Origin of the sequence: Ruegeria sp. HKCCE4148 (genome assembly GCF_017872495.1) — a bacterium.
GTDB lineage: Bacteria > Pseudomonadota > Alphaproteobacteria > Rhodobacterales > Rhodobacteraceae > Ruegeria.
The window spans coordinates 57,672-110,480 of the sequence record NZ_JAEDOS010000010.1 but is presented as its reverse complement, the minus strand read 5'-3'; the positions used below and the strand labels follow the sequence as shown (position 1 = coordinate 110,480).

Annotated in this window: 58 protein-coding genes (1 of these 58 cut by a window edge); 23 read left to right on the top strand and 35 right to left on the bottom strand. The window is 57.5% G+C overall.

Going from position 1 to position 52,809, the window contains the following annotated elements:
• Positions 1-214 precede the first annotated feature (214 nt).
• The gene (locus tag I9187_RS19330) at positions 215-1,051 is read left to right on the top strand and encodes a hypothetical protein (protein WP_171619826.1); all 837 of its coding nucleotides are present in this window, start codon (positions 215-217) and stop codon (positions 1,049-1,051) included.
• A 54-nt stretch (positions 1,052-1,105) separates the two neighbouring features.
• On the opposite strand, the gene I9187_RS19325 is transcribed toward I9187_RS19330, so the two are convergent.
• The 3 genes from I9187_RS19325 to I9187_RS19315 all read right to left on the bottom strand — a co-directional run bounded on the left by I9187_RS19325 (position 1,106) and on the right by I9187_RS19315 (position 2,737).
• Entirely contained in the window at positions 1,106-1,993 is an 888-nt protein-coding gene (locus tag I9187_RS19325) for a PhzF family phenazine biosynthesis protein (protein ID WP_171181407.1), read from the bottom strand.
• Positions 1,994-2,093: 100 nt separating this feature from the next.
• Entirely contained in the window at positions 2,094-2,318 is a 225-nt protein-coding gene (locus I9187_RS19320; RefSeq protein WP_050604806.1) for a DUF1150 family protein, read from the bottom strand.
• A 5-nt stretch (positions 2,319-2,323) separates the two neighbouring features.
• Positions 2,324-2,737 (bottom strand): Hsp20 family protein, encoded by a 414-nt coding sequence (locus I9187_RS19315; protein ID WP_058275530.1) that lies wholly within the window; start codon positions 2,735-2,737, stop codon positions 2,324-2,326.
• A 163-nt stretch (positions 2,738-2,900) separates the two neighbouring features.
• On the opposite strand from I9187_RS19315, the gene I9187_RS19310 reads away from it, so the two are divergent.
• The 4 genes from I9187_RS19310 (at position 2,901) to I9187_RS19295 (ending at position 5,508) form a co-directional block, all read left to right on the top strand.
• A complete protein-coding gene (locus tag I9187_RS19310) occupies positions 2,901-3,125 on the top strand; it encodes a DUF465 domain-containing protein (RefSeq protein ID WP_050604880.1) in 225 nt (74 codons plus the stop codon).
• Between the two features lie 75 nt (positions 3,126-3,200).
• A complete protein-coding gene (gene purE / locus I9187_RS19305) occupies positions 3,201-3,686 on the top strand; it encodes a 5-(carboxyamino)imidazole ribonucleotide mutase (protein ID WP_171181405.1) in 486 nt (161 codons plus the stop codon).
• Entirely contained in the window at positions 3,683-4,438 is a 756-nt protein-coding gene (locus I9187_RS19300; protein ID WP_171181403.1) for an NAD(P)-binding domain-containing protein, read from the top strand. The genes purE and I9187_RS19300 overlap by 4 nt, the downstream gene beginning before the upstream one ends.
• Positions 4,439-4,440: 2 nt before the next feature.
• Positions 4,441-5,508 (top strand): 5-(carboxyamino)imidazole ribonucleotide synthase, encoded by a 1,068-nt coding sequence (locus I9187_RS19295; protein ID WP_171728080.1) that lies wholly within the window; start codon positions 4,441-4,443, stop codon positions 5,506-5,508.
• A gap of 13 nt (positions 5,509-5,521) precedes the next feature.
• On the opposite strand, the gene I9187_RS19290 is transcribed toward I9187_RS19295, so the two are convergent.
• The 6 genes from I9187_RS19290 to I9187_RS19265 all read right to left on the bottom strand — a co-directional run bounded on the left by I9187_RS19290 (position 5,522) and on the right by I9187_RS19265 (position 11,322).
• Positions 5,522-6,685: an alpha-D-ribose 1-methylphosphonate 5-triphosphate diphosphatase gene (locus I9187_RS19290; protein ID WP_171181398.1), complete on the bottom strand. Its 1,164-nt coding sequence runs from the start codon at positions 6,683-6,685 to the stop codon at positions 5,522-5,524.
• Positions 6,682-7,455 (bottom strand): alpha/beta fold hydrolase, encoded by a 774-nt coding sequence (locus tag I9187_RS19285; protein ID WP_171238345.1) that lies wholly within the window; start codon positions 7,453-7,455, stop codon positions 6,682-6,684. The genes I9187_RS19290 and I9187_RS19285 overlap by 4 nt, the downstream gene beginning before the upstream one ends.
• A gap of 38 nt (positions 7,456-7,493) precedes the next feature.
• Positions 7,494-8,336 (bottom strand): DMT family transporter, encoded by an 843-nt coding sequence (locus tag I9187_RS19280; protein ID WP_171238346.1) that lies wholly within the window; start codon positions 8,334-8,336, stop codon positions 7,494-7,496.
• 176 nt (positions 8,337-8,512) lie between these two features.
• Positions 8,513-10,153 carry a chaperonin GroEL gene (gene groL / locus I9187_RS19275; protein WP_171181392.1) on the bottom strand — a complete coding sequence of 547 codons (1,641 nt, stop codon included), beginning with the start codon at positions 10,151-10,153 and terminating at the stop codon, positions 8,513-8,515.
• 54 nt (positions 10,154-10,207) lie between these two features.
• Positions 10,208-10,495, bottom strand: a complete 288-nt coding sequence (gene groES / locus I9187_RS19270) for a co-chaperone GroES (protein ID WP_170352338.1) — start codon at positions 10,493-10,495, stop codon at positions 10,208-10,210.
• A 152-nt stretch (positions 10,496-10,647) separates the two neighbouring features.
• Positions 10,648-11,322, bottom strand: coding sequence for a DUF2161 family putative PD-(D/E)XK-type phosphodiesterase (locus tag I9187_RS19265; RefSeq protein WP_171181389.1), 675 nt, complete (start codon positions 11,320-11,322; stop codon positions 10,648-10,650).
• A 124-nt stretch (positions 11,323-11,446) separates the two neighbouring features.
• Here I9187_RS19265 and I9187_RS19260 point away from each other — a divergent pair, with 124 nt between their 5' ends.
• The 5 genes from I9187_RS19260 (at position 11,447) to I9187_RS19240 (ending at position 16,186) form a co-directional block, all read left to right on the top strand.
• Positions 11,447-12,427: a TraB/GumN family protein gene (locus I9187_RS19260; protein WP_171181387.1), complete on the top strand. Its 981-nt coding sequence runs from the start codon at positions 11,447-11,449 to the stop codon at positions 12,425-12,427.
• A 109-nt stretch (positions 12,428-12,536) separates the two neighbouring features.
• Positions 12,537-13,457, top strand: coding sequence for a manganese-dependent inorganic pyrophosphatase (locus I9187_RS19255; RefSeq protein ID WP_171619834.1), 921 nt, complete (start codon positions 12,537-12,539; stop codon positions 13,455-13,457).
• A gap of 93 nt (positions 13,458-13,550) precedes the next feature.
• Complete coding sequence (locus I9187_RS19250; protein ID WP_209940298.1) at positions 13,551-14,663, top strand: DUF389 domain-containing protein; 1,113 nt, start codon at positions 13,551-13,553, stop codon at positions 14,661-14,663.
• A gap of 102 nt (positions 14,664-14,765) precedes the next feature.
• Positions 14,766-15,641 (top strand): TIGR01459 family HAD-type hydrolase, encoded by an 876-nt coding sequence (locus tag I9187_RS19245; RefSeq protein ID WP_171181381.1) that lies wholly within the window; start codon positions 14,766-14,768, stop codon positions 15,639-15,641.
• Between the two features lie 101 nt (positions 15,642-15,742).
• On the top strand, positions 15,743-16,186 hold the full coding sequence (locus I9187_RS19240; RefSeq protein ID WP_171181379.1) for a MaoC family dehydratase: 444 nt from the start codon (positions 15,743-15,745) through the stop codon (positions 16,184-16,186).
• A gap of 87 nt (positions 16,187-16,273) precedes the next feature.
• Here I9187_RS19240 and I9187_RS19235 read toward each other — a convergent pair whose 3' ends face one another.
• Entirely contained in the window at positions 16,274-17,263 is a 990-nt protein-coding gene (locus tag I9187_RS19235; protein ID WP_171728078.1) for a methylenetetrahydrofolate reductase, read from the bottom strand.
• Positions 17,260-17,841, bottom strand: a complete 582-nt coding sequence (locus tag I9187_RS19230) for a methylenetetrahydrofolate reductase C-terminal domain-containing protein (RefSeq protein ID WP_171728077.1) — start codon at positions 17,839-17,841, stop codon at positions 17,260-17,262. The genes I9187_RS19235 and I9187_RS19230 overlap by 4 nt, the downstream gene beginning before the upstream one ends.
• Before the next feature lie 260 nt (positions 17,842-18,101).
• Between I9187_RS19230 and I9187_RS19225 the strand changes: the two genes are divergently transcribed.
• The 3 genes from I9187_RS19225 to I9187_RS19215 are packed head-to-tail and all read left to right on the top strand — an operon-like array spanning position 18,102 to position 20,538.
• A complete protein-coding gene (locus tag I9187_RS19225; RefSeq protein ID WP_171728076.1) occupies positions 18,102-19,034 on the top strand; it encodes a bifunctional riboflavin kinase/FAD synthetase in 933 nt (310 codons plus the stop codon).
• Positions 19,031-19,504: a YcgN family cysteine cluster protein gene (locus I9187_RS19220; RefSeq protein ID WP_171235988.1), complete on the top strand. Its 474-nt coding sequence runs from the start codon at positions 19,031-19,033 to the stop codon at positions 19,502-19,504. Before I9187_RS19225 ends, I9187_RS19220 begins: the two co-directional genes overlap by 4 nt.
• Entirely contained in the window at positions 19,504-20,538 is a 1,035-nt protein-coding gene (locus I9187_RS19215) for a low specificity L-threonine aldolase (protein WP_171181371.1), read from the top strand. Before I9187_RS19220 ends, I9187_RS19215 begins: the two co-directional genes overlap by 1 nt.
• Here the strand turns inward: I9187_RS19215 and I9187_RS19210 are convergent.
• Together I9187_RS19210 and I9187_RS19205 are read right to left on the bottom strand one after the other, a co-directional pair.
• Entirely contained in the window at positions 20,525-21,349 is an 825-nt protein-coding gene (locus tag I9187_RS19210; protein WP_171181369.1) for an alpha/beta fold hydrolase, read from the bottom strand. The genes I9187_RS19215 and I9187_RS19210 overlap by 14 nt on opposite strands.
• The gene (locus I9187_RS19205) at positions 21,346-21,948 is read right to left on the bottom strand and encodes a 2-hydroxychromene-2-carboxylate isomerase (RefSeq protein ID WP_171181367.1); all 603 of its coding nucleotides are present in this window, start codon (positions 21,946-21,948) and stop codon (positions 21,346-21,348) included. The genes I9187_RS19210 and I9187_RS19205 overlap by 4 nt, the downstream gene beginning before the upstream one ends.
• 107 nt (positions 21,949-22,055) lie before the next feature.
• Here I9187_RS19205 and I9187_RS19200 point away from each other — a divergent pair, with 107 nt between their 5' ends.
• Both I9187_RS19200 and rpiB read left to right on the top strand, forming a co-directional pair.
• Positions 22,056-23,075, top strand: a complete 1,020-nt coding sequence (locus tag I9187_RS19200; protein ID WP_171181365.1) for a ribose-phosphate pyrophosphokinase — start codon at positions 22,056-22,058, stop codon at positions 23,073-23,075.
• 112 nt (positions 23,076-23,187) lie between these two features.
• A complete protein-coding gene (rpiB, locus tag I9187_RS19195) occupies positions 23,188-23,637 on the top strand; it encodes a ribose 5-phosphate isomerase B (protein ID WP_171181363.1) in 450 nt (149 codons plus the stop codon).
• Between the two features lie 39 nt (positions 23,638-23,676).
• Here rpiB and I9187_RS19190 read toward each other — a convergent pair whose 3' ends face one another.
• From I9187_RS19190 to I9187_RS19160, 7 genes are all read right to left on the bottom strand, one after another.
• Positions 23,677-24,027, bottom strand: coding sequence for an H-type lectin domain-containing protein (locus I9187_RS19190; protein ID WP_171181361.1), 351 nt, complete (start codon positions 24,025-24,027; stop codon positions 23,677-23,679).
• A gap of 114 nt (positions 24,028-24,141) precedes the next feature.
• Positions 24,142-24,552: a F0F1 ATP synthase subunit epsilon gene (locus I9187_RS19185; protein WP_171181359.1), complete on the bottom strand. Its 411-nt coding sequence runs from the start codon at positions 24,550-24,552 to the stop codon at positions 24,142-24,144.
• Between the two features lie 12 nt (positions 24,553-24,564).
• Positions 24,565-25,989 carry a F0F1 ATP synthase subunit beta gene (gene atpD / locus I9187_RS19180; protein ID WP_171181356.1) on the bottom strand — a complete coding sequence of 475 codons (1,425 nt, stop codon included), beginning with the start codon at positions 25,987-25,989 and terminating at the stop codon, positions 24,565-24,567.
• 18 nt (positions 25,990-26,007) lie between these two features.
• The gene (locus tag I9187_RS19175; RefSeq protein WP_171181354.1) at positions 26,008-26,886 is read right to left on the bottom strand and encodes a F0F1 ATP synthase subunit gamma; all 879 of its coding nucleotides are present in this window, start codon (positions 26,884-26,886) and stop codon (positions 26,008-26,010) included.
• Positions 26,887-26,898: 12 nt separating this feature from the next.
• On the bottom strand, positions 26,899-28,437 hold the full coding sequence (atpA, locus tag I9187_RS19170; RefSeq protein ID WP_171181352.1) for a F0F1 ATP synthase subunit alpha: 1,539 nt from the start codon (positions 28,435-28,437) through the stop codon (positions 26,899-26,901).
• The gene (locus tag I9187_RS19165; RefSeq protein WP_171181350.1) at positions 28,438-28,998 is read right to left on the bottom strand and encodes a F0F1 ATP synthase subunit delta; all 561 of its coding nucleotides are present in this window, start codon (positions 28,996-28,998) and stop codon (positions 28,438-28,440) included. It abuts the gene before it with no gap.
• A 303-nt stretch (positions 28,999-29,301) separates the two neighbouring features.
• Entirely contained in the window at positions 29,302-30,036 is a 735-nt protein-coding gene (locus I9187_RS19160; RefSeq protein ID WP_209940297.1) for a class I SAM-dependent methyltransferase, read from the bottom strand.
• Between the two features lie 43 nt (positions 30,037-30,079).
• Here I9187_RS19160 and gloB point away from each other — a divergent pair, with 43 nt between their 5' ends.
• The 4 genes from gloB (at position 30,080) to I9187_RS19140 (ending at position 34,384) form a co-directional block, all read left to right on the top strand.
• Positions 30,080-30,865 (top strand): hydroxyacylglutathione hydrolase, encoded by a 786-nt coding sequence (gloB, locus tag I9187_RS19155; protein WP_245223305.1) that lies wholly within the window; start codon positions 30,080-30,082, stop codon positions 30,863-30,865.
• Between the two features lie 174 nt (positions 30,866-31,039).
• Positions 31,040-33,364 (top strand): ATP-dependent Clp protease ATP-binding subunit ClpA, encoded by a 2,325-nt coding sequence (gene clpA / locus I9187_RS19150; protein ID WP_171181346.1) that lies wholly within the window; start codon positions 31,040-31,042, stop codon positions 33,362-33,364.
• 133 nt (positions 33,365-33,497) lie between these two features.
• Positions 33,498-33,794, top strand: a complete 297-nt coding sequence (locus tag I9187_RS19145) for a hypothetical protein (protein WP_171181344.1) — start codon at positions 33,498-33,500, stop codon at positions 33,792-33,794.
• Positions 33,791-34,384 carry a YHYH protein gene (locus tag I9187_RS19140; RefSeq protein WP_171181342.1) on the top strand — a complete coding sequence of 198 codons (594 nt, stop codon included), beginning with the start codon at positions 33,791-33,793 and terminating at the stop codon, positions 34,382-34,384. Before I9187_RS19145 ends, I9187_RS19140 begins: the two co-directional genes overlap by 4 nt.
• A gap of 51 nt (positions 34,385-34,435) precedes the next feature.
• Here the strand turns inward: I9187_RS19140 and I9187_RS19135 are convergent, their stop codons facing one another.
• From I9187_RS19135 to I9187_RS19120, 4 genes are all read right to left on the bottom strand, one after another.
• Complete coding sequence (locus I9187_RS19135) at positions 34,436-35,092, bottom strand: phosphotransferase (protein WP_171181340.1); 657 nt, start codon at positions 35,090-35,092, stop codon at positions 34,436-34,438.
• A 112-nt stretch (positions 35,093-35,204) separates the two neighbouring features.
• Positions 35,205-36,947, bottom strand: coding sequence for a peptidoglycan -binding protein (locus I9187_RS19130; protein WP_171181337.1), 1,743 nt, complete (start codon positions 36,945-36,947; stop codon positions 35,205-35,207).
• 3 nt (positions 36,948-36,950) lie between these two features.
• Positions 36,951-38,129, bottom strand: coding sequence for a biopolymer transporter ExbB (locus tag I9187_RS19125; protein ID WP_171181335.1), 1,179 nt, complete (start codon positions 38,127-38,129; stop codon positions 36,951-36,953).
• A gap of 69 nt (positions 38,130-38,198) precedes the next feature.
• Positions 38,199-38,729, bottom strand: a complete 531-nt coding sequence (locus I9187_RS19120; RefSeq protein ID WP_171181333.1) for a gamma-glutamylcyclotransferase — start codon at positions 38,727-38,729, stop codon at positions 38,199-38,201.
• A 67-nt stretch (positions 38,730-38,796) separates the two neighbouring features.
• Here I9187_RS19120 and I9187_RS19115 point away from each other — a divergent pair, with 67 nt between their 5' ends.
• Positions 38,797-39,798 (top strand): DUF2125 domain-containing protein, encoded by a 1,002-nt coding sequence (locus I9187_RS19115; RefSeq protein ID WP_171619851.1) that lies wholly within the window; start codon positions 38,797-38,799, stop codon positions 39,796-39,798.
• On the opposite strand, the gene I9187_RS19110 is transcribed toward I9187_RS19115, so the two are convergent.
• The 4 genes from I9187_RS19110 to I9187_RS19095 form a co-directional block, all read right to left on the bottom strand.
• On the bottom strand, positions 39,795-40,598 hold the full coding sequence (locus I9187_RS19110; RefSeq protein WP_171181319.1) for an extensin family protein: 804 nt from the start codon (positions 40,596-40,598) through the stop codon (positions 39,795-39,797). The two genes, I9187_RS19115 and I9187_RS19110, sit on opposite strands and share 4 nt — an antisense overlap.
• Positions 40,595-41,515 (bottom strand): prephenate/arogenate dehydrogenase family protein, encoded by a 921-nt coding sequence (locus I9187_RS19105; protein ID WP_171181317.1) that lies wholly within the window; start codon positions 41,513-41,515, stop codon positions 40,595-40,597. The genes I9187_RS19110 and I9187_RS19105 overlap by 4 nt, the downstream gene beginning before the upstream one ends.
• Positions 41,512-42,597 (bottom strand): histidinol-phosphate transaminase, encoded by a 1,086-nt coding sequence (gene hisC, locus I9187_RS19100; protein WP_171181315.1) that lies wholly within the window; start codon positions 42,595-42,597, stop codon positions 41,512-41,514. The genes I9187_RS19105 and hisC overlap by 4 nt, the downstream gene beginning before the upstream one ends.
• A gap of 65 nt (positions 42,598-42,662) precedes the next feature.
• Positions 42,663-44,078 (bottom strand): aminotransferase class V-fold PLP-dependent enzyme, encoded by a 1,416-nt coding sequence (locus I9187_RS19095; RefSeq protein ID WP_171181312.1) that lies wholly within the window; start codon positions 44,076-44,078, stop codon positions 42,663-42,665.
• 102 nt (positions 44,079-44,180) lie between these two features.
• Here I9187_RS19095 and I9187_RS19090 point away from each other — a divergent pair, with 102 nt between their 5' ends.
• On the top strand, positions 44,181-44,642 hold the full coding sequence (locus tag I9187_RS19090; protein WP_171619853.1) for an Lrp/AsnC family transcriptional regulator: 462 nt from the start codon (positions 44,181-44,183) through the stop codon (positions 44,640-44,642).
• A 3-nt stretch (positions 44,643-44,645) separates the two neighbouring features.
• On the opposite strand, the gene I9187_RS19085 is transcribed toward I9187_RS19090, so the two are convergent.
• Positions 44,646-45,470: an SDR family oxidoreductase gene (locus tag I9187_RS19085; protein ID WP_171181307.1), complete on the bottom strand. Its 825-nt coding sequence runs from the start codon at positions 45,468-45,470 to the stop codon at positions 44,646-44,648.
• Positions 45,471-45,635: 165 nt separating this feature from the next.
• Here I9187_RS19085 and I9187_RS19080 point away from each other — a divergent pair, with 165 nt between their 5' ends.
• Positions 45,636-46,520 carry an AraC family transcriptional regulator gene (locus tag I9187_RS19080; RefSeq protein ID WP_171728072.1) on the top strand — a complete coding sequence of 295 codons (885 nt, stop codon included), beginning with the start codon at positions 45,636-45,638 and terminating at the stop codon, positions 46,518-46,520.
• 50 nt (positions 46,521-46,570) lie between these two features.
• On the opposite strand, the gene rpsD is transcribed toward I9187_RS19080, so the two are convergent.
• The 3 genes from rpsD to I9187_RS19065 all read right to left on the bottom strand — a co-directional run bounded on the left by rpsD (position 46,571) and on the right by I9187_RS19065 (position 49,243).
• The gene (gene rpsD, locus I9187_RS19075) at positions 46,571-47,191 is read right to left on the bottom strand and encodes a 30S ribosomal protein S4 (protein ID WP_058275494.1); all 621 of its coding nucleotides are present in this window, start codon (positions 47,189-47,191) and stop codon (positions 46,571-46,573) included.
• Between the two features lie 241 nt (positions 47,192-47,432).
• Positions 47,433-47,897, bottom strand: coding sequence for a hypothetical protein (locus I9187_RS19070; protein WP_171728071.1), 465 nt, complete (start codon positions 47,895-47,897; stop codon positions 47,433-47,435).
• Between the two features lie 512 nt (positions 47,898-48,409).
• The gene (locus tag I9187_RS19065) at positions 48,410-49,243 is read right to left on the bottom strand and encodes an AraC family transcriptional regulator (RefSeq protein ID WP_209509733.1); all 834 of its coding nucleotides are present in this window, start codon (positions 49,241-49,243) and stop codon (positions 48,410-48,412) included.
• A 121-nt stretch (positions 49,244-49,364) separates the two neighbouring features.
• On the opposite strand from I9187_RS19065, the gene I9187_RS19060 reads away from it, so the two are divergent.
• Complete coding sequence (locus I9187_RS19060; protein ID WP_209940296.1) at positions 49,365-50,327, top strand: acetyl-CoA carboxylase carboxyltransferase subunit alpha; 963 nt, start codon at positions 49,365-49,367, stop codon at positions 50,325-50,327.
• A gap of 3 nt (positions 50,328-50,330) precedes the next feature.
• Here I9187_RS19060 and I9187_RS19055 read toward each other — a convergent pair whose 3' ends face one another.
• The 3 genes from I9187_RS19055 to I9187_RS19045 all read right to left on the bottom strand — a co-directional run.
• Positions 50,331-51,461: a lytic murein transglycosylase gene (locus tag I9187_RS19055; protein WP_171728068.1), complete on the bottom strand. Its 1,131-nt coding sequence runs from the start codon at positions 51,459-51,461 to the stop codon at positions 50,331-50,333.
• Positions 51,462-51,573: 112 nt separating this feature from the next.
• The gene (locus tag I9187_RS19050; RefSeq protein ID WP_171181294.1) at positions 51,574-52,221 is read right to left on the bottom strand and encodes a GntR family transcriptional regulator; all 648 of its coding nucleotides are present in this window, start codon (positions 52,219-52,221) and stop codon (positions 51,574-51,576) included.
• Positions 52,222-52,251: 30 nt separating this feature from the next.
• Positions 52,252-52,809, bottom strand: partial view of a SprT family zinc-dependent metalloprotease gene (locus I9187_RS19045; protein ID WP_245223304.1) — the 3' portion only. It continues 138 nt past the right edge of the window; the window shows 558 of its 696 coding nt (coding positions 139-696); its start codon lies off the right edge, out of view; it ends in the stop codon at positions 52,252-52,254.

Genomic DNA, 52,809 nt, shown 5'->3' with positions numbered 1-52,809 from the left:
CTGAACTGAGCGTCGAAACCGAAAATGTCGAAGTCGACAACTGCGCTCATCAGGTTCTGTTGAAACTGGAAAGCATGGGCCTGATTGCCGCAAGCTGATGCCAACAAACAAAGATTTTTCGGCCTCCGGTTTTCGGGGGCCGTTTTTGTTTGCCCGATTGACAAGCGCTGGCCGGATTGGTGCGGTGCACACAGAAACAGGGTGAATTTCAGACATGCCACGCAGCTTGCCCATCATTTCCAGTTTCTGGTTCGGATCCGATCTGAGCTGGCTCGAGCAGCTGTGCATACAGTCATTTCTGGATCGGGGGCACGCGTTTATTCTGTATCTGCCAAACGAGGTGCAGGGCGTCCCCGCAGGTGCTCAAACGCGCCCTGCCAGCGAAATTTTCTGGCCTCCGTCCTATTCATTGCACCCAGATGACCGGCAGGGCGTGGCCGTGTTCTCTGATATCTTTCGATTGCACCTGATGCGAAAAAGCAAGGCCATCTGGGTCGATCTTGACGCCTATTGTGTAAAAGCCTTCGACTTTCCGTCCGATTGGGTGTTTGCGCATTCCAAAGCTTGTGACTTCCCTACCGGAGTTCTGCGCCTACCGAAGACCGCGCAGACACTTGCGTTGATGCTGGATTTCGTAATGTCAGCGAACCCTACCCAACCCTGGCGCGGACGACATGTCAGACGGCGCAGCCGGGAAAGGATTGCAAAGGGTGAAAGCTGGGGCATCGAAACTCTGCCCTGGGGCAGTTCAGGGCCCAAAGCCTTTACGCATTTCCTGCGCCAGACCGGCGAAGACCGTAACGCGATGGGGGCTGACTCTCTGTATCCTCTTGCCCCTGAGGAATTATGGAAACTGCACGATCCACGCATCACACCAAACGACATCGAAACGGAAGCCGTTCATTCGGTTCATATTTATGGACATCAGAAAAAACTGATAGCCAACAGGATGGCCGGGTTGCCTGCATCGGGGTCATATCTGGACAGGCTATGTGATCGACATGGAATTGACGCACAGGCCGCTCCGATCCTGCGGCTGGGATGGATGTAGCTTGCTGTGCAAGGAAACGGGGTTCCGGACAGGTGTCGATTAACGCTTGTTCATTTATTGCGCATCTGCCGGCAGATCGACCTGCCCGCGCATCAGGATATGTCCCTGACCAGCGACCCTTATCCCGGTCATCGCATCCGCCGGGCCGACGCGAGTAACGCGGGCTTGGCCAGGGCGGCCCATGTCGTGCCCCTGCTCCGCGACGAAACTGTCTTTGGCCATTAGTCCGTATTTCCACAAGTAAGCCGCCATGGCACCGGTTGCGGACCCGGTAAACGGGTCTTCGGGTGGGCTTGGAGGGGCCAGCAAAAGGCGCGAGAATGTATCCCCCGCATCGGTGGCTCCATCGAGCGTGACCAAGAAGGGTTCAGCCATGTCCGAGCCTGAAAACCCAGCGGCCTCAGCCACTTTTCTCAAGGGACCTTCAACCAGTTGAGCCGCGCGCAATGCCTTATGGTCGCGCAGGACGGTGATGCAAAAAGGCAATCCGGTCGACACCAGCTGCGGCGGAGAAATAATGGCATCGGCAGGCAGATTTACGGCAGAGGCCACCAGATCAGCAGGCACATGCGGGCCGAACTGCGGGGCGACCTGTGTCATCTCAATCTGCGCACCTTGCAGCCGGATGGAAACGATCCCTGCACCGGTTTCCAATGTCAGGCTATCGCCCTCGATCATCCCACGAGACCGCATGGCAGCGACGGTTGCGATGGTGGGGTGCCCCGCAAAGGGGATTTCCCGGCTGGCCAGAAAATACCGCACACGGATATCGGCCACGTCAGATGGCCCGGTAAACGTGCACTCGACCAGAGAGGTTTCGCGCACGTATGCCATGCAAACATGTTCAGAAAGATGCGCGCCGCCATGGACCACGGCGCATCCGTTGCCTCCAAAGGCGCGATCACTGAAGGCGTCGACCCAATCGAATTCGAACCAGCTCATGCGATAAATTCCTGACAACACGTTCCGGCGGATTTCGCCGGTGCCTATGTGTCGCGCGTGTCGCTGGGAATGTCACGCCCAAATCAGGCGTTGGGGCCGTTCAGTGAACGGCCACCGGGGACAGGTCGTGTTGACGGGCCAAGACAAAGGCCAGCTTGCGGTCGGCCACAAGCGCCAATTGCTGCCCATCGGAATCATGCACAGCGTAAAGCTGATCCAGATCCCCTGCCTGATCGCGCAAATCACGCGGCAGATCGGCAACCTCGACCGTTTTGACATAAACGATACGGTCGCCTTCGGTGTTGATTTCAATCGGTGTATTCATTGCTCTTACCCCTTCCGTATGTTGATGGTCTGAACCACGGTTTCCGGCACGGCGCGGGTCAGATCCACATGCAGCAGACCGTTTTCCATGATCGCTTCGCCCACTTCGACACCGTCAGCCAACACAAACATGCGCTGAAACTGGCGCGCCGCAATGCCGCGGTGCAGGAAGATACGCCCCTCGCTGTCGTCGCGTTGACGGCCCCGGATCACCAGTTGGCGATCCTCGATGGTGATCGACAGATCCTCTTCGGCGAACCCAGCAACCGCAAGAGTGATGCGATAGGAAAAGTCCGAGGTTTGTTCGATATTATAGGGCGGGTATCCTTCGTTGCCAGCCTTTGCAGACCGTTCCAGAAGGCGTTCCAGTTGCTCGAACCCCAAAAGATGCGGGTATGAGCCAAGAGTAAGTTTCGACACGTATTTTCGTCCTTTATTGTCAAAGCGACGTGGTGTGCGGCCCCTTTCCGGCAACCGCCTGTAATAGAATATGGGAAGAAACCAGGATGTCCACAAGGTCTGGCGCGATAACGTCTGACACACTATCTTGTTGGGCAAGCACCACAACAACCCCGAGTCGCCAATGAACGCGCCCACTGACCTTTCCATGAAAACTGATGAAGTTCTGCGGGTTGAGCTGGAAGTTTTCCGCCGTCAGCACCGCGATCTGGACGAAGCGATTGAAGCGCTGCATGACCGGGGAACTGCGGATCAGTTGACGTTACGACGGCTGAAAAAAGAGAAACTGCGTCTGAAAGACATCATCCGCATCATCGAAGACCGCCTGACCCCCGATATCATTGCCTGAACGCCCTGTAGCGCATTGCCAGAGAACCGGATTTGGCTATAGTGCGCGCTCTTTCTGAGCGCGGGGACTAATCGGATGAGCGATGTGAAAGTGGGGATCATCATGGGCAGCCAGTCGGATTGGCCCACGATGAAGGAAGCCGCAAATATTCTGGATGAACTCGGCGTCGCTTACGAAGCGCGCATCGTATCAGCCCATCGCACTCCAGACCGGCTGTGGGAGTACGGCAGGACCGCCGTATCGCGTGGATTGCACGTGATCATCGCGGGCGCTGGCGGCGCTGCGCACCTGCCCGGCATGATGGCATCGAAAACGCGGGTGCCTGTGATCGGAGTTCCCGTACAGACACGTGCCCTGTCAGGCGTGGATTCGCTGTATTCCATCGTGCAAATGCCCAAGGGTTTTCCCGTTGCGACCATGGCAATCGGGTCCGCTGGAGGAGCCAACGCCGGTTTGATGGCAGCCGGCATTCTGGCTCTGCAAGACGAGGCTTTGGCAGAACGGCTGGACAGCTGGCGCGAGGCGTTGTCGGCTTCAATCCCTGAGGAACCGCAGGGATGAGCCGCATCGGTCTTATCGGCACGGGCCATATCGCAGCCCCAATCGCGCGGCTGATGGCTGCCAAAGGGCACGACATTTGCGTGACTGAGCGCAATACCGAAGTATCAGCCGCTTTGAAGGCCGAGTTGGGCGTGACGATTGCTGAACCCCAGGCAGTGCTCGACGCCTCGGACATCGTGTTCCTGTGCCTGCGCCCGCATATCGCGGCTGAGGTTCTGACCCCTCTAACCTTTCGCGCGGACCAGCAGATCGTTTCAGTCATGGCTGCGGTTTCCGCTGAGCAACTTGCTCGGCTTTGCGCACCGGCGGCAGATTTCGTGCAGACCATTCCTTTGGGCTTTCTGGAAACCGGAGGCTGCCCAATGGCTGCTTTTGGCAACGATCGGTTGTTGGCCGACCTTTTTGAGCCCGAGAACCCTGTGGTCAAGGTTGCGGACGAATCCGCGCTGAACGCACATTTCGCAATTTGCGCCATGGTTCCCGGCATTTTGGATCTGATGGCCACTGGTGCCAAGTGGCTAGGCGATGTAACTGGTGAAGCCGATAAGGCCGAGTTCTATACGACCCAGTTGATGTCGGGCTTCCTGGCAACGATGGAAAAAGGCAACGCAGGTCGGCTAGCGCAAGAGCGTGACGCTCTGGCGACAGAAGGCACATTGAGCTTGCAGATGACAGAAACCCTGAAGGATCAGGGCGCGCATGACGCGCTGCATTCGGCGTTGAGTGCAATTGGCAAACGTTTGGAGAGTTGAAGATGGCAGAAATGCTTGCCCAAGGCGCGGTGATCGGAATTCTGGGGGGCGGTCAACTGGGCCGGATGCTGTCAGTGGCGGCGTCAAGGCTGGGCTTTGTCACACATATCTATGAACCGGGCACAAACCCACCCGCGGGGCAAGTCGCGGATCGTGTCACGACGGCAGCTTATGACGACATCGATGCCTTGAAAGCATTTGCCGACGCGGTGGATGTGATCACCTATGAGTTCGAAAACATCCCGACCGAGGCGCTGGACATTCTGGAAGCCCACCGCCCGATCCGCCCGGGGCGCGAAGCGCTGCGGGTCAGCCAGGATCGTTTGACCGAGAAGAATTTCCTGCAAGACCTGGGCCTGAAAACGGCCCCGTTTGCGGATGTTTCCAATCTGGACAGCCTGAGTACGGCAATCGAACAAATCGGGACACCGGCCATCCTGAAAACCCGCCGCTTTGGCTATGACGGAAAGGGGCAGGCGCGGTTGCGCAGCCCCGAGGACGCCGAGGCTGCTTTGGCCGACATGGCGGGCGCGCCTGCTATTCTGGAAGGGTTCGTGGACTTCTCACACGAGGTGTCGATCATTGCAGCACGAGGGTTGGACGGCCAGGTGGCCTGTTTCGATCCGGGCGAAAACGTACATCGCGACGGTATCCTGCACACCACCACGATCCCTGCCCGCCTGTCCCCTGCCCAGCGCACAGATGCAATCCTGCTGGCGGCCAACATCCTGAATGCGTTGGAGTATGTGGGTGTCATGGGGGTAGAACTGTTCGTCACGCCCGCTGGTTTGATAGTGAACGAGATTGCACCGCGCGTGCACAACTCGGGCCACTGGACGCAGAACGGCTGTGCTGTTGATCAGTTCGAGCAGCATATTCGCGCCGTGGCAGGCTGGCCTTTGGGCGACGGGCAGCGCCATTCGGATGTGGTGATGGAGAATCTGATCGGCAACGACATGGATCGTGTGCCCGAATTGGCCCGTGAACGGGATGTCGCGCTTCATCTATACGGCAAAGCCGAGGTCAAAGCAGGACGCAAGATGGGGCATTTCAACAGGATCAAGCGATAAAGCAGTACTTTATTTACGGCCTCGTTCCGTTCAAAAAGCGTGCCGCAATGTCCCCTGACATATGGCTGACACGCCCACCTGCCATGGTCGCTGCGACCCGGTGGGTGGCTGCATCGAGAATGACCAAATCGGCGCGTTTTCCGGGGGCAAGTGTGCCCCGGTCTGTCAGATTCAGCACTTTTGCGGGCCCACAAGAAATCCGGTTCCAAGCGCCTTCGAAATCAAGCAGGCCGGTATTGGCCAGCATCAGCGCCGCCCGGCGCGGGCTGGGGTAGTGGTAGTCCGACGCCAACGCATCGCAGAGTCCCATAGCGATCAACTCAACCGCACTGGCGTTTCCTTTATGCGATCCACCCCGCACCACGTTGGGTGAACCAAGGATGATGTGATCCCCGGCAGAACGCGCTGCCTCGGCAGCCTCCAGCGTTTCCGGGAACTCGGCAATGCCGACGCCTCGGGCGCGCCACCATGCCCTTGCTTCAGCGGTTGCGTCATCATGGCTGCCCAGACGTATCCCCATATCTATAAGGTCAGCACTCAGTGCTTCGACCGCAGCGGGCACTTCGTTCCTGCGGGCGTGCATGTTGAGCAACATTTCAAAATGTGCATCCGGATTGCGCCCAGCCTTCAACGCCTGCCCCGTTAGTCGCGGCGGCTTCTTGCCCTGCGCCAATCGATCATGCGGCAGGTGATCATTGAACACCACATAAGGCACCTGCCATTCGGCGATGCGACCGGCAAGGCCCGCATAGTCGTCAAGCATATTGGTTTCGAACCGCAATTGCGGGATCAGATCGGTGACTGTACTGTCTTTCACGGCGGAAATGGCCTTAAACACCTGCGCGGCAAAGTCCGGACCTCGCACACCGCCTTCCCAGCTGTAGAATTGAGCCAGCACTGCGGTGGTGATGCCGTTTGCCGCAAGCTCGGCTTCGACCGACAGAATACCTTCATTCATCTGCTTCATCGCACCGCGACGCGGGGCGATATGGCGTTCGAAACCGTCCCCATGCAGGTCGATGATGCCAGGCAAGACAAGATAGCCGGACAGATCAACACTGCGTCCGGCCGGTTCCACCTGCACCACACCGTCAGCAATGGTCAGGTCAGCGCGAGACACGCCCTGGCCCGGCAACAGAACATCTGCGCCGGTTAAAGTCAGCTCCAATGCGGTCATCGTGTGGACTCCGAATCCGGGTCTTGGCAGTCCTGCCCAATGCAGATCTCGTCAATTATGTCCATCACACCATCGAGCCAAGTGATCTGCGGATCGAACCGGCCGAATTCGATAAAATGTAGCGCCTGCGCCATGACCTGAGGGTTGTTCATCATGAAGGTATGGGTGACGGGCAGGACCAGATGATCGGCCATACCCTCCACCTTGGTGCTTTCAACCGAAACCTTGCCATCATCGGGCCCGTCGATCAGCGAGGAAAAAACCAGGTTGAGGGACTCATCCCCCGCAATGACCCCCAGCTCGAAATCTACCGGAGGCAGACGGCGCGGAATACCTTCAGGGCCTGTACTCAACTGCAGACCGGCTGGACCGTTCAGATATCCGAATACCTCCCACGCGCTGAGCTCGTCGACCAGCTGACTGCCCTGGTTCGGCGGGCCGAGCATGACGGCGCGACCCATGTTGGCGGGATGATGATCCTTTAGCCAATACCGCAGCAGGATGCCGCCCATGGAGTGCGCCACGACATTGACCTTGTCCTCCCCGCACGAGGCAAAAGCACCCGGCAGAGTCTGTTCAGCCAATTCCGGAATGCCAATCTCGGTCGAGGGGTATCCGGGGCGCACAACGGTGTAGCCGTGTGCCTCGAACAACTCCTCCATCACCGCAAACGAGGCTTCGGTCCGGGCAAGTCCGTGCAGTAGGACCACGCATTTCGCGCTGACGGAAAACGGGAAAAGGCATAAAAGTAAAGCGGTCAGAAGTCTCATGTCCGCCAGATAAAGCCTATGAGCCGCTGATGAAAGCCCTAGCTCTGTTGACGTCGCAGCACAGCCAGCGCGATACCGCCCAGAACCAGCGAGGCACCAACGATCAGTCGGGCGTTTGCACTTTCGCCCAAAAGCACAACACCTCCCAGGATCGCAATGACAGGCACGCTGAGTTGAACAACCGCCGCAACTGTTGGCGCAAGGTTTGGTAGCACGCGATACCATAGGGCATATCCCAAACCAGACGTGATGCCCCCCGAGACAGCCGCCAGCAGATAGCCCAATCCAGTCATCTGCCATTCTGCCCCCGTGACCAGCAGGGCCAAAGTGGTGACAGGCAAGGCGATGACGAAATTCGCAGCCGTGCCCTGCAGGGCGTCAGGCTCGGATCGCCCGGCCAAGGAGTAAGCGGCCCAGCCGATACCGGCCGCGACCATCAAAGCAGTGCCCACCGGATCAACCCGCACGGTTCCCGAAGGCCAAAGCACACAGGCCAGCCCCCCTAAAGCGATGGCCGCCCCTGCCAGTTGCTGACGGGTGGGAAGCGTTCCCGAGGCAGCGGTAAACGCAAACATTGTGATCTGCACAACTGCAAACAGCACCAAAGCCCCCAGCCCTGCATCAAGTGTCAGATAGGCAATGGAAAACCCTATCATATACACCGAGAGCGACCCCGCACCAATGAGCCGCCGGCGGTTGCGCAAAGGCACATCTCCGCCGCGCGCCAACACCAGCGCAGTCAAGACCAGCGCCCCCGCAAGCACCCGCACAATCGCAAACCCGGCTGGATCACTGGCACCACTGTCGATTGCCATCCTGTTCAGAATGGAATTCGCTGCAAAGGCGCACATGGTCAGGGCAGTCAGAAAAATAAGTCGCATGGAACCCGCATATCCGGTTGCAAGCTATATGGACACTCACAATCCTTGGACATGCGGCCCGATCTTCATGTTTTTGCAAATACTCCGGCCAGAGGCATAGCCGCAAAGCGGCTGTCGGCAAAAAAACGGGGCCGCCCGAAGGCGACCCCAAAAACAAGCGCTATGGCTTAAGCAGCTTACATCATGCCGCCCATGCCGCCCATGTCGGGCATGCCGCCTGCAGCAGGTGCGTCTTTCTGAGGCTTGTCAGCAACCATAGCTTCGGTGGTGACCAGCAGGCCAGCAACCGATGCCGCATCTTCCAGAGCGGTACGAACAACTTTGGCCGGGTCGATGACACCGAACGAGAACATGTCGCCATATTCTTCGGTCTGCGCGTTGAAGCCGAATGCTGCATCCGAAGATTCACGGACTTTGCCTGCAACAACCGCACCGTCAACACCTGCGTTCTCGGCGATCTGGCGCAGCGGAGCTTCGATCGCTTTGCGAACGATGTTGATGCCCGCGCTCTGATCAGCGTTTCCGCCTTCCAGCGATTCCAGTGCTTTACCGGCCTGAACCAGAGCAACACCACCGCCTACAACAACGCCTTCCTGCACAGCAGCACGGGTCGCGTTCAGAGCGTCGTCCACACGGTCCTTACGCTCTTTCACTTCAACCTCGGTCATGCCGCCGACGCGGATAACAGCAACACCGCCTGCCAGTTTGGCAACGCGCTCTTGCAGCTTCTCACGGTCGTAATCCGACGAAGTTTCTTCGATCTGAGTACGGATCTGGCCAACGCGGGCTTCGATCTCGGCTTTCTCGCCAGCACCGTCGACGATGGTAGTTTCGTCTTTGGTGATTTCGATCTTCTTCGCGGTGCCCAGCATGTCCATGGTAACGGACTCGAGCTTCATGCCCAGATCTTCGCTGATGACCTGACCGCCGGTCAGGATCGCGATGTCCTGCAGCATGGCCTTGCGGCGATCGCCGAAGCCCGGTGCTTTGACAGCAGCAATTTTCAGGCCGCCGCGCAGTTTGTTGACAACCAGAGTTGCCAGCGCTTCGCCTTCAACGTCTTCCGCGATGATCAGCAGCGGCTTCTGCGACTGGATCACCTGCTCGAGCAGCGGAACCATCGGCTGCAGCGAAGACAGTTTCTTTTCGTGCAGCAGGATCATGCAGTCATCGAGTTCTGCAATCATCTTGTCTGCGTTGGTGACGAAGTAAGGCGACAGGTAGCCACGGTCGAACTGCATACCTTCGACAACATCGGTCTCGGTTTCCAGACCTTTGTTTTCTTCGACGGTGATAACGCCTTCGTTGCCAACCTTCTGCATCGCATCTGCGATCTGCTGGCCAATCTCGGCTTCGCCGTTGGCCGAGATGGTGCCAACCTGAGCAACTTCGGCTGAGTCTTTGACTTCACGCGAAGCCGACTTGATGCCTTCAACAACCTTGGCAGTTGCCAGGTCGATGCCGCGCTTCAGGTCCATCGGGTTCAGGCCCGCTGCAACCTGCTTCAGACCTTCGCGAACGATTGCCTGCGCCAGAACGGTTGCGGTGGTGGTGCCGTCACCGGCTTCGTCGTTGGTGCGGCTGGCGACTTCTTTCACCATCTGCGCACCCATGTTTTCGAACTTGTCTTCCAGTTCGATTTCCTTGGCAACCGAAACACCGTCTTTGGTGATGCGCGGCGCGCCGAAGGATTTGTCCAGAACCACGTTGCGGCCTTTGGGGCCGAGGGTCACTTTAACAGCATCGGCCAGGATGTTTACGCCTGCCAGCATGCGGTTACGGGCATCGGTGTCGAATTTGACGTCCTTTGCAGCCATGTCGTTTCTCCTTGAGAAATAAGTTTGTAATGAAGATCAGAGGAAGCTTGTCGCTTACTCGATGATCCCCATGATGTCGCTTTCTTTCATCATCAGCAGTTCTTCGCCGTCGACCTGAACCTCGGTGCCCGACCATTTGCCGAACAGGATCTTGTCGCCAGCTTTGACCGCCATCGCGATCAGTTCGCCGCTGTCCTTGCGCGCGCCTTCGCCGGTTGCGACAACTTCGCCTTCGCTGGGCTTTTCTTTTGCGCTGTCAGGAATGATCAGGCCGCCTGCGGTTTTCTCTTCGCTTTCGGTACGGCGAACCAGCACACGGTCATGAAGCGGTTTCAATGCCATCTTTGTAGCTCCTTGGGCTCAAAGTTTATCTATCCTCCCCTCGCCCTCAGGCGAGGCGTTAGCACTCGGAGTGTGTGAGTGATAACGACGCATAGCTAGGGAGTCTAAAACCCCGAGTCAACAAGTTGTGAGGGATTTTTTCGCAGCTCGGATCAGTTTGTCTGTTCCCAGCTGTAGGCCCAGTGCTTCAATCCTTCAGACCCCTGAGCCGTAAGCCCGTAGACACCTTTTTCAACCTTCTCGAACCACCCGTAGTGGTTTTCGCGCATGAGCCGCGTGGCCACCGACACACCAACCGATTTGGCAACCTCTGCCCCCTTTGTAGGTCCATATTCGGCCAAATAGGCCGCACATTTCAGGGCATCCTGCCGATAGGCAGTCACAATCCCATGCCGCGTGGCCCCGCCCGCGTTCGGGTCCCCTTCCAGCCGGTCGAATTCCCGCAGCAGCCGTGTGGCTTTGGATTTGTTCTTTCGCGGCGCATAGGGGCCGGGATCGCATTGCACTTCGACCGTTTCATCAGCCCGTACTGTGATAAGACCCAGGCCCAAGCGACGGCACAGCGCCAGATTATCTTTAAGCGCCCGTCGCGCGCTTCGACCCGTGGGCTTGCTGACCGCGATATAGACCTGATCGGTCAGTTTCAGCCGTGTAATAGCCTGGTGGAACAGCGACAGCGTGAACCGTAGTTTAAGTTCGACAATAACGGGATCTTCACCCTCGCGCACCGCAACGACATCAGCCGCCCCGACCTCGCCCTTGACGGTATATCCCTGACGCTCCAACAGCGCTTTGATCGGAGGATAGAGGTCCTGTTCGCGGGTCATGGGTTTATGCTACGCAAACTGCCGTGGAATGCCAGCCCATACCTCAGCCGATGCGATGGAACTTGAAACATCCCGCCCACCGGTACACTGTTTCCGAAACACTGATTTCAAAGGAATTCCACCTATGCGCCTGCTTTTTTTCATCGTTGGCCTTTTGTTACCTGCCGTGGCGCAGGCAGGCTGCGAAGGGCGCGACCTGAGAGGGGACTTGTCGCCTGAGGTTCAAGCCAAGGCGCAAGACGAACTGGCAGGTATTCTGTATCCAGAAGGCAATCATTGGGTTGCGACCAAAGATGACGCCGTTCTGCACCTCGTGGGCACAATGCACCTGAATTACCCGCAGATGGATGCGATCGTCGAGCGCCTGACGCCCAAGCTAATTCAGGCCGACGCGTTTTATTTTGAAATCCGACAGGATGAGATGGAAGCTTGGGAAAAGAAACTGGCCGCTGACCCAAGCCCGGTCCTGATAACTTCGGGCCCCACACTTGTCGATCTGATCCCAGAAAAAGACTGGAACACTCTTACTGCGGCGATGGCCGAACGCGGGATTCCCAGTTGGATGGGCGCCAAGATGCGCCCCTGGTTTCTGAGTATGACTTTGGCTCTGCCGACCTGCATTGTTCAGAACCCTGACGGAACCAATGGGCTGGACGCACGTCTGGCGAAGTTGGCTACGGACCACGGTATCCCGCAATATTCATTGGAAAGTGTCGAAGACCTTATGGCCATGTTCGACGCTTACCCGATCGAAGAACAGGCGCAATCGCTCGCGCGGATGGCCGGAACCTTTCAAAACACCGAAGACCAGATCGCCACCATGGCCAGCTCATACTTTGATGAAAAACACGCCGAGGTTTTTGTCCTTGGCCGTATTCTGGGGCAAGAGCTGTCGGGCCTGTCTGCCGCAGAGTTCGAGGCCGAGTGGGCAGACTTCGAACAGCAGCTCTTGATCGAACGAAATGCCAATTGGATGGCACAAATTCTCGAAATCCAGGATCAGATAGCTGTCATTGCGGTTGGGGCTGGTCACTTCAGCGATGACCACGGCCTGCTGAACCAGTTAGAGCAGTCTGGGTACACTCTGAAGCGGGCGGAATTCTGAGCAGGTAGGCATATTGCAGACTAAGCGTCGCAGACAGTGTACTGCGGCGTGACAACCGGGTTTGCCCGACCTATAAGGCCCGCAAATTTTCATTCCGCAGGACGCTGACATGACAACACTCGTATTTGGCCACAAATCCCCTGATACTGACTCCACAGGCTCGCCGATCCTGTGGTCGTGGTACCTGAACGAGATTAAGGGTGAACAGACCGAGCCGGTGCTGCTGGGTGAGCCCAACACTGAGGCAGCCTTTATGCTGGAGAACTGGGACCTGCCCAAACCACGCATCATCGAAGATGTAACTGCAGACACCCCGGTGGTCATCGTCGACACCAACAACCCGGCGGAACTGCCTGCCAGCATCAACGACGCAGATATCCGCGCGATCATCGACCACCACAAACTGGTCGGCGGTCTGGAAACCAAAGGTCCGATTGACATCACCGTACGCCCGCTGGCCTGCACTGCAACCATCATGGTCGACCTGATGGGTGACGATGCTGCCAAAATGCCCGACGCCATCAAAGGTGCCGCCCTGACCTGCATCCTGTCGGACACGCTGGAATTCCGCTCGCCCACTACCACAGCGCATGACCGCGCGGTGGCGGAAAAGCTGGCCGCTGAGCTGGAACTGGATATATCGGCCTATGCAGCCGACATGTTCGCCGCAAAGTCTGACGTCTCGTCCTTCTCAGACGCAGAGCTGATCCGCATGGACAGCAAGGAATACGAAGTGGACGGCACCAAGTTCCGCGTCTCGGTTCTGGAAACCACTGCCCCCGGCGTCGTTCTGGACCGCAAGGCCAGCCTGGCGACGTCGATGGTGGACGTGGCCGCAGAAGACGGCGTCGATCAGGTTCTGTTGTTCGTGGTTGATATCCTGAATGAAGAAGCCACGCTGCTGGTGCCCAACGATCTGGTCAAATCCGTTGCCGAGAAAAGCTTTGGCGCAGCCGTCGACGGGGATGCCGTTGTCCTGCCGGGCATCATGAGCCGGAAAAAGCAGATCATTCCAAACCTCAAGGTCTGATCTGCGCGCAACCCAGACGAAAGGCGTCCGTTCGGGCGCCTTTTTCTTTTACATTCGCCATTTGCGGGACCGGAATCGGTTGTTAGTCTGGCCTTGGGTACGAAACTCAAACCAGATCAGGCAAACACCATCGTTATTCGCAGCCTCAGTACGACCAAAGGCATCCTTCGATTTGAAGGTACGGACAAAGCCGCTTATTGGCGACGCTTTGCAATGTTGCTGACCCTGTCAGTTGTGATTGCCACCATGGGACTGCTGCGCAACTCCGGGGCCGTCGTGATTGCAGCCATGCTTGTCGCGCCACTAATGACTCCAATCCCGGGGGTGGCTGCCGCGATGGTCATGGGTTGGCTAAAGCGTGCCGTTGCTCTTGCTCTTACGGTGTGCTTGGCGGCTTGTGCCTGCGTGCTGATGGCCTGGTTCATGGTCTATGTCGCGGACGTCCCACGAGGGATACTGATCCCCGATCAGGTCCTTGCGCGCACGGATCCCGGCACCGAGGATCTGATCGTCGCACTGGCTGCCGGTGTCGCCGGCGCCTATGTGCAGATCAACAAGTCCGAACTGAGCCTTCTGCCCGGCGCAGCGATTGGTGTTTCGCTCGTTCCGCCGCTCTCGGCAGCAGGTATTTTGTTGTATTTTGGCGAACCAGCCGAAGCGTATGAAGCGGGACTTCTATTCGCAACAAACCTAGGCGCGATCATTCTGTCCGCCTGTGCGGTCTATCTGGTTTATGCCGCGCGGTCTGTGGTTTTCAGCAAGGGCAAGCGCAAACTGAACTTTACAGCCAGCGCATTCGTCGCGCTCGCCTTTTTGGTCGTCGTCGTGCTGCAGCTCGGGAAATCCACCTATAATCGCTATCTGGAGACACGGACCGAGGCACAGGTGGCAGAAGCCATTCGGGAGTGGGCCGATCCGATTTCAGTGGAAATCATACGAATTGATGTCAACGCCCAGCGCAAACAGACTGAGGTTTGGCTGATCGTCGATCTTCCTGTCGAGGCACAGTTCAAAGTCTCTTCTATTGCCGCGTTGCTGCCGGAAAGGCTCCGTGAAACATCCCTTGTTGACGTATTGCAGGAAGAACTTGGCCCCGGCTATCTGGCCATCATCCGGTATCAGACCCGCATTGGAGCTCAGGTCATTTTGGGAACAGATAACGTACAGCAAGCCCCGGACGTGACCGACGTGACCGAAGACGAATAGAGGATTCTCCAATTCCTCAGCACAAAATGGAAAGCGGGATGGTGTTCGACCCCAAGCTTTGCCATAGCTGTCGCAACCGCGAACATATTCATAGAGGCCCCCATGACCCAGATCGTTTCCTCGCTTGCCGAGATCTCTGACCGCTATAAGGCGCTGTTTGTCGACCTTTGGGGCTGTGTTCACAACGGTATCACCGCTTATCCCGAAGCTGTTGCGGCATTGCAGACTTATCGCGCAAATGGCGGGGTTGTTGTGCTGGTCACGAACTCTCCGAAACCCCGAGCAGGCGTGGCAGAGCAATTGGGTCAGTTCAACGTGCCCTCAGACGCCTATGACACCATTGCGACCAGCGGGGATTCCGCGCGGTCGGCGATGTTCCGGGGAGCCGTTGGGCAAAAGGTGTATTTCATGGGTGAATGGCAGCGCGATGCAGGCTTTTTCGAACCTCTAAAGCTGCTGGATCACCCGATCCACATCGAACGCGTGTCGCTGAAGGAGGCCGAAGGCATTGTTTGCTGTGGGCCATTCGATCCGATGGCTGATCCTGATGTGAACCGGCCCGATTTTCTTTACGCCAAGCAGATGGGTATGAAACTGCTCTGTGCAAACCCTGACATTGTTGTGGACAGAGGGGAAGTGCGCGAGTGGTGTGCCGGTGCTTTGGCGAAGCTGTATACCGAAATGGGTGGCGAGAGTCTGTATTTCGGCAAACCGCATCCACCGATCTATGATCTGGCCCGTCGCAGGCTGCAAGAACTGGGTCATGATGTCCCTGACGGCGACATTCTGGTGATCGGCGACGGACCCCATACGGATATTCTGGGCGGCATGGGAGAGGGCATTGATTCTCTGTTTATCTCAGGCGGTCTGGCCGCAGCCGAAACAAAAACGTCGCACCACCCGCATCACGAATCCTTAAACGATTATATCAAAAGGGAAAAAATAAATCCGACCTACACAATTGGTCGCTTGCGGTAGTAAGAAAAGACTTGATTTTCTGCATCTGCGAAGTAATAAAGTTGCCAACCTTGGCCTAAAGATGGTTTTTTCTTTCACGGCCGATCTCGAGTGAGGGCAACATGTTGGATAATCTTCCACGCGGAACGATCTGTATCGAAGACATCGAAATGGGTATGTCCCGCCACCTGCGCAAAGTGGTGACGGATGAAGACATCGAGATGTTCGCGCAGGTTTCGACTGACCGAAATCCTGTGCATCTGGACGACGATTATGCCCGCGATACCATCTTTGAAGGCCGTATCGCACACGGGATGCTGACGGCGGGTCTGATCTCGGCAGTGATTGGCGAACAGCTTCCCGGTCACGGCACTGTCTACATGGGGCAGTCGCTCAAATTTCTGGCACCCGTGCGCCCCGGCGACATGGTTTATGCCGAAGTGAAGGTGATCGACATCGATTTTTCCAAGCGCCGGGTCAAACTGGATTGCCATTGCTCGGTCGACGGCAAGAAAGTCCTGATCGGAGAGGCCATGGTTTTGGCTCCATCGCGCAAGTTCGACTGATCGGCAAACCAACCTATGTCAGGAAAGGCACCCGACGGGTGCCTTTTTGCTTTTTTACGTCCCAATTCATGCATTCTGAGTGCACCCTCAGGACGAACGCGCACGCCTGCGCCCTTTCAAGGCACCAGATTCCAGAATGATCTCTGACACTACGTACTCACGCCTGTAAGCCATCACATGGACCCCAGAGACCCCGGCGATGTCACGAATTTGCTGGATCAATTCGATACAGATCTTCTTGCCTTCTTCGGCCGGCTTTTCGGCCTTCTCCATTCGATCAATAACCTGATCAGGGATATGAATCCCGGGCACATTACTGCGCATCCAACGTGCAGCACGAGCCGAGGCAATGGGGCCAACACCAGCAATAATAAAAACTCTCTTGTCCAAACCGGCATCCCGCACCCGTGCCATGAACTTCTCAAACAACGGGATGTCGTAGATATAATTGGTCTGAATGTACTCAGCACCAGCTTCGACCTTTTTAGCCAGACGATCCGGACGCCACTCATAGGGCGGTATGCAGGGGTTTTCTGCAGCCCCCAGGAACAACTGGGGTGGACGCGTAATTCTTCGGCCCGAGAGGAATTTTCCCTGATCGCGCATCGTTCGAATCGTTCGCAGCAATGTCAGGGAATCAAAGTCGAACACCGGTTTCGCCCCCGGCTGATCCCCAACGCCAACGCCGTCACCCGTTAAGCATAGGACATTGCTCACACCCAGCGCCGCGGCCCCCAGAACATCACCCTGAATGGCAATGCGGTTCCGGTCTCGGCAAGAAATCTGATACACTGGCGAATAGCCAGCGCGTGTCAACAACGCGCAAATCCCAATCGAAGACATATGGCAATTCGCACCCGAAGCATCGGTTGCGTTGATTGCATCCGCGACCTCACCCAAAGGCTGAGCCGCTTGAAACACATCCTCAGGGTCGGCGCTATCTGGCGGATTCAATTCAGCCGTTACGGCAAAACGGCCCGAACGCAAAACCCTCTCTAACCGGCTGTGCGACACGTACCCTTCGGGGACGGGAACATAGCCGATCGGCTCGACCTCACCGTGATGGGCATCGTTCATTTCTTAAGATCCCGGTTCATTGCATTGGGGGGCTCGGTGGCCAAAGGTGCCGAGGAGGGCTCATTCTCGCGCGCTTCTGGAAAGGCTTCTGCTAGGGTTACACGCGCCGCATCACGCGCCTCGCGTTCTTGCGTGGCAATCTCACGGCTGACCCGCAACCAAGATGACGAGCCTTTCAACGTGTGCTCCACTGGCGGCAGAACTTCCTTTATCTTTTCTCCCCCACGCCGCATGCGGCTGGCACCATCCCAGGCCAAAGCCCAAACGCATGTCATGTCAGGCTTCACTTCGCAGAACTCGCCGGGGCGTACGCCGCCACAGGGACCGTTGCGCAATTGCTTTGGGCAGTTCATAGGGCAGGACATGCCGGTCGATGATAGCACGCACTGCCCGCACATCTTGCAGTCGAACAACAGGGTTTTGACACCCTTTTCGACCAGAGCAATGGGGCGTTCAACACGGTTATACCCGATCTTTGCAAAAAGCGGATCCATCGCAACCATTCCACGTTCGACGCACTTGTAGATCCACTCGAACGAACGGGCGTGACGAATCGCGAACAGGCGCAATCGATACATGGGTCTGCCTCCTGTGCTGGGCTTAAATGCACCAGGCCCGGCTTTTCCGGGTCGCAGCACGTACTGAAAGCCGGAGGTCCAGTCTACACTCTGGATTTTTTTTAAATCAAGCAGTTGAGCATCCGCAGCATATGGGGCAGTAGATAATTTTGCGTGTCATAGGAGCCGCGTTTCGGGATTCAGGTAGTTTCGGAGGGGCGGGTTCGCAGAATTCAAACTGCCGCTTGAACAAATCGCGACGCAACGCTACGCAATCGCCTATGCACATCATCCGGGATTTCCAGTTTGTCGAGCCAGAAGATCGCGGCGCCAGCGTGGCGATCGGCAATTTTGATGGCGTCCATGTGGGGCATCAGTCGGTCATCGAACTGGCCCGCAAGGCGGCCCCTGACGCGCCTCTGGGTGTCATGACCTTCGAGCCGCATCCGCGTGAATATTTTGCACCGGACTCGCCACCATTCCGTCTGATGCGCGGCAACGCACGGGCGCACCGGCTGGAAAAACTGGGCGTGGAAAAACTTTATGAACTGCCGTTCAACGCAGCACTGGCTGGGCTGTCCCCGGAAGAATTTGCGCGCAACGTGATATGTGACGGGCTGGGCCTGTCTCATATTGTGGTGGGCGCTGATTTTTGCTTTGGAAAGGGCCGCAGCGGTACGGCTGACGACCTGGTCCGGTTTGGTAAAGAGATGGGATTTGGCGTAACCATTGCCCCCTTGATGGAGCGGTCTGCAAATGTGGTCTCGTCAACCGCCATCCGAACCGCCCTGACCGAAGGTCGCCCACGGGACGCCGCCGCAATGCTGGGTCATTGGCACAGGATTGAAGGAAAGGTGATCGGGGGCGAGCAGCGCGGGCGCGAACTGGGGTTTCCAACTGCGAATATGTCCATCGAAGGGCTGCACCTTCCCAAATTTGGTGTCTACGCCGTGTTGGTGGACGTGTTGGATGGCCCGCATCAGAGCAGCTATCAGGGTGCAGCTTCGATTGGAGTGCGGCCAATGTTCCAAGGTGAAGTGCCCAATATCGAAACTTTCCTTTTCGACTTTTCGGGTGACCTTTACGGGGCAACCCTGTCAGTGGGCCTGATCGATTTCCTGCGTCCTGAACTGACATTCGACGGATTGGACGGGCTGATTGCCCAGATGGATGCAGATTGCGAAAAAGCCCGTGGCATTCTGGCCGCCTTATGAGCACGGATCCGATCGAACGCACCGGCCTACCCGCCCGGTTCTGGGAACGCAAACCCCTGCGCAAGATGAACCAGCGCGAATGGGAAGCGTTATGTGACGGCTGCGGCAAGTGCTGCCTGAACAAGCTGGAAGACGAAGACTCGGGCGAGGTCGCACTGACATGTGTCGCCTGCCGACTGCTGGACGATGAAAGCTGCCGCTGTACGCAATACGATATCCGGCACCAGTTTGTGCCTGAATGCATTGTCATGACACCCGACAACATAGATGAACACGCCTATTGGTTGCCGCAAACCTGTGCCTATCGACTGCTTTGGGAGGGTAAGCCTCTTTACGATTGGCATCCTCTGATATCAGGTACGCCTGACAGCGTTCATGCGGCGGGCGTCTCGGTTCAGGGGCGCACGGTGTCTGAGTTCGAAACCCCCATGGAAGAGTGGGAAGACTACATTATCGAGGAGCCAAGCTGATGTATTTTGCCTCTGACAATTCCGGGCCGGTTCACCCTCAGGTCATGGCCAAACTGGCCGAGGCCAACCAAGGCTATCAGATGGCTTATGGTGCTGACGCGCTGATGAACGAGGTGCGAGACCGCATTCGCAGCATTTTCGAGGCTCCGGGGGCTGCCGTGTATCTTGTGGCAACCGGGACAGCGGCGAACTCTCTGGCTCTTGCGACACTGTCCAACCCATGGGAAACGGTCTTTTGCTCTCCGGTTGCCCATATCCACGAGGATGAGTGCAACGCGCCTGAATTTTACAGCGGCGCCAAGCTGACCCTTGTGCCTGGCGGTGACAAGATGACGCCTGAAGCATTGCGCGGTTCGATCCTGGGTGAAGAAACACGAGGCGTGCATGGACCGCAACGCGGGCCAGTGTCGATCACTCAAGTTACCGAACGCGGATCGGTATACTCCTTGGAAGAATTGCAGGCGCTGTGCAGTGTCGCGAAGGAATACAACCTGCCTGTGCATCTGGACGGTGCGCGCTTTACCAATGCGTTGGTTTCGCTGAATTGCTCGCCAGCTGAAATGACGTGGAAAGCAGGCGTGGATGCCGTCAGCTTTGGCGGCACCAAGAACGGGTTGATGGGCGTCGAAGCGGTGGTGTTTTTTGACGAGAGCAAAGCGTGGGAATTTGAGCTCCGCCGCAAACGCGGGGCGCATCTGTTCTCTAAACACCGCTATCTGTCCGCACAGATGGCCGCGTATCTCGAAGATGACCTTTGGCTGAAACTGGCCCGGAAGGCCAACGCCAACTGTGCGCACTTGGCCGACGGATTGCGCGCCAAGGGGGCGACATTCCTGCATGAACCGCAGGCCAACATGGTTTTTGCTTCTTTCTCGCGTGCCAAGCACAAGCAACTGCATGACGCCGGTGCCGTCTATCACCTCTGGGGGGATGAACTGGACGGCGCGGATGATGGTGAAAGCCTGGCATGCCGCTTAGTGTGCGACTGGTCTATTGGAACGTCCCAGATCGATCAGTTTCTCAACTTGCTATAGGGATCGGCTTCCAGAACGCCTTCAGCAGAGCCGCTGTGTCTTGAGGGTGCGAAATGGGCAGCATGTGCCCCGCGCCCTGAACCACCGCATGGCGCGCGTGGGGCAAGCGGTGAACCAAACCGGCGCAGATCGCGGGGATTACAGGATGGGTTTCTGATCCGCTTAGGATCAGGGTCGGCATAGCGGCACGTTCCAGCATCTCGGCCCTGAGTAACCCGGCTTGATCTTCATAAAGCACCGAATGCACGGCTGGAACTGCATGTATCCCACGCACCATATTAGCGCGCGTCCGTTCGGGCAAGTCAGGCCATTTCGGGCTGATGCCAGTGCTCCACATCCGGTTGAACAGTCGCGCGGCCAGAGCGTTTTCGCCCGCATTAAAGGCGCTGTTTATCGGCTCAATATCTTTCTCATGCTGATCGAACAAATCCGGCGCGTCCCGGTGTGCTATGGCAAAAAAGACGGGTTCAATCAGAATCAGACTGCGCACGCGCTCGGGATGTTCCAAGGCCAGTCTCAGTGCAATAATCGCCCCAAAGGAATGGCCAACGACGTCCATCTGCCCCGCCAGTTCAGCCGCAGCGTTATTGGTGACGTGATCAAAGAAGTCCCCCTGCCCGTCCCAATCCGGGCTACGCCCGTGTGACAACATATCCGGCGCGACCAGAGAGGCATTCCCGTCCATCGCCTTGGCCAATCCCGACCACACGCCGGAATGCGCAATGGTGCAATGGAGGGCGAGCGTTTTTCGCGCGCCCTCTCCCAACCGCCGAACGAAGACGGAATGCGCCGAGGCAGCCGAAGCTGTCATCCCTTCATCTCGGCTAGATGGTTGTCCAGATCATCCAGACTGTCCTGACCCCAGAACCGCTGACCGTCCGGTGTGATGTAAAATGGGGCACCAAAGGCCCCCTGGTCCACGGCCTCTTCCAGATTGGTGGCATATGTCTCTGCCCCAACCAGCAAACCGCTATTGGCGAGGTCAGGATCAAACCCGGAATTTGCCAGACACTCACGTATCACATCATCTTGTGACACGTCCTTTTCTTCGGCCCAGCAAGCGCGCAGGATCAGTTGGCACAGCTTGCCGACATCCCCCGAACCATCTTTGGCCGCAGCGATCACTGCATAAGAAGACGGGGCCATATTGGTGGGCCAATGCGCGGGTTTCAGGTTGAACTCCACGCCCAGACGTTTGGCTTGACGCAGCAAGTCCTGCGCGCGGTATTCGATGCGCGAGATATGGCGGTCTTTTGGTGCTGTGCCCCCGGTGCGCGCAAACAAGGCCATGATGTCCAGTGGTTTGTAGTTGATGGTCGCATCATGTTTCGCCGCAACCTCTTCCAGTCGGTTTCCGGCCAGATAGGTGTAGGGCGAAATTGTCGCAAAATAGTAGTCAATCTGGGTCATGTTCACTTTCTCCGCTGCGTTGCCTTTGCGGGACGTTAGACCCGTGCTAAGCGGTGTCAACATCACGAATCTGTCACATTGCCAAAGCTGCCCGGGGACCTCAGCCGATGCCGACACTCCACGAACCCAAGCTCATCGCTGGGAACGCCAATCTTCCGCTTGCCGAATCCATCGCTCGCCGCATGAGCTTGTATCGCGGCGTTGACCAGGGTCTGGTCGATGCGCGGGTCGAGCGGTTCAATGACGGCGAGATCTTTGTCGAAGTGTTCGAAAACGTCCGGGGCGAGGACATGTTCATCGTCCAGCCGACGTCGAACCCGGCAAATGATAACCTGATGGAACTGCTGATCATTGCCGATGCGTTGCGCCGCTCTTCCGCACAAAGGATCACAGCCGTGATCCCTTATTTCGGCTATGCCCGTCAGGATCGTCGCACCAAGGCCCGGACACCAATCAGCGCCAAGCTTGTTGCCAACATGCTGACAGGTGCTGGGATCGAACGCGTCCTGACAATGGACCTGCACGCAGCACAAATTCAGGGGTTCTTTGATATCCCGGTGGACAACCTCTATGCTTCGCCGATTTTTGCGCTGGATGTGAAGCATCAGTTCAAGAACAACATGGACGAGATCATGGTTGTTTCGCCAGACGTCGGCGGCGTGGCCCGCGCCCGCGAACTGGCCAAGCGGATCAATGCCCCGCTGTCGATCGTCGACAAGCGCCGCGAGAAAGCGGGTGAAGTGGCCGAAATGACGGTGATCGGTGACGTAAAAGACAAGATCTGTCTGATCGTGGACGACATGTGTGATACCGCTGGCACACTCTGCAAGGCGGCGCAGGTCCTGCTGGATAACGGCGCGAAAGAGGTTCACTCCTACATCACGCATGGTGTCATGAGTGGCCCGGCGGTTGAACGTGTCACCAATTCGGTGATGAAGTCGCTTGTTCTGACCGACACGATCCAACCCACCAAAGAGATTGCGCAGGCCAAAAACATTCGCATCGTGCCAACCGCGCCAATTTTTACTCAGGCAATCCTGAACATCTGGAACGGCACCAGCGTGTCTTCGCTATTCGAAGACAAGACACTTACGCCGATCTACGAATCCATGTACCAGATGGATTGAGTTCCCAGGGGCGGCCAAACAAGCCGCCCTTTTGCTTTTTGAAACACTGATCCGTTCTGCTTGCCCCTCGCTAGCATGAGCTTGGATCCGCGAAAGAGGAAAGTGACCTCCGATGTCCGCAAACAAACGTATTGTTCTGTCCAGTGACCACGCGGCGATCGATTTGCGCCAGGCTGTGGCGAAACACATCGCGCAACAAGGCTGGGACGTAGTCGATATCGGCCCGAATACACCGGAAAGCACCCACTACCCCAAGCATGGCAAAGCCGCGGCCGAAGCTGTTGCATCCGGTGATTGCGGTTTGGGCATCATCCTCTGCGGCACCGGCCAGGGCATCATGATGGCCGCAAACAAAGTGCCAGGCATTCGCTGTGGCGTTTGTTCAGACGCCTTTTCGGCCCGAATGATCCGCCAGCACAACAACGCCAACATGCTGTCAATCGGCGCGCGCGTTGTCGGCGAAGGTCAGGCGCTGGACATCGTTGATGCGTTTCTGAGTGCCGAGTTCGAAGGCGGTCGCCACGCCACGCGGGTGGACATGATCGAAGCGCAGGGAAACTGACACCTGCGCTTCCTTAAAGCGCGATGGTCTGAACCCGGATCAGGAGATATTCCAGTCATCCGGGTGCGCGACCTCTCCTATCGCGGTCCAGCTTGCTCGGATGCGAGCGATACGAGTGTCGGACCATGTGCGAAACACCGCTTCGAACCCTTCGGTGGTGATGTTTTCAGCCTGCACCTCGGCCCGCAGCGCCGAAGACGTATCTACATCCCATAGCGAGATTCCGATCTGAACAGTTGGCGGGGTCCGAAACGGTTCTTTGAACTGAATGGGCGTGCGACGTTCCCTGGGACCCTGCCCTGTCCACATCTCACCGCCTTCGGCAAACTCCGAAAACAGCACATCTTCGCTCTGATCAATGCCAATGGGATGGGTAAGGAACTTTTTCATTTTGTCATCATTATTCTTGAATTCTCGCAAGTTATCGTGGCAATTCGGCAAAAGCACGACAAAAAAACGGCCCCGCAAAAGCGAGGCCGTTCAAATTTTTCACGGATAAGCCGGTTATAGGCTCATATGTGTCCCAAGCGCTTCCATGTCGGCCAGCAGCTTGGCGGCATCGTCGACAATGGTCTGATCATCGCCACCCTTTGCTGCCTCGTGCGAGGCGCGAGCGTCTTCGATCAGCTCGTCCAGATGCGCGCGGGTTACTTCGGCCACCGGAATGGCCTTTTCGGCCAGAACCGAAAGGCTGTCGCCGTTGATCTGGGCAAACCCGCCGGTGACCAGGTATTCGCTGGACCCTTCAGGTGCCTCAACCTTCAGCAGACCGGGGCGCAACGTGGTGATGGTGGGGGCATGGTCGGGCATCGCCGTCATGTCCCCGTCCGCGCCGGGAATCTGGACCGCGGTGGCCGCGAGCGAAGCAAGGCTCCGCTCGGGGCTGACGAGGTCGAATTGCATCGTGTTTGCCATCAGGGATACTCCTTAGGCGGCTTCTGCTGCCATCTTCTCGGCTTTGGCGATCACTTCTTCGATACCGCCAACCATCAGGAAGGCTGCTTCGGGCAGGTGATCGTATTCGCCAGCGACAACCGCTTTGAACGACGCGATGGTCACATCCAGAGGAACCTGAACGCCAGGCGAACCGGTGAAGACTTCGGCCACGTCGAACGGCTGCGACAGGAAGCGTTCGATCTTACGGGCACGGGCCACGGTCAGTTTGTCCTCTTCCGACAGTTCGTCCATGCCGAGGATGGCGATGATGTCCTGCAGCGACTTGTAGCGCTGGAGGATCTGCTGAACGTCGGTCGCAACCTTGTAGTGCTCTTCACCAACGATAGCTGGGTCGAGCAGACGTGAGGTCGAGTCGAGCGGGTCAACCGCAGGGTAAATACCCTTTTCCGAGATCGCACGGTTAAGAACGGTGGTCGCGTCCAGGTGCGCAAACGAGGTTGCCGGCGCAGGGTCGGTAAGGTCGTCCGCAGGCACGTAGATCGCCTGCACCGAGGTGATCGAGCCCGACTTGGTCGAGGTGATGCGTTCCTGCAGGGCGCCCATGTCGGTGGCCAGTGTCGGCTGGTAGCCCACCGCCGAAGGAATACGGCCCAGCAGAGCCGAAACCTCGGAACCCGCCTGTGTGAAGCGGAAGATGTTGTCGACGAAGAACAGAACGTCGGTACCGGACTGGTCACGGAACTGCTCGGCCAGGGTCAGACCGGTCAGAGCAACACGCGCACGCGCACCCGGAGGTTCGTTCATCTGACCGTAAACCAGGGCCACTTGGCTTTCCGACAGGTTGTCCGGCTTGATAACGTTCGATTCGATCATCTCATGGTACAGATCGTTCCCTTCACGGGTCCGTTCACCAACACCCGCGAACACCGAGAAGCCCGAGTGCACTTTTGCGATGTTGTTGATCAGTTCCATGATCAGAACGGTTTTACCAACGCCGGCACCGCCGAACAGGCCGATCTTACCGCCTTTGGCGTAAGGGGCCAGCAGGTCAACAACCTTGATGCCGGTAACCAGAACTTCCGATTCAGTCGACTGTTCGTCGAAGGTCGGTGCAGGCTGGTGGATCGCGCGGGCCTCAGATGCTTCAACCGGGCCCTTCTCGTCGATCGGCTCGCCAACAACGTTCAGGATTCGACCCAGGGTGGCGTTACCAACCGGCACCGAGATCGGCGCGCCTGTGTCGGTTACTTCCTCGCCACGGACCAGACCTTCGGTCGCGTCCATCGCGATGGTACGTACGGTGTTTTCACCCAGGTGCTGAGCAACTTCCAACACCAAGCGCTTGCCGTTGTTGGTGGTTTCCAGCGCGTTCAGAATTTCAGGCAGCGCGTCATCGAACTGCACGTCAACGACGGCCCCGATGATCTGTGTGACTTTGCCTTTTGCATTCGCCATGTTTCGTCTCCGGTTTTCTTACAGCGCTTCGGCGCCGGAAATAATTTCAATCAGCTCGTTGGTGATCACGGCCTGACGCGAGCGGTTGAACTGGATCGTCAGCTTGTCGATCATTTCACCCGCGTTACGTGTCGCGTTGTCCATCGCGGACATCCGTGCACCCTGTTCAGACGCTCCGTTTTCGAGCAGAGCCGAGAAGATCGCGGTCGCAACCCCCTTGGGCAGCAGATCGGCCAAAATGGCCTCTTCGCTGGGCTCGTAATCGAAGATGGCACCGCTGTCGTCACCTGCCGCTTCGTCCTCGAACGAGGCGGGGATGACCTGCTGTGCCGTCGGGATCTGGGTCACAACGTTGACGAACTTCGAATAGAAGATCGTGGCAACGTCGAACTCACCCCCGTCGAAACGAGACAGGATGTCCTTTGCGATGTCCTGCGCGTTGGAATACCCCAGACGCTTGACCTCGCTCAGGTCCACATGTCCGACGAACAGATCGCCCAAATCACGCTTAAGCGCGTCGCGGCCTTTTTTGCCGACGGTCAGAACTTTGACCGTCTTGCCTTTGCCGCGCAGCTCTTCCGCTTTGGCGCGGGCAAGCTTGGCGATGTTCGCGTTGAAGCCGCCACACAGGCCGCGTTCAGCTGTCATCACAACCAGCAGATGGACATCATCACTGCCCGTACCACGGAGCAGCTTGGGGGCGCTGTCGCTGCCCCCGACCGACGCCGCCAGCCCCGCCATCACGGCATTGAACCGTTCAGCATAGGGACGCGAGGCTTCGGCAGATTCCTGGGCGCGGCGCAGTTTTGCAGCCGCGACCATCTGCATGGCCTTGGTGATCTTGCGGGTCGATTTGACCGACTCGATCCTGTTTTTAAGGTCCTTCAGACTAGGCATCGGAACCTCCTATCAAGCGAAGGTTGCGGCGTATTCGTCGATCGCTGCCTTGATCTTGTCGGACGCGTCACCCTTGATCTTCGGATCTTCGTCGGTGAGCCACTTCAGCAGGTCCGCATGTTTGCCACGCAGATGTGCCAGAAGACCGGCTTCATAGCGGCCAACATCCGTGACTTCGATCTTGTCGAGGTAACCGTTGGTACCTGCGAAGATGACGCAGACGATTTCCGCGTTGGTCAGCGGCGAGTACTGCGGCTGTTTCATCAGCTCGGTCAGACGCGCACCACGGTTCAGCAGCTGCTGAGTTGCGGCGTCGAGGTCCGAACCAAACTGGGCAAAGGCCGCCATTTCACGGTACTGAGCCAGTTCCAGCTTAACCGGGCCAGCAACCGATTTCATCGCGTTGGTCTGGGCCGACGAGCCCACGCGCGAAACCGACAGACCGGTGTTCACAGCGGGACGAATGCCCTGATAGAACAGTTCGGTTTCCAGGAAGATCTGACCGTCAGTGATCGAGATCACGTTGGTCGGAATAAACGCCGAAACGTCACCACCCTGAGTTTCGATAACCGGCAGAGCGGTCAGCGAACCTGCACCAAAGTCTTCGTTCAGCTTCGCCGAACGTTCCAGCAGGCGCGAGTGGAGGTAGAAAACGTCACCCGGGTAAGCTTCACGTCCGGGCGGACGACGCAGCAACAGGGACATCTGACGATAGGACACAGCCTGCTTCGACAGGTCATCATAGATGATCAGAGCGTGGCGGCCGTTGTCACGGAAGTATTCAGCCATCGCGGTCGCGGCGTAAGGTGCAAGGAACTGCATCGGTGCCGGGTCGGACGCGGTCGCGGCCACAACGATCGAGTATTCAATCGCGCCGGACTCTTCCAGTTTCTTCACCAGCTGCGCAACGGTCGAACGCTTTTGACCAACCGCGACGTAAACACAGTACAGTTTCTTCGACTCGTCGTCGCCTGCTGCGTCGTTGTAAACCTTCTGGTTCAGGATGGTGTCCAGAGCCACAGCGGTTTTACCGGTCTGACGGTCACCAATGATCAGTTCCCGCTGGCCACGGCCAATCGGGATCATCGCGTCAACCGATTTCAGGCCGGTTGCCATCGGCTCGTGCACCGATTTACGCGGGATGATGCCGGGCGCTTTGACGTCGGCAACACCACGCTTGGAAGCATTGATCGGGCCTTTGCCGTCCAGCGGGTTGCCCAGACCGTCAACGACACGGCCCAGCAGCTCGTCACCAATCGGAACGTCCACGATCGAGTTGGTGCGCTTAACAGTGTCACCTTCTTTGATGTCACGGTCGGAACCGAAAATAACGACACCAACGTTGTCGCTTTCCAGGTTCAGGGCCATACCCATGATGCCACCGGGAAATTCGACCATCTCACCGGCTTGCACATTGTCCAGGCCGTATACACGGGCAATCCCGTCACCGACGCTCAGCACGCGGCCGATCTCGGCCACTTCGGCTTCCTGACCAAAATTCTTGATCTGGTCCTTCAGGATTGCAGAAATCTCTGCAGCTTGGATTCCCATTTATCCGACCTCTTTCATTGCATTCTGTAGGGAGTTCAGCTTCGAACGGATCGAACTGTCGATCATCTTCGAGCCCACTTTAACGACTAGACCGCCGATGAGGCTTTCATCCACGGTCGCATTGATAGTCACGGTCTTGCCCACGCGCTCGGACAGCGTCTTGGACAGTTTTTCCATTTGCGTCTTGGTCAGCGCTTTGGCCGAGGCAACATCTGCGGTCACTTCGCCACGCTCGTCTGCCAGCATGTCGCGCAGAACCTGCACCAGCTGCGGTACGACGAACAAACGGCGCTTCTGCGCCATCAGACCCAACGTGTTGCGCAGAATCGCGTTCAGGCCCATCTTATCTGCAATCGCGGTGATCGCACCTTCCTGTTCGGCGCGGGAAACCAGCGGCGAGGCAATCAGGTCGTGCAACTCGGCACTGTCGCCCAGTGCTGCTGCCAGATCATTGATGCCGGTTTCCAGACCTGCGAGGTCTTTGTTCTCTTTTGCGATCTCGAAGATCGCGGTGGCATAGCGCTCGGCGATGCCTGTGGAAATCGAAGCTGGTTCGGACACGTCCACCCTTCCGATATTTTGGGCCCCGAATTCGCGTTGCGGCAGCTACCCCGGGGGCGTGAAGAAACCCCGTCCAGAAGGCCGGGGATCAAAATCACCGGGGATGTAGCAGAGGTGTTCCAACCAAGCAATACGCTATAGCGGTAACAGAATTATCCACAAAGTGTTGATTTTCATGCACTTAGCTCAAGTGCGACGGTTTGAACCCATCAGCTCAGTTGAAAAATGTTACGAATATGCAGGTTTTTGCGATTCCTGTGACTTTTTTCGCGCAATTTTATCGCTTCGGAAGGCCAGCGATTGTCACGCAGGTTTCAACAAACCGTCCAGCGCCTTGATCGGTTTTTTAACCGCATCTTTAGTCACGCTGCCGCTGGGCGGGCGAATGTGTTTGCTGACCTCAACCATCAGCACACCCCCAGCCATGACGGTCGGAATACGTTGCCCGGTTTTTTCAATCAGGCCGCCGGATTTCAGCCAGAAACGGCGAAACGAGGGCGGTCGATACAGAGCCGAACAATGCGTTTCGGGCAGAAAGTGATGCGCCTTGAGCTGGTTTTCCAACTGTGTGGCGGAATAGGGTCGCCCAAAGCCAAATGGCGTTTTGTCCGTCCGTGACCACAGACCGCCTCTGTTGGGAACAATAAATACAGCCCGCCCGCCGGGCCCCAGAACGCGCCAGCATTCATCCAACAGCTGGTTTAGCCTCTCTGACGTTTCCAGCCCATGCATCACAACAAGCTTGTCCACGTGACCGGTTTCAATCGGCCAAAGCGTTTCTTCGGTCAGAACAGACACATTGGGCATTCCCGCAGGCCAGGGCATGACGCCCTGCGGGCCAGGCATCAGCCCGATGACGCGGCGCGCATCTGCCAGGTACGGGCGCAACAACGGCACAGCAAAGCCGAATCCGGCCACTGTCTGCCCCTTGGCCTCGGGCCAAAGCTCTATCAAACGCCCGCGAATGGCCGCCTGCGCCGCACGCCCCAACGTGCTTCGATAGTAAAAGTTCCTCAGATCCTGCACATCAAGATGCATTGCGGACATCCGGTCAATCGGCTTAGCTGGGCGCAGTCTAGCAATGAAAGGGCAAAAAGCCATGCCTCTTGAGATCGTTACAATCCCATGCCTGAGCGACAATTACGCCTTTCTGGCCCACGACGCCACGAGCGGCCAGACCGCGCTGATCGACGCCCCCGAAGCTGCACCGATTCTGCAGGCGCTGGATGATAAAGGATGGACGCTTTCACATGTGCTTTTGACCCATCACCACTGGGATCACGTCGACGGGCTATCAGGCATTCTGGAAAAACACCCTGCACAGGTTGTCGGAGCCGCGGCGGATGCCCATCGCTTGCCGTCGCTGGATCTACAGGTGGTCGAGGGCGACAGCTTTGAAATCGGAGGGGAACAAGTTCAGGTTCTGGATGTATCCGGCCACACTGTGGGGCATGTCGCATACTACATGCCTCAAAGTGCTGCGGTATTTACCGCCGACAGTCTCATGGCGCTGGGCTGTGGTCGTCTTTTCGAGGGCACACCGGACCAGATGCGGGCATCTTTAAGTAAACTGGCCGCCCTGCCCGATGACACTTTGGTCTGCTCTGGACATGAATATACACAATCCAACGCTAAATTTGCCATTACCGTTGATCCGGACAACCCTGACCTGAAGGCGCGCATCGCGGATATTGAACGGGCGCGTGCCGCCGGAGAAGCCACTGTCCCGTCGATTCTGGCGCTGGAAAAGGCAACAAATCCGTTTCTGAGGGCTGCTGACCCGGCGATTCAAGCCCATTTAGGCATGACAGGCGCGCGTCCCGAGGCCGTTTTTGCGGAAATCCGGGGTAGAAAAGACCGGTTCTGATGCCTATTTGACCCTCTTCACGGTCACGGTCACAACAAATGTGACTGTCAAGTGAAAGAAAACCCTTGAAGCCGGACGCCGATCAACCAAACTCTAATAGTATGAGGACATGGTTGGATTGGGGTTCCGGCCGCAAGCCCGCCCCCTTCTGACCCAAGACAGAGGAGCACCCGCGTGCCTTCATTCTCGAGCACACTGGAACAAGCCATCCACGCGGCCTTGGCGGCTGCGAATGAACGGCGTCATGAATTTGCAACGCTAGAGCATCTGCTGCTGGCGCTTCTGGAAGAACCCGATGCGGTGCGCGTCATGAAAGCGTGTAGCGTCGATCTGGACGAGCTGCGCAGCACCTTGGTGGAATTCATTGACGAGGATCTTTCGAATCTGGTCACGGATATCGACGGGTCAGAAGCTGTTCCAACGGCTGCGTTCCAGCGCGTAATTCAGCGCGCCGCGATTCATGTACAAAGCTCGGGCCGGACCGAAGTGACCGGCGCCAACGTACTGGTTGCCATTTTCGCAGAACGCGAAAGCAATGCCGCCTATTTCCTGCAAGAACAGGACATGACCCGTTACGACGCGGTCAATTTCATCGCCCATGGCGTGGCCAAGGATCCCGCTTTTGGCGAAAGCCGCTCGGTTTCGGGTGCGGATCAGGTGGAAGAAGACGCACAGACCACATCCGGCGAAACCGAACAAAAAGAAAGCGCGCTGGGGAAATACTGCGTCGATCTGAACGCGAAGTCGCGTGCTGGAGACGTCGATCCGCTCATCGGGCGCTCGGATGAGGTGGAACGCTGCATCCAGGTGCTGTGCCGCCGCCGCAAGAACAACCCGCTGCTGGTGGGTGATCCGGGCGTTGGCAAAACCGCCATCGCAGAAGGTCTGGCCCACAAAATCGTGGCCGGAGAAGCGCCTGATGTGCTAGCCAATACCACTATCTATTCGCTGGACATGGGCGCGCTGCTGGCCGGAACCCGCTATCGCGGTGACTTCGAAGAGCGCTTGAAAGCGGTTGTCACCGAGTTGGAGGATCATCCCGACGCCGTACTGTTTATTGACGAGATTCATACCGTGATCGGTGCCGGAGCTACTTCGGGCGGGGCGATGGATGCCTCGAACCTGCTGAAGCCCGCGCTTCAGGGCGGCAAACTGCGCACCATGGGTTCGACCACTTACAAGGAGTTTCGTCAGCATTTCGAAAAAGACCGCGCACTGAGCCGCCGGTTCCAGAAGATCGACGTGAATGAACCTTCGGTCGAGGACAGCGTCAAGATTTTGCGCGGCCTGAAACCCTATTTCGAAGAGCATCACGAGATCAAGTATACCGCCGACGCGATCAAAACCGCCGTCGAGCTTTCGGCACGTTATATCAACGATCGCAAGCTGCCCGACAAAGCCATCGACGTGATAGATGAGGCGGGCGCGGCGCAGCATCTGGTAGCCGAAAGCAAACGCCGCAAAACCATCGGGGTTAAAGAGATTGAGGCAGTTGTTGCCAAGATCGCCCGCATCCCACCCAAGAATGTCACCAAGGACGATGCCGAGGTTCTGAAGGACCTCGAAACCTCGCTCAAACGTGTAGTCTTTGGTCAGGATGATGCCATTGTGGCGCTGTCCAGTGCAATCAAGCTGGCCCGTGCGGGTCTGCGTGAGCCTGAAAAGCCCATCGGCAACTACCTGTTCGCGGGTCCAACAGGTGTGGGTAAAACCGAAGTTGCGAAACAACTGGCGGACACGCTGGGCGTAGAACTGCTGCGCTTCGACATGTCGGAATACATGGAGAAACACGCAGTCAGCCGCCTGATCGGTGCACCTCCGGGTTATGTTGGGTTTGATCAGGGCGGTCTGCTGACTGACGGTGTCGACCAGCATCCACATTGTGTGCTGCTGCTTGATGAGATCGAGAAAGCCCACCCTGATGTGTTCAACATCCTGTTGCAGGTTATGGACCACGGTGAGCTGACGGATCACAATGGACGCACGGTGAACTTCCGGAACGTGGTTCTGATCATGACCTCGAACGCGGGCGCACAGGAACAGGCCAAAGCGGCCATCGGTTTCGGACGCGACCGTCGCGAGGGCGAAGATACCGCCGCGATCGAGCGTACGTTTACACCGGAATTCCGTAACCGTCTGGATGCAGTGATCTCTTTCGCGCCGCTTCCGAAAGAGGTCATCTTGCAAGTGGTCGAGAAGTTCGTCCTACAGCTTGAAGCACAGCTGTTGGATCGCGGCGTGACCATCGATCTGACGCCCAAAGCCGCTGAATGGCTGGCTGACAAGGGCTATGACGATAAGATGGGTGCGCGTCCGCTTGGCCGCGTCATTCAGGAACACATCAAGAAGCCTCTGGCCGAAGAACTGCTGTTCGGTAAGCTGGCTAAGGGTGGTGTGGTTCGTGTCTCGGTCAAAAAGGGCGAACTGGATCTTGAGATTCTGGGCCCGGATCAGCGACGCATTCCGGGTGACAAACCTCCGTTGTTGACGGCGGATTGACCTGAAAACTGATCTTAATTTCGAAACCCGGCGACATAAATCGCCGGGTTTTTTCTGGTGTTTCAAAGCAACTTCGACGGAACCGGGGTTTTGCAGCGTGTAATCCTCTACGATCAAAATCAGAGGTGGATACATGAGCAAGACTTCAGTTGTGTGGGCCACTGCCTTTGCCGTTTCGGTAATCGCGGCCATTGCGACGGCTCAGCACAGGTTTCGCTACCACGATGAAACGAGCGCTGAGCCTCTCAGATTAGTGCCGGCCACTGTGGACCCCGGGGAAAACAGCGCATCGGTGAGGGAGACAGGTAGCAAGATCAAAGTGACGGGTAACGGAATTCCCGATCATCTGGTCGGACAGTTTCCGAACAGCGGCAACCCGCATCAGATCGAAACGCAGAAGGTCAGGCTCAGGCTTACAGCCCCCCCATGACCAAGGGCACGGTCACGCCTCTGCGCACGGGGTGGAACTTTGGCGTATCCCTTAACGGGATCGCGTTTGACCCGCTGGCGGCCGAGTTCTGGCATGGCGACCCAAACTCCGGATGGTCCTACAATGCTTTGGTTGGCTCCATTTTCCTGGGACTGGATGCCAATTATGCCCATGTGCAGCCGAACGGAAAGTATCACTATCACGGCGTACCAACCGGGCTGATCGAGCTTTTGGAATGGTCAGCTTCAGAGCATTCACCATTGGTTGGATACGCCGCTGATGGTTTTCCGATCTATGCGATGACCGGTGCAGTCGATGGGAAAGAGACTGAAATGAAATCGTCCTATCGCCTGAAGCCCGGAAACAGTCCGGGTGGCCGCGAACCGAACGGGCGATATGACGGCACTTTCAACGAAGATTACGAATATGTTGAGGGCCAAGGACATTTGGACCAATGCAACGGAACCGTCACAGTTTCAGCAGAGTATCCAAACGGGACCTACGCCTATTTCCTGACCCAGGATTACCCCTTTGTGCCTCGGTGCTTCATGGGCACACCGGATCAAAGCTTTAAGTTTGGTAGAGGTTAGGCACATTGCACCTGTCAGGTGCTTGCGCGGAAAAGGTTCCGTTTTCTGTCTCTAGCGAAGGCGGGATTGACCGCTTCGCACCGGCACCGGGAATAGCACTGGCAAAGACTTTGGCTTCCTGCCCCAAGCCTCATAGTAAGCGGCAAGGATGCAAAAGGCATAACGTGGCGCGGTGCGGCCTTGGGTCAGGGCGGACAGGACCGCAATGCCCAAATCGCGGGCCTTGCGCAATCGTCCGGCCTTCGTGGGCACAAAATACTCAAAATCGATGAATCGCATCTGCCGCCCATCCCAGCACATATCCCGAAATGCCGGGCGTCCATGGGCGAAACCCATCGCGTGAAGCCGCGCAAGCGCTTGGCCAGCGGCCCGGCACGCCCTGAGTTTTTCTGCCATGGTGATGGACATATCTGCGCAAAGCCTGGTCAGGCTGGCCCCGGCGTCTTCGACGGCGATGTACTCTTTGCTCTCAGCCACAATTCTGGGGACAGGCGCGCCGAAGTTCCACAAAAACCGATGAGATGACCGGTCTCGATCAAACGCGTTTTCAGGCTTTCCCTTCACCAGCCAGAGATGGGGTGCGAAACGTTCGACACGCTTTAGCCAAAAACTGCGTCCCTGTGGGGTTTGGCACAGGGTCACACGCTGATAGGGCGCTCGCAAAGCGTGATCAATTGCAATGTGTACATCCGTTGCCTTGTCTCTCACAAACCGCTCCAATCAACCTATGGTTATGACATAGGTTGCATCGGCTGAATTTCATCTGGCTGACGATTAAAATCCGTTCATAAAGGCCCGTCACAGACAGTGACCGAAAAGATCAACGCTCGGTCAGTTTTAATTCGATCCGGCGATTCTGCGCACGGGCTTCGGGCGTGTCAGCCGGATTGACCGGCTGGAACTCACCAAACCCGTTGGCGGCCAGACGGTTCGGCGGGATGCCCAGCGCATCAACCATGTAACGCACAACCGACAACGCACGGCCCTGGCTGAGTTCCCAGTTGTCGCGGTATCGGCCACTTCCGGCCAGCGGGACGTTGTCGGTGTGACCGTCAACGCGGATCACCCAGTTTAGACCGGTCGGAATCTCAGCGGCAACGCTACGCAGGATGTTGGCGACCTTGGCTACCTCCTGCCGCCCTTCAGCGGACAGCACGGCCGACCCTGTCGGGAACAGAACTTCGGACGAGAACACAAACCGGTCACCTTCGATCCGCACACCTTCCTGATCGCCAAGAACATCCCGCAAGCGGCCAAAGAACTCCGAGCGATAACGTTGCAGGTCTTCCGCTTGCGCCGCCAATTCCTCGTTCTGACCGGCCAACGCCTCGGCCTCGGCCTCAAGGCGCAGGCGTTCGGCTTCTTCCAACAGGCGGCGGCGGCGTTCTTCAGATGCGGCACGGGCCAGCGCCGCGTTCAGATCCTGCCCCAAAGTTTGAATCTGAATCTCTGCGGCCTCATTCCGCTCTTCAAAATCGTCGAGCAATGCCTGTAACGACCCCAACTGCCCGCGCAGGGCGGCGATTTGTTGGTTCAGCAATACCGCTTCGCGCTGCGCCTCGGCCGAGATTTCTTTCTCATCCGAAAGCGTCGATTCCGCCAAAGCCAGCAACGCCTGACGCTGTTCAGCCAGCGTTCGTTGTTCATCGGCATCTGCCTGTGCTTGCGTCTGTGCCTGCAAAGCGGCTTCAAGCTGGGCCCTTAACTCATCAGGATTCACGTCACCGAACCGGCTTTCCAGTTCGGCCTGCGCGGCTTGTGCGGCGGCCAGCAGGGTCAACGTGTCTTCGGCCTCTTGGCGTTGCGCTTCCAATGCCAACGTCATGGCGGTTAGTTCCGCATCGGCATCTTGCAGGCGATTGCGCAACGCCTCAGCGGCGGCGGCTTCGGCCAGGCGGGCGGCTTCTTCATCGCTCAGTTGCTGTTCAAGGGACGTGATTTGCGCGGCACGTTCCTCACCACTTTGCTCAAGATCGGCAACCAGTGCTTCCAGCGCCTCACGGCGGGCGGCCGCCAGCCGGGCGGCTTCGGTTTGCGCATCAATTTCTTCACGGCTTTGGGCCAGAGCGAGGTTCAGGGCCTCTTGCTCGGTCAGCAATTGCTCACGCTGCGTCTCCAGCGCCGCGATATCGCCCAGTGCCTGTTCCTGTTCGGCCAATAGGGCGGCAACCTGTGCTTCGAAATTTGTGATCCTCGTCTGCGCCTGATCCAAAGCCGCGGCCTGTCGGTCACGCTCGGTGGTCAGCGAGGCGATCAGAGATTGTGCCTGGGCCAGATCGTCTTCGGCCTGCGATAAGGTTGTGTTCAACGCCCCAAGTCGCGCCTGCAAGCGGCTGTTCTCACGCTCCTCCAGACCCAAAGCACCTGCAAGCGCCGCAACTTCATCCGCCAACGAGGTCAGTTCATCTTCTTGCCCCGAGATGGTTTCGCGCAATACGAACTGGATCACCATGAAGATGGTCAGGACAAAAGTCAGCACCATCAACAGACCCGTCATCGCATCCACGAATCCAGGCCAGACCGAGCCCTGGAACCGTTGACCGGTGCGGCGGGACAGCGCCATGGGTTACTCTCCTTCCGGCGTGGTGCGTACTGCGCCGCGCGGCAGAGTCAGTGCCTTGACCAGAAGTTCGATATCCTTACGGAATTCGTTCATGCTTTCCTGTCGACCCGCCGAAATCTCTTCGAGAATACGCAGCAACTGAACGTCCATTGAACGAAGCCGCATTCGGCTTTCCGCGTCGATACCCTCACCTGCGCCGTGTTCACGCATGTGATCCAGCAGCGCATCCTGCCCAAGCGCAACACGCTCCAAAGCCGAGGTGACACTTTCGCTATTGGCCTGACGATTGTTCATCTCACCGATCACATCGACCAGTTGACCTAGCTTAGCCGAAACCTCTGCCCGATCACTTTCCTGGGCTGAGAACAAATCCTGCAGGGCGTCCATCTGTTCGGACATGGCATCTAAGACCGGCGCGAGCACAGCGATCTCGGCTCCGCCTTCCTCACCGCCTGCAAAGCCAACGCGCGTAATCGAAGACAGCCATTCTTCGAGTTCACGATAAAACCTGTTCTGCCCGTGTCCGGCAAACACTTCGAGCAGACCGACGATCAGAGACCCGGCCAAGCCCAGCAAGGACGAACCAAACGCAACACCCATACCCTGCAACTGTGCCTCAAGCCCGGTCATCAGCCGGTTGAAGACGGCCAGACCTTCTTCGCCCTCCTGCGGGTTCAGGCTTCGGATGGTGTCAACGATGGCCGGAACGGTTGTCGCCAAACCAAAGAATGTGCCCAAAAGACCCAAATAGATCAGGACGTTGGTGATATAGCGGGTAATTTCTCGCTCTTCCTCGACCCGCTCCGCCACGGAATCCAGAATGGATCTGGTCGAGGTAGAACTGATCTGAGACCGGGCACCGCGCTCGCGCAATAGTGATGCCAAAGGGGCCAACAGCTGCGGTGTACGGGCGTCTTCTCGAACAACACCCCCCACAAAGGCTTCGATCCAGCGCACAGACCCAATCAGCTGTGTCACCTGATAGAAACACGCAAAAACGCCGATCAGGAATACCAGCAGGATAAAGCCATTCAGATACGGATTGGCGAAGAATACCGGCAGCACGTAGGGCAGCGCCAGAAACACACCCAGCCCGGACAGGCCGATTGCCATCAACATCAACAGGATTTGTCGTGTTGGATGCGAGAAATGGGGTCTCGCGCCCTGATGTGCCTGCGCCATGCGCGTGGTTCCCGGTCTTTGCCTGCTCTGCGATGAATCTAGCGAAATTCCGCGGGTTACGCCAAGAGTTTATGCGGTGATGCTGCGCACCCGTTGCGCCAACCACTCAAGATCGGAGTCGCGCAGACCGATCTCGGCCAAATGTTCGGCGGTATTGTACAGGTATTCGTCGTTGGGACCGCGCCCACCAATCGCGTTGGCGATGATCTGGGCCTGATCCTCTAATGGCATCCCACCGCAATACTGGACGTGGTCTGCATCGATCACATAGGTGACGGCATTGACGATGTCTCCGGTTTCCAGATGCACATCCAGCATCCGCTCGACATAGGCCGACGAAATCAGTTCGCGTTCGCGCAATTCGTGCAGGGTACGCTCTTCGTGGCCAGCCTCAACCGCCAGGGCCAAACCCGTGCAATTTGCGTTTACCTGCTCGTCCAGCGCCAGCACCAGACCCGGTTTTTCCTCGGTCCCGCGGTGGTGGATCGAGCTCATGCAGAAGGATCGGGCAAACCCGTGCAACGTTGCGCGTTCGCTGCGCGCCACCGGAAAGCCCGGATTCCACAGCAGCGATCCATATCCGAATACCCACATCGTCATTGCACTGGTCCTTGCCTGTTTCGGCCTATAAACATCAAATCCGAGGCAGGAAAAAGGGCCAAAGCTCATGCGCCGTCTATTACGAGTGTTCATCTTTATAGCCGCTCTGTGGAGCATCTATTGGTTCATCGCCGGATTTGGGCTGCGCAATGCCATCACCGGCTGGTTCGACCAACAGCAGGAGCTGGGCTGGCAAGCGGAGTTCTCGGAGGTTGAGACAGCGGGCTACCCGACCCATCACATGACACGGCTGAACAATCCCGCCCTAGCGGATCCGGTAACGGGTACCGCATGGAGCGCGGACTGGATTGAGTTCGAAAGCCCTGCGATCTGGCCCGGACGTCAGATCCTGCGCTTTGCCGATACACCGCAGCGCCTGTCATATTTCGATCAGACCGCAACGATCGAAGCAGATGCGTTGCAAGCGCAATTGCAGTTGCGGCCGGGCGTAGCGTTGGTTCTGGAAAAAATGGCACTGACCGCAGGCCCATGGTCCATTACCGAGAACGCGCAGGCTTTGGCCGCGGGTGGAACCCTGGAACTGCTGATGGAGCAAACCGCCACACCCGAAGCCTATAACATGGCTGTGCGCGTGGATGGATTTGCCCCTGGCGATGAGCTGCGTGATCTGATGAAGTCCGCCGCCTCGCTGCCGCAAGCTTTTGACACACTTGAACTGGACATGGTCGCGACCTTCAGCAAACCCTGGGACCGGTCCGCGCTGGAACAGGGTCGACCTCAGCCGGTCAGGATCGACCTTAAGCTCGCCGAGGCCAAGTGGGGTGGGCTCAGGTTATTCGCCACCGGCGCATTGGATGTGGATGAGCAAGGAATTCCAACAGGAGAGATAGCGGTCAAGGCAGAAAACTGGCGGGACATGATCGCCATGGCAAATGCGGCGGGTGCCCTACCCGATCAGGCCGTAGATCCGGTTACGCGCGCGCTCAACTTTATGGCTGGGTTGGGGGGGAACCCTAATGCACTGGACTTGCAGCTGAATTTCCGCGACGGATTTGTAGCACTTGGACCATTGCCCTTGGGGCCTGCCCCTCGCCTGATCTTGCGCTAGCGGCAGTAAGTGCCACTGCGATAGCGGGCTGTGTCCAGATGGAAATGATCCTTGTGATAGCGGTCTGAATTCGGCCCCAGAACGGTGCCAAACGGGCCGCACGCGCCGCGCCAGATCTTCTTGAGTTGCTTTTGCGAGGGGTTCTTGCGCCAGCCTTTCAGTACTGTCACCACCTCGCCATCGGCCATCGTGAACCCCGAGATGTCAATTGCCCGACCCTTGCCATGCTCGGAAATCCGAGCACCCTTGCGGTTGTTGCGGGTTCGGCACGCGTAATGGGCAGCCACTTGTAGCTCAACCACAGGGCCACGGCGCTTAAAAGTGGGTTTGACTGTTTTATCAACCCATTTGTTCAGTGCGATCGCGGTGCCACAGTCCATGGTCGAAGGACGGCTGAGCGCCACACCCGAGACAGAAGTGATCTGCACTGCGTCTTTGACGCCACAAGCTGAATTCTTGCTTCCGACCCGACCCACTGGCTTGCCCTGAATGGCAATATCACCGCAGACCGAGCTTTTGCGCAGCTTGCGCTTCTTGAACAGCACCTCTTGTTCCAGCCATTCGGGGCGCATCAAGGGTCTAAGCGGCACCTCCGACGGACGCACCACCGCAGCTGTAACCTGTGGCGAAACCGGGCGTGATACAGGTCGCAATGTTGGTTGAGCACCGTCGGTTTTCGCGACCTGCCCCAACGCCGGACGCGTCAAAGGCACCAAGGACCGATCCAGAGGCGCAGCCTGCGATGTCATGGCCGTTAAGGCCAGGACTCCGATCAGAACGTGCCCCCAGCTTAGCTTCATGTACTTGACTTCCCGCGCCCAAAATCCGGAGCATCCGTATCCTGCCCCGCATCGATAATGCCGCGACGAATAGCACGCGTCCGGGTAAAGTAGTCAAACAAATGTTCTCCGTCACCGGTTCGGATGGCGCGTTGCAGGGCAAACAGCTCTTCGGTGAAGCGGCCCAGAATTTCCAGCGTGGCATCCTTGTTGGACAGGAAAACATCCCGCCACATGGTCGGGTCGGATGCTGCGATGCGGGTGAAGTCCCGGAAACCGGCGGCCGAATATTTTATGACCTCACTGTCGGTTACGCGTCGCAGATCGTCTGCCACGCCAACCATTGTATAGGCAATCAGGTGCGGCGCATGAGAGGTCACGGCCAACACCAGATCATGGTGATCTGCATCCATCTCATCGACGTTTGACCCCATGCCTTCCCACAACGCACGTAGGCGGGCAATCGCCTCGGGGTCCGAGTTCTCGACCGGGACCAACAGGCACCAGCGGTTGTCAAACAGTTCTGCAAAACCAGATTCCGGGCCGGAATGTTCGGTACCTGCCAACGGGTGTGCCGGGATAAAATGCACGGTTTCGGGGATGTGCGGCTGCACAGCGTCGATCACGTTGCGCTTGACCGAACCGACATCCGACACCGTCGCGCCGGATTTCAAAACGGGTGCAATCTCTTCTGCGACAGCCCCCATCGCCCCGACCGGGACACAGAGGACAACCAGATCGGCGCCCTCAACGGCTTCTTGCGCGGTATCGCAAACGCGGTCGCACAGCCCTATTCTGCGCGCGGTGTCCCGAGTGGCCTCGGACCGGGCATAACCCGTGACTTCCCCGGCCAGCCCTGCCCGTTTGATCGCCCAGAACATGGACGAAGCAATCAGGCCCAGCCCGATAAGCGCAACACGGTCGTATATCTGGCTCATGCTGCGCCCTTCTTAAATGCAGTAATCGCCGCAACGACACGGCGGCAGGCTTCTTCGTCGCCCACGGTAATCCGCAGGGCGTTTGGCAGGTTGTAGCCTGCAACACGACGGACAATCAAACCCTGCGATTTGAGGTAGTCGTCGCAGGCTTCGGCCTCGGCCCTGTCTGCGAAACGTGCGAGGATGAAGTTGGTACAGGACGGGTCCGAGGGCACATCGACCTTGTCCAGCTCATCCGCCAGAAACACACGCAGACGCGCGTTTTCAGATTGGCAAAAGGACAGAAACTCGACATCGTTCACCGCAGCCTCAGCCGCAGCCAAGGCAGTCAGTGAAAGGTTGAACGGTTGGCGTACCCGGTTCAGCACGTCGATGATCGATTGATGCGCATAGCCCCAGCCAACCCGCATTCCACCCAGCCCGTACACTTTTGAAAAGGTACGGGTCATGATGACATTCTCATGGGCATCGACCAGCGACGCACCGCCGTCGAACCCGTCCACAAACTCGGCATAGGCCCCGTCCAGAACTATCAAGCAGGTGTCAGGCAGACCCTGTGCAAGCCGTTCCAGTTCGTCATTCGAGATCATGGTTGAGGTCGGGTTGCCCGGGTTGGTGACAAACACGATCCGCGTTTGCCCCGTCACTGCAGACAGAATGGCATCCACATCCACCTTGCGGTCACGCTCGGCTACCATGACCGGCGTCGCACCCGCCATGCGGGCGATGATTGGGTACATCGAGAACCCGTGCTCGGTGTAAATCACCTCATCCCCCGGGCCCGCATAAGCCTGAGCGATGAATTGCAGCACCTCGTCACTGCCGACACCGCAGATGATCCGCGCCGGGTCCAGCCCGTGGCGCGCGCCGATTGCTGCGCGCAGGCTTGCGTGGTCAGTGCTGGGATAACGATGCAAAGTTGCCGCGCTGTCGCGTACCGCTTCAATCGCCTTGGGGCTTGGCCCAAACGGGTTTTCGTTCGAGCTCAGCTTGATCACGTGTTCCACCCCGGCCACATGCGACTGGCCGCCCTGATAGAGCGCGATGTCCATAATGCCGGGTTGAGGGGTGATCTTGGTCATTGAGAGGCTCCGTTGAATGGGCCTCTCATACCTGTCTCAACGGGTTGAGAAAAGCGGCAAATCCATCATGCGGCTTTGAAGCGCGCGGTTGCCGGGTCGGCGTTGTAAAAGGGCGCGAACTCTTCGGTTTGGCGGGACAAGTCATTGACGCTGTCGATAATGAACTGAACCGTTTCCTCGTCCATCAGATACGAGAAATTCAAGCGCACCCAACCGGGCTTCTTCATCTCTTCTCCGGCCGACAAATCCGCATGCAACTCCTCGGACATGGCGCGATCTATCCCCAACAAACGATGCGCATATGGTCCCGCGCAGGCACAGCCACCGCGCGCCTGAATACCATAGATGTCGCTGAGCATCCGGGTGAACAGCTGCTGATGCACCGGTTGTCCAGCATTGTCGCGAACAAGAAACGAGAAGATTGGCAAGCGATGCGGGTTATCGACCCCAAGCAAAGTCAGGTGCGGGTTGTCCTGCCAACCTTCCAGAGCCATCTGGTTGAATTGCGCTTCGCGCCCGGCAATTTCCTCTGTTCCGACGACATCCTTCACGATGAACGCCAGTGCCGCGCGTATGTCTCCGATCACGTTGGGCGTTCCGGCCTCTTCGCGAGTTGACAGATCGGCGCTGTAATCGTGGCGCCATGGCGATACAAAACTGACCGTGCCACCGCCGGGCCAGCTGGGGCAATTTCTTTGAACGGCCGATTGATTCACGATCAAAATGCCTGACGCGCCCGGACCACCGGGGAACTTATGCGGAGAAACCACGATGGCGTCTTTGCGCGCATCCGCCGGACCCATATCCATCGGCAGATACGGCCCGCCGCCGGCATAGTCCCACACGGCCAAAGCCCCATGCGCCTTGAGCAATCGCGTCACCGGATCTGGGTCAGTAATAATGCCCGTCACATTAGATGCGGCAGAAAACGACCCGATCAACAGGTCAGCGTCCGCATGTGATTGCAACGCATTTTGCAATGCGTTCAGATCAACACCCCCACCCCGTGCCTCGGGGATTTCGATCACCTGCGCCTTGCTCTCGCGCCAGGGCAAGATGTTTGAATGATGCTCGTATGGCCCGATCAAAACAACCGGCTGGTCAGCCTCTTCCACTCCCATCAAACTGACCAACCGGTTGAGCCCCGCCGTGGCACCGGACCCGGTAAAGATCACCGTGTCCTCTCCCCTCGCGCCAACAAGGCGGGCTATCTCATCGCGTGCTTCGCGACGCAGACGTGTCATGTAGGAACCGCAGTAGGAGGCCTCGGTATGGCTGTTCGCGTAGAACGGCAACACATGCTGCGCGACATAGTCTTCGACCTGCCGCAATGCACGGCCCGAAGCGACGTAATCCGCATAGACAAGCGGTACGTCCCCAAGCAGGCCCGGGATCAGAACATTTTCTCCGATAAGTCCGTCGCGCAGGTTGGAATTGTGAGTGGTCGAACAAAGATCCGCACGAAATTTGGACAGGGTCATGGCATGGGCTCCTAACTGCCCAACCAATGTGATTTATTCGCACCGGGGAAACTTCACCTAACTTTGCGTAGATTTCGAATATTTTGTGTCATATGATCAAGTATGACTTCAAAATTAGATCAAATTGACACGCGCATTCTGAAAGAACTGCAAAAGGACGCCACCCTATCCCAACGGGAATTGGCAGATCGCGTTGGTCTTTCTCAAAATGCCTGCTGGCGGCGATTGAAGGCCCTCAACGAAGATGGCGTCCTGATTGGATCCACCGCTCGTATCGCGCGCGAGAAACTAGGGCTGAGCTTAGCGGTCTTTGTCATGCTGCGCACGCGGCATCATTCGGCCGAATGGCTTCAGGCGTTTCGCAGCCATGTTCTGACCATCCCAGAAGTCGTGGATTTTCATCGCATCGGCGGCGATTACGATTACCAACTGAAAGTCGTCACCGAAGATATGGCGTCTTACGACAAGGTCTACCAACGCCTGATCGAAAAGGTCGAACTGGACAGTGTGACCTCGTATTTCGCGATGGAAGCGATCGCCGAAGGGCGACCGCTGCCGATTTAGACCTCAGGCCAGCCCGAGCATCGTTTTCATTCCACCGATGAAGGTGGCATCGTCCAGTGCCTTGCGGTTGTCGAGGTATTCGACCGCATCCTCGCCCGCGCGATACCGCAATGTGTCAGTCCCCTCGGTCACTGCATCCCAGATCACGTCGGCCACAACGCTGGGCGGTGAGGTGCGCGATGCCATCTCTTCTGAACCCCAGGCGCCGAACAAGGCCTGGACCACCGGCTGGTATTCCGTCATGGATTCATCATTGACTAAGTCGAACGAGCGGCCGCCGAAATCTGTGGCGATCAGCCCGGGCTCGACAATCTTGACCTTGATGCCAGCCGCAGCGAGTTCGTAATGCAGCGACTCTGACAGACCTTCGACTGCGAACTTCGTGCCGTGATACAGCGCCCCAAGCGGGAAGGTGATCTGTCCACCGATGGATGAGATGTTGACGATGCAGCCAGAGCCGTTCGCCCGCATATGCGGCAATACCGCTTTGGTTACGGCCAGCAGACCGATGACGTTGGTGTCAAATTGCCGACGAATGCGGTCCATCGGGAACGCCTCCAACGGCCCGTAGGCCCCATACCCTGCATTGTTCAGCAGAACATCGATCTGGCCGAACCGCGCGATCCCGTTTGCAACGGCCGTTGTGATCGAGGCTTCGTCGGTTACGTCCAGACGGGTGACCAGAACGTTTTCCAACTGCGATAGCTCGGTTTCCTTTTCCGGGCTGCGCATGGTGGCGATGACGTTCCAACCTTGTTTCTGAAACAGTTCTGCCGTGACTTTGCCGATACCAGACGACGCGCCGGTGATGAGGATGGTCTGTGCCATGGTCTTTCTCCGCAATGATAAGCCTGAGAGACAAATAACTTTGCGCACCGCGAAATACCTGCCGGATCCTCCTCAACTTCTGCCTGATTCTCCAAAGCTTCGGATTTTCAATGGTGCGAACACGCCCCACAAACTATGCTGGGCATAACCAAAAGGCGCTACAGCATGACGTTTGATCTGATCACCGATATTTGCAAAGCCGTACACGAACAGTCAGAAAGTGAACCGTTATACACGACCAAACTGGATGGGTTCGGCCTGTTACATGACATCAGAACTAAACCCATTGAGGCGCAGGTTTATGAACCCATCGTCTGCCTAGTTCTACAAGGTAAGAAGGAAACACACATCGGAGATCGGCTTGTCCAATTCGGAGCAGGCGACTCTTTGATCGTCAGTCATTCCATCCCGGTATTGGCCGCTGTTACCGAAGCGAGCCGGCAGAAACCGTATGTCGGGCTTGTCTTCTCACTCAACTTGTCCATCCTTCGTGGATTGTATGATGAAGTCGGCTCTGCACCGGCAGCGCCCGAAATGGCACAAAGCCTTGCTGCGTCCAAAGCCACACCTGATCTAATCGATGCCATGACCCGCCTGTTTCGCGCCAGTCAGAACGCGATGGACACGCAGATTTTAGCCCCGATGATCAGCCGCGAAGTTCATTACAGACTGCTACAAGCGGATCACGGTGGAATGCTGCGGCAAATGCTATGGCGCGACAGCCCCGCCAGTCGAATCGCGCGGGTGATTGACGTTATCCGCTCAGGTTTTCGAACCTCACTACCGGTGTCTGACCTTGCGCAAACCGCTGGGATGAGCGTTTCAGCCTTTCACGCGCATTTTAAATCGGTGACGGCCAAATCTCCGCTGCAATATCAAAAAGACCTCAAGTTGCTCGAAGCACGGCGGATTTTATCACACGGCGCGGTAAGCGTATCGCAAGCGGCGTTTGACGTGGGATATGAAAGCCCCACTCAATTCAGCCGGGAGTATTCCCGCAAGTTTGGTGTTTCCCCAAGGCAAGACATTGGAACGCAAAACGCTGCATAAAAAAGGCCGCGCAACTTGCGCGGCCTTGGAAATCTGTATGTCGGCGAAGATTAGTTCTTCGCGTAGAATTCGACGACCAGGTTCGGCTCCATAACAACCGGGTAAGGCACATCGCCCAGACCAGGTGCGCGCACGAAAGTGGCGGTCATTTTCGAGTGATCCGCGTCGATGTAATCCGGAACATCACGCTCTGCCAGTGCGGCCGCTTCCAGAACAACGGCCAGTTGCTTGGATTTGTCACGCACTTCGATCACGTCACCTTCTTTGACACGGTAGGACGGGATGTTGACCCGCTTGCCGTTTACTTTGACGTGACCGTGGTTGACGAACTGACGAGCAGCAAAGACGGTCGCAACAAACTTGGCACGATAAACGACAGCGTCCAGGCGGCGCTCCAGCAGACCGATCAGGTTTTCACCGGTGTCGCCGTTCACACGTACGGCTTCGGCATAGATGCGGCGGAACTGCTTCTCGGTCAGGTCGCCATAGTAGCCTTTCAGCTTCTGCTTGGCGCGCAGCTGCAGACCGAAGTCCGACAGTTTGCCCTTGCGGCGCTGGCCGTGCTGGCCGGGGCCGTATTCGCGACGGTTGACCGGGGATTTCGGACGACCCCAGATGTTTTCGCCCATCCGGCGGTCAATTTTGTACTTGGCAGACGTGCGTTTGGTCACGGCTGATCTCCTTCGTTTAGGTCGAGGCCCAAAGGGCCACTATGAAGGGCGTTGTCCTCTTGAGGTTTCCCCCATGACAGGCTTCCCCTTGCGGGGGCCACCAACACCAATGAAGCCGCGCTTATATCCGCAGGATTGGCAGAGTCAACAAGCGAATTGAATCAGGAAAAGGAGCGGCACTCATACACGCCGACGCGGACCCGCCAGGAAAATACGACAGGAAGTTGGTTCGCGTTAGGGATCAGCAATGCCGCGACAGGGCCTGACGGGGAAAGCTTACAACCGTCGTGTCAGGCTCGGGCTGCACAAAGGCCGAGGCGACGAACTCGTTCACTTCGCTCACCCAAAAGGCCTGGTCCCGTGGGGGGCATCCATTCGTGAAGACAAATGTCGGATCAATATCACCTTCCTGAACGACCAGATCCGCACTGAACCTTTGCGCGCCATTGGTCAACACGACAGTGCCACACATGTCCCCAGTGATATCCCGAATGACTGCAAAGCGATCCTTCGTCGAAGAAGCGGCTCTTCCGACACTTCCAGATCGTTCAACAACCTGTTCGATACTCTCGCTTAGGAAAACGGCTTGACCACGCCAGGACCATGCTGCCCCGACGACCAAAAAAGCCAAAGGCGGTGCCTCAAGCTCATCAAGCTCTGTCTGGTTCCAAGAAATGGCTATTTGACCGTTTGCTCCGGCTCTCATCTGCCCACTCGCACTTTTTACCGCCCCAACATTCAGATAAACGCTTATCAGCACAGATTTCGGCGGAAAAGAGACGGAATTGCAGCATTCACGCGATTGTTGCAGATGTGAATCACAACTCAGTGAAGCAAACCCGAAGTTTTGCAACACCAACAAGAGGTTCAATGAAGATGCACCCTTGTGCTGTGTTTTATGAAAAACGTCCCGTAAATATCAAATTGAAACCAACTGTACCGTCAGCGAACTCAGCGCAGTGCGCTGTAAGTGTCGCGACAAAGTTCAAAGTGAACTGCAAGACCGGTTGCGATTAACCCTGGGTCCGAACCCTAGGCCTTGCCGCATGGCAATCTGGCATAAAACGAAGCCTTGGGGATCTTTTCCGAGCAGCAGACCATTGAAAGACGGGCTTACCCTGAACCGCCCGCAGAACACCGCCTTGTGAATCGGTTCTTTTGATCCGCAAAAAAGAGCTAAGACAGGGCCCAAGCGGACCCCGCCTGATGCGCTTTGGATCACTTCAAGGGCAGGCAGATCTCGGTCAGCAAATCATCCGGCGCTGTTTCGCGAGGGTCATTGAGGTAGATCTCGTAACACGGCTCGTCTGCAGGTTCTTCACCTGAGTCTGGAAGCCAGTTGCCAAAAAGGCTGTGATAGGCAGCCGCAATTCCGGAATATGGCCCCTTGTAAGTCAACACAGCCGTTTTGCCACCGGCGATCGACATCTCCTCCATCCCTTCAGGGGTTGTTGCACCCCGGAATTCAGCCCCGGCGTAACTACGCAATTGATCCTCGGGAACATCATCGGGACTATCGAAGTATAACGCCAGAACTGGCCCAACCTGCGGCCAAAGCTGGCGAGACTCGCACAAAGCTCCGAAAGCTTCAAAGCTTTTGCCGATCTCTGAATAAGCCCCTTTGTGCGGCAAGGCGACGACACGACGGGCAGGTTCTGTTCGGGTTGTGACAGGATGCATCGGATATCCTCCGGTTTTAAAATCAGGTTGCGCGGGGTGAAATTGACCCGCTTTACGAAAGGCGGCAGGGCTGCCGCCATAGGCATCAGAAAATGCCCGCGCAAAAGAACTTGGATTGGGATATCCCACAGACGCTGCAATATCCGTGATCGGCCGATCCGTGCACACAAGCCAAGTGGCCGCTCGGTGCAGGCGAACGCGACGCACCGCCTGTGCACAGGTTTCACCGGTCAGAGCGCGAAACACCCGGTGCCAGTGAAACCTGGACATTGCGGCTACGTCGGCCAGCGCATCCAGCGACAAGTCCCCGGCAGCGTTGTCATGGATATAAGCCAAAACGCGCAGCACGCGATCTTCATAGCTAGTGGCCATCGTCATCCTTCCTTCTTCTTGCCCAACCGTGGTCGCATAGTGCGAAGCCACAAATCTTGCTGAGTTGCATCCCGGGCAACGTCAGGCCATATAGCAGGGAACTTCCGCGTTGAGAGGCGTCATGACCCAGTATCTGGATTTCGAAAAACCGCTGGCCGAGATTGAAGGCAAAGCTGAAGAGCTGCGTGCGCTGGCCCGCACCAACGAAGAAATGGATGTGTCCGAAGAAGCCGCCGCGCTGGATGCAAAAGCCGCAAAGCTGCTGGAAGAGCTGTACGCCGATTTGACCCCCTGGCGGAAATGTCAGGTGGCGCGTCACCCGGAACGCCCGCACTGCAATGATTACGTGGATGCTCTGTTCACCGAGTTTACGCCGCTGGCAGGCGATCGCAACTTTGCCGACGATCTGGCCGTGATCGGTGGCCTTGCACGATTCAACGATCAGCCGGTTATGGTGATTGGGCACGAAAAAGGTTCTGACACCAAATCGCGGATTAAGCGCAATTTCGGCATGGCCCGCCCCGAAGGTTATCGTAAGGCCGTTCGCCTTATGGAGATGGCCGGGCGTTTCGGCCTGCCGGTTATTACACTGATCGATACAGCCGGGGCCTATCCCGGCAAAGGAGCCGAAGAACGCGGCCAATCAGAAGCCATCGCGCGTTCAACCGAGATGTGCCTGAAAATCGGCGTGCCTTTGGTCTCGGTTATTATAGGTGAAGGTGGGTCCGGCGGCGCTGTGGCGTTTGCCACGGCAAACCGCGTCGCAATGCTGGAACACTCGGTCTATTCGGTGATCTCGCCCGAAGGCTGCGCGTCGATCTTGTGGAAAGACGCAGAAAAGATGCGTGAGGCCGCCGAAGCGCTGCGCTTGACTGCCCAGGACCTCTATAAGCTGGGCGTCTGCGACCGTATTATCACCGAGCCCAAAGGCGGCGCGCATCGCGACCGCCCAGCAGCCGTGGAAGCCGTACGCTCGGCCATCACCGCCATGCTGCAAGAGCTGCACGGCAAAGATGCAGCGGCCCTGATTCAGGGCCGCCGTCAGAAATTCCTGGATATCGGTTCAAAAGGGCTGGCGGCGTAACCGTCAGCCGCCCAAGCGGCGCAGCAAACCAATCGAAGGTTCACCCGTGACAGGCAAGCCATTTGCGGTTTGATAAGCGCTGATGGCGGATGTGGTGTTCTTGCCAATCACCCCATCCGCGCCTTTTGTATCGTAACCCGCTGACGTCAAACGGCGCTGTAGTTCTTTGCGATCCTCCAACGTCAGACCATTTGCGTCTGGCCCGAACGAGGCCTGAAACGGCGCACCACCTGCGATCCTGTCTGCCAGATGGCCCACACCAATCGCGTAGCTATCTGAATTGTTATATCGCTTGATGACCTGAAAGTTACGGAACACGGCAATGCGCGGCCCCGGTGTCTGCGGTTGCAACACGGCGACGGGTGTGCCCGAAACCGTTCCGACCTCTCCTCCCCAGGGTTGCCCCCGAACCCAACCAGCGCGCGCGAGATACGACGCCGTAGAGGCCAGCGAGTCCGTCGGATCCTCGGACCAGATATCGCGCCGCCCATCCCCTGTGAAATCGACCGCATAAGCAAGGTACGAGGTCGGGATGAACTGCGTATGCCCCATCGCCCCAGCCCAGCTGCCGGTCATGTTGGCGGGTGTGGTATCGCCTTCCTGCAAGATACGCAGAGCCGCGACCAATTGCTTTTCGAAAAACGCACCGCGTCGCCCGTCATAGGCCAGCGTCGAAGTGGCCGAGATCACAGGCACATCGCCGCGACGCGCGCCATAACGGCTTTCCAGACCCCACACGGCCACGACAACTTCCTTGTCCACGCCATATTGTGCCTCGATCTGCGCCAGGGTGCCGTTGTATTTGCGAAGCATCTGCTGACCGGTTTCGATCCGCTCGTCCGAGGCGGCGATGGCCAGATAATCCTCGAGCGAGCGCTTGAACTCGACCTGATTGCGGTCGCGTTCGATCACGTCGGGCAAATACCCTGCCCCGCGAAACGCTTGATCGAGTGTAGTCTGGGAGATTCCCTGCGATGTGGCGCGGGTCTTGAACCCGGCAACCCAGGCATCCCAACCCGCGTTCGGAACTGCCCGCATCCGGGATGCAGGGGCTCGAGTCGGAGCACTGCCGCCCGTGCAGGCAGCCAATAATGTTGATCCAAGACAAATAGAAAAGGCGCGGCGCGAAATCATGATGGGGTCTGCTCTTGTTTGTGATTTGACTCAAGAGTACCCCAGCAGAACCTCTCAGGCCAGTAGAGTGGCGCAAAGGAAGGGCATCAATGCAATGTCGGCGGGAAGCCGCTCAGCTCACCAGCAAACGCAACCCCTGCGTCACATCCGAGCGTACCGCCAGCCGCAAACCCGGCTCGTCCCCGGCCTTTAGCGCAGCAATGATCAGCTTGTGATAATGCGGGGGCTCAGTGCGCCGCAGACGCCCATACAACGCCCGCATTGTTGGTCCCAATTGCAACCAGACGGTTTCGGCAATGGCAAGCATCGCAGGCGCTTGCGCGCGCAGATACAAAGTGCGGTGAAACTCCAGATTTGACCGAATATAGCCAACCGCGTCTCGCTTGGTCACCATCTCGGCAACGGTCATGTTGATGCTCTGCAACCGATCGATCAGCGCGATATGCGCGCGCGGCAAAGCCCGGCTTGCCAGCTCGACCTCTAACAATGCCCGCAACGCTGCCAACTCCTCGATCCGGTCATTTGTCAGCTCCGGCGTCGATACACGGCCCGATGTAGAAAGGAAAAGCGCCCCTTCAGCAGCCAGACGGCGCACCGCCTCACGTGCAGGGGTCATTGAAACACCGAATTCCTTGCCGATGCCGCGCAGGGTCAGTGCCTGACCCGGCGCCATCTCTCCATGCATGATTCGAGATCGCAGGACCCGATACACCCGGTCATGCGTGGCAGTTTGGGTCTCGGAGGTGCGCGCGTTCATCATGCGCTTATGTGATCACAAAATCACGCGAGGTCAACTCGGCTTATCATCAAATCTAAAGCGATGCAGCTCCGCCCCGTTGTCGCGCAACCAGCGGCGAGGGTGTTGATAGGGACCAAAGATCTTCTCGACCTGCGCCCAGAACGCAGGCGAATGGTTCATTTCGGCAAGATGCGCCACCTCATGAGCCGCCACATAGTGCAATACCTCAGGTGGCGCCAGGATCAGTCGCCACGAGAACATCAGCCCACCATGCGAGCTGCACGAACCCCAACGAGACCGCGTATCTCGCAGACTCAGCGTCGAATAAGGCCGTCCCAGCATAGCCGCATAGTCGTCGCACGCCCCGGTTAGCCGGTCCCGCGCCAATTCCTTAAGAAATCGCGCCAACCGCCGCGCCTCTGCGCCCTCTGGAACCGCGACCTCGTTTGCTTGCAGCAAAACCCGCCGGCCAACAGCAGGCACGATTCGCCGATCAACGCCTTCAATTGGAATCGTTTGCCCAAACTGAACCTTGGCCATATCCGGCCGGTCCTCAAGATGCTGCCGAATCCATTCTTCTTTCGTGCGCGCAAAGTTCAGGGCCTCGGT

Coding starts and splice junctions, on each gene's coding strand:
- I9187_RS19325 (WP_171181407.1), bottom strand. CDS start 1,993: ATGAGCTGGTTCGAATTCGATTGGGTCGACGCCTTCAGTGATCGCGCC.
- I9187_RS19310 (WP_050604880.1), top strand. CDS start 2,901: ATGAACGCGCCCACTGACCTTTCCATGAAAACTGATGAAGTTCTGCGG.
- I9187_RS19185 (WP_171181359.1), bottom strand. CDS start 24,552: ATGGCAAACACGATGCAATTCGACCTCGTCAGCCCCGAGCGGAGCCTT.
- I9187_RS19235 (WP_171728078.1), bottom strand. CDS start 17,263: ATGAACGATGCCCATCACGGTGAGGTCGAGCCGATCGGCTATGTTCCC.
- I9187_RS19130 (WP_171181337.1), bottom strand. CDS start 36,947: ATGGCGCTGTCCCGCCGCACCGGTCAACGGTTCCAGGGCTCGGTCTGG.
- I9187_RS19210 (WP_171181369.1), bottom strand. CDS start 21,349: ATGACAGCTTCGGCTGCCTCGGCGCATTCCGTCTTCGTTCGGCGGTTG.
- I9187_RS19140 (WP_171181342.1), top strand. CDS start 33,791: ATGACCAAGGGCACGGTCACGCCTCTGCGCACGGGGTGGAACTTTGGC.
- I9187_RS19055 (WP_171728068.1), bottom strand. CDS start 51,461: ATGATTTCGCGCCGCGCCTTTTCTATTTGTCTTGGATCAACATTATTG.
- I9187_RS19080 (WP_171728072.1), top strand. CDS start 45,636: ATGACGTTTGATCTGATCACCGATATTTGCAAAGCCGTACACGAACAG.
- I9187_RS19205 (WP_171181367.1), bottom strand. CDS start 21,948: ATGACCCAGATTGACTACTATTTTGCGACAATTTCGCCCTACACCTAT.
- I9187_RS19095 (WP_171181312.1), bottom strand. CDS start 44,078: ATGACCCTGTCCAAATTTCGTGCGGATCTTTGTTCGACCACTCACAAT.
- groES (WP_170352338.1), bottom strand. CDS start 10,495: ATGGCATTGAAACCGCTTCATGACCGTGTGCTGGTTCGCCGTACCGAA.
- I9187_RS19330 (WP_171619826.1), top strand. CDS start 215: ATGCCACGCAGCTTGCCCATCATTTCCAGTTTCTGGTTCGGATCCGAT.
- I9187_RS19065 (WP_209509733.1), bottom strand. CDS start 49,243: ATGGCCACTAGCTATGAAGATCGCGTGCTGCGCGTTTTGGCTTATATC.
- I9187_RS19120 (WP_171181333.1), bottom strand. CDS start 38,729: ATGACGATGTGGGTATTCGGATATGGATCGCTGCTGTGGAATCCGGGC.
- I9187_RS19260 (WP_171181387.1), top strand. CDS start 11,447: ATGCGCCTGCTTTTTTTCATCGTTGGCCTTTTGTTACCTGCCGTGGCG.
- I9187_RS19115 (WP_171619851.1), top strand. CDS start 38,797: ATGCGCCGTCTATTACGAGTGTTCATCTTTATAGCCGCTCTGTGGAGC.
- I9187_RS19125 (WP_171181335.1), bottom strand. CDS start 38,129: ATGGCGCAGGCACATCAGGGCGCGAGACCCCATTTCTCGCATCCAACA.
- I9187_RS19215 (WP_171181371.1), top strand. CDS start 19,504: ATGTATTTTGCCTCTGACAATTCCGGGCCGGTTCACCCTCAGGTCATG.
- I9187_RS19090 (WP_171619853.1), top strand. CDS start 44,181: ATGACTTCAAAATTAGATCAAATTGACACGCGCATTCTGAAAGAACTG.
- purE (WP_171181405.1), top strand. CDS start 3,201: ATGAGCGATGTGAAAGTGGGGATCATCATGGGCAGCCAGTCGGATTGG.
- rpiB (WP_171181363.1), top strand. CDS start 23,188: ATGTCCGCAAACAAACGTATTGTTCTGTCCAGTGACCACGCGGCGATC.
- I9187_RS19280 (WP_171238346.1), bottom strand. CDS start 8,336: ATGCGACTTATTTTTCTGACTGCCCTGACCATGTGCGCCTTTGCAGCG.
- hisC (WP_171181315.1), bottom strand. CDS start 42,597: ATGACCAAGATCACCCCTCAACCCGGCATTATGGACATCGCGCTCTAT.
- I9187_RS19240 (WP_171181379.1), top strand. CDS start 15,743: ATGTTGGATAATCTTCCACGCGGAACGATCTGTATCGAAGACATCGAA.
- I9187_RS19245 (WP_171181381.1), top strand. CDS start 14,766: ATGACCCAGATCGTTTCCTCGCTTGCCGAGATCTCTGACCGCTATAAG.
- gloB (WP_245223305.1), top strand. CDS start 30,080: ATGAAAGGGCAAAAAGCCATGCCTCTTGAGATCGTTACAATCCCATGC.
- I9187_RS19300 (WP_171181403.1), top strand. CDS start 3,683: ATGAGCCGCATCGGTCTTATCGGCACGGGCCATATCGCAGCCCCAATC.
- groL (WP_171181392.1), bottom strand. CDS start 10,153: ATGGCTGCAAAGGACGTCAAATTCGACACCGATGCCCGTAACCGCATG.
- I9187_RS19070 (WP_171728071.1), bottom strand. CDS start 47,897: ATGAGAGCCGGAGCAAACGGTCAAATAGCCATTTCTTGGAACCAGACA.
- I9187_RS19290 (WP_171181398.1), bottom strand. CDS start 6,685: ATGACCGCATTGGAGCTGACTTTAACCGGCGCAGATGTTCTGTTGCCG.
- I9187_RS19200 (WP_171181365.1), top strand. CDS start 22,056: ATGCCGACACTCCACGAACCCAAGCTCATCGCTGGGAACGCCAATCTT.
- I9187_RS19160 (WP_209940297.1), bottom strand. CDS start 30,036: ATGCATCTTGATGTGCAGGATCTGAGGAACTTTTACTATCGAAGCACG.
- I9187_RS19265 (WP_171181389.1), bottom strand. CDS start 11,322: ATGACCCGCGAACAGGACCTCTATCCTCCGATCAAAGCGCTGTTGGAG.
- I9187_RS19320 (WP_050604806.1), bottom strand. CDS start 2,318: ATGAATACACCGATTGAAATCAACACCGAAGGCGACCGTATCGTTTAT.
- I9187_RS19190 (WP_171181361.1), bottom strand. CDS start 24,027: ATGAAAAAGTTCCTTACCCATCCCATTGGCATTGATCAGAGCGAAGAT.
- atpD (WP_171181356.1), bottom strand. CDS start 25,989: ATGGCGAATGCAAAAGGCAAAGTCACACAGATCATCGGGGCCGTCGTT.
- I9187_RS19110 (WP_171181319.1), bottom strand. CDS start 40,598: ATGAAGCTAAGCTGGGGGCACGTTCTGATCGGAGTCCTGGCCTTAACG.
- I9187_RS19285 (WP_171238345.1), bottom strand. CDS start 7,455: ATGAGACTTCTGACCGCTTTACTTTTATGCCTTTTCCCGTTTTCCGTC.
- I9187_RS19050 (WP_171181294.1), bottom strand. CDS start 52,221: ATGATGAACGCGCGCACCTCCGAGACCCAAACTGCCACGCATGACCGG.
- I9187_RS19085 (WP_171181307.1), bottom strand. CDS start 45,470: ATGGCACAGACCATCCTCATCACCGGCGCGTCGTCTGGTATCGGCAAA.
- I9187_RS19225 (WP_171728076.1), top strand. CDS start 18,102: ATGCACATCATCCGGGATTTCCAGTTTGTCGAGCCAGAAGATCGCGGC.
- I9187_RS19105 (WP_171181317.1), bottom strand. CDS start 41,515: ATGAGCCAGATATACGACCGTGTTGCGCTTATCGGGCTGGGCCTGATT.
- I9187_RS19295 (WP_171728080.1), top strand. CDS start 4,441: ATGGCAGAAATGCTTGCCCAAGGCGCGGTGATCGGAATTCTGGGGGGC.
- I9187_RS19060 (WP_209940296.1), top strand. CDS start 49,365: ATGACCCAGTATCTGGATTTCGAAAAACCGCTGGCCGAGATTGAAGGC.
- I9187_RS19220 (WP_171235988.1), top strand. CDS start 19,031: ATGAGCACGGATCCGATCGAACGCACCGGCCTACCCGCCCGGTTCTGG.
- I9187_RS19175 (WP_171181354.1), bottom strand. CDS start 26,886: ATGCCTAGTCTGAAGGACCTTAAAAACAGGATCGAGTCGGTCAAATCG.
- I9187_RS19145 (WP_171181344.1), top strand. CDS start 33,498: ATGAGCAAGACTTCAGTTGTGTGGGCCACTGCCTTTGCCGTTTCGGTA.
- atpA (WP_171181352.1), bottom strand. CDS start 28,437: ATGGGAATCCAAGCTGCAGAGATTTCTGCAATCCTGAAGGACCAGATC.
- I9187_RS19230 (WP_171728077.1), bottom strand. CDS start 17,841: ATGTATCGATTGCGCCTGTTCGCGATTCGTCACGCCCGTTCGTTCGAG.
- I9187_RS19255 (WP_171619834.1), top strand. CDS start 12,537: ATGACAACACTCGTATTTGGCCACAAATCCCCTGATACTGACTCCACA.